The sequence below is a fragment of the Mesorhizobium sp. LCM 4577 genome (assembly GCF_001854795.2).
GTDB classification, from domain to species: Bacteria; Pseudomonadota; Alphaproteobacteria; order Rhizobiales; family Rhizobiaceae; genus Mesorhizobium; species Mesorhizobium plurifarium.
Window position 1 is genome coordinate 1 of the sequence record NZ_MDDU01000024.1, and the last position, 54,632, is coordinate 54,632.

59 protein-coding genes, 4 tRNA genes and 1 pseudogene (1 of these 64 running past the window's edge) are annotated in these 54,632 nt (G+C 63.2%); 39 read left to right on the forward strand and 25 right to left on the reverse strand.

What is annotated here, in order from left to right; all coding sequences use genetic code 11:
- The 4 genes from LCM4577_RS21550 to LCM4577_RS21565 all read right to left on the reverse strand — a co-directional run.
- Nucleotides 1-446, reverse strand: a 446-nt coding sequence (locus LCM4577_RS21550; RefSeq protein ID WP_116390128.1) for a DUF4372 domain-containing protein, incomplete at its 3' end; no start/stop codon positions are given.
- Between the two features lie 302 nt (nt 447-748).
- Complete coding sequence (locus tag LCM4577_RS21555; RefSeq protein ID WP_071036015.1) at nt 749-1,354, reverse strand: transglutaminase-like cysteine peptidase; 606 nt, start codon at nt 1,352-1,354, stop codon at nt 749-751.
- A gap of 239 nt (nt 1,355-1,593) precedes the next feature.
- A complete protein-coding gene (locus LCM4577_RS21560) occupies nt 1,594-2,211 on the reverse strand; it encodes a PilZ domain-containing protein (RefSeq protein ID WP_071073359.1) in 618 nt (205 codons plus the stop codon).
- Between the two features lie 175 nt (nt 2,212-2,386).
- On the reverse strand, nt 2,387-3,025 hold the full coding sequence (locus tag LCM4577_RS21565; protein ID WP_041008630.1) for a PAS domain-containing protein: 639 nt from the start codon (nt 3,023-3,025) through the stop codon (nt 2,387-2,389).
- 425 nt (nt 3,026-3,450) lie between these two features.
- Here LCM4577_RS21565 and LCM4577_RS21570 point away from each other — a divergent pair, with 425 nt between their 5' ends.
- Together LCM4577_RS21570 and LCM4577_RS21575 are read left to right on the forward strand one after the other, a co-directional pair.
- Nucleotides 3,451-4,188: a rhomboid family intramembrane serine protease gene (locus LCM4577_RS21570; protein ID WP_071073361.1), complete on the forward strand. Its 738-nt coding sequence runs from the start codon at nt 3,451-3,453 to the stop codon at nt 4,186-4,188.
- A 225-nt stretch (nt 4,189-4,413) separates the two neighbouring features.
- On the forward strand, nt 4,414-4,845 hold the full coding sequence (locus LCM4577_RS21575) for a CBS domain-containing protein (RefSeq protein ID WP_040983461.1): 432 nt from the start codon (nt 4,414-4,416) through the stop codon (nt 4,843-4,845).
- 53 nt (nt 4,846-4,898) lie between these two features.
- Here LCM4577_RS21575 and LCM4577_RS21580 read toward each other — a convergent pair whose 3' ends face one another.
- Complete coding sequence (locus LCM4577_RS21580) at nt 4,899-5,156, reverse strand: YjhX family toxin (RefSeq protein WP_041008562.1); 258 nt, start codon at nt 5,154-5,156, stop codon at nt 4,899-4,901.
- Nucleotides 5,157-5,437: 281 nt separating this feature from the next.
- On the opposite strand from LCM4577_RS21580, the gene gatB reads away from it, so the two are divergent.
- From gatB to LCM4577_RS21595, 3 genes are all read left to right on the forward strand, one after another.
- Nucleotides 5,438-6,937, forward strand: coding sequence for an Asp-tRNA(Asn)/Glu-tRNA(Gln) amidotransferase subunit GatB (gene gatB / locus LCM4577_RS21585; RefSeq protein ID WP_071036018.1), 1,500 nt, complete (start codon nt 5,438-5,440; stop codon nt 6,935-6,937).
- Nucleotides 6,938-6,941: 4 nt separating this feature from the next.
- A complete protein-coding gene (locus tag LCM4577_RS21590; protein WP_071036019.1) occupies nt 6,942-7,430 on the forward strand; it encodes a GNAT family N-acetyltransferase in 489 nt (162 codons plus the stop codon).
- A gap of 232 nt (nt 7,431-7,662) precedes the next feature.
- Nucleotides 7,663-8,361, forward strand: coding sequence for an AIM24 family protein (locus LCM4577_RS21595; RefSeq protein ID WP_041006316.1), 699 nt, complete (start codon nt 7,663-7,665; stop codon nt 8,359-8,361).
- 42 nt (nt 8,362-8,403) lie between these two features.
- On the opposite strand, the gene panC is transcribed toward LCM4577_RS21595, so the two are convergent.
- Both panC and panB read right to left on the reverse strand, forming a co-directional pair.
- A complete protein-coding gene (gene panC, locus LCM4577_RS21600) occupies nt 8,404-9,255 on the reverse strand; it encodes a pantoate--beta-alanine ligase (protein WP_071073362.1) in 852 nt (283 codons plus the stop codon).
- Nucleotides 9,252-10,091, reverse strand: a complete 840-nt coding sequence (panB, locus tag LCM4577_RS21605) for a 3-methyl-2-oxobutanoate hydroxymethyltransferase (RefSeq protein ID WP_071036021.1) — start codon at nt 10,089-10,091, stop codon at nt 9,252-9,254. The genes panC and panB overlap by 4 nt, the downstream gene beginning before the upstream one ends.
- Nucleotides 10,092-10,367: 276 nt before the next feature.
- Between panB and LCM4577_RS21610 the strand changes: the two genes are divergently transcribed.
- The 3 genes from LCM4577_RS21610 to LCM4577_RS21620 all read left to right on the forward strand — a co-directional run bounded on the left by LCM4577_RS21610 (nt 10,368) and on the right by LCM4577_RS21620 (nt 11,968).
- Nucleotides 10,368-10,766 (forward strand): NADH:ubiquinone oxidoreductase subunit NDUFA12, encoded by a 399-nt coding sequence (locus tag LCM4577_RS21610; RefSeq protein ID WP_040983126.1) that lies wholly within the window; start codon nt 10,368-10,370, stop codon nt 10,764-10,766.
- 127 nt (nt 10,767-10,893) lie between these two features.
- Nucleotides 10,894-11,526: a DUF2155 domain-containing protein gene (locus LCM4577_RS21615; protein ID WP_244508403.1), complete on the forward strand. Its 633-nt coding sequence runs from the start codon at nt 10,894-10,896 to the stop codon at nt 11,524-11,526.
- Between the two features lie 58 nt (nt 11,527-11,584).
- Nucleotides 11,585-11,968, forward strand: coding sequence for a hypothetical protein (locus tag LCM4577_RS21620; protein WP_071073364.1), 384 nt, complete (start codon nt 11,585-11,587; stop codon nt 11,966-11,968).
- 3 nt (nt 11,969-11,971) lie between these two features.
- Here LCM4577_RS21620 and aat read toward each other — a convergent pair whose 3' ends face one another.
- The 6 genes from aat to LCM4577_RS21650 form a co-directional block, all read right to left on the reverse strand.
- Nucleotides 11,972-12,589, reverse strand: coding sequence for a leucyl/phenylalanyl-tRNA--protein transferase (gene aat / locus LCM4577_RS21625; RefSeq protein ID WP_041006308.1), 618 nt, complete (start codon nt 12,587-12,589; stop codon nt 11,972-11,974).
- Between the two features lie 12 nt (nt 12,590-12,601).
- The gene (gene accC / locus LCM4577_RS21630; RefSeq protein WP_041006306.1) at nt 12,602-13,945 is read right to left on the reverse strand and encodes an acetyl-CoA carboxylase biotin carboxylase subunit; all 1,344 of its coding nucleotides are present in this window, start codon (nt 13,943-13,945) and stop codon (nt 12,602-12,604) included.
- A 19-nt stretch (nt 13,946-13,964) separates the two neighbouring features.
- Nucleotides 13,965-14,429: an acetyl-CoA carboxylase biotin carboxyl carrier protein gene (gene accB / locus LCM4577_RS21635; RefSeq protein WP_071036025.1), complete on the reverse strand. Its 465-nt coding sequence runs from the start codon at nt 14,427-14,429 to the stop codon at nt 13,965-13,967.
- Between the two features lie 26 nt (nt 14,430-14,455).
- Complete coding sequence (gene aroQ / locus LCM4577_RS21640; RefSeq protein ID WP_040983116.1) at nt 14,456-14,890, reverse strand: type II 3-dehydroquinate dehydratase; 435 nt, start codon at nt 14,888-14,890, stop codon at nt 14,456-14,458.
- A 131-nt stretch (nt 14,891-15,021) separates the two neighbouring features.
- Nucleotides 15,022-15,849 (reverse strand): DsbA family protein, encoded by an 828-nt coding sequence (locus tag LCM4577_RS21645; RefSeq protein WP_071073366.1) that lies wholly within the window; start codon nt 15,847-15,849, stop codon nt 15,022-15,024.
- Nucleotides 15,850-15,908: 59 nt separating this feature from the next.
- Nucleotides 15,909-17,321, reverse strand: a complete 1,413-nt coding sequence (locus LCM4577_RS21650; RefSeq protein ID WP_071073369.1) for a M48 family metalloprotease — start codon at nt 17,319-17,321, stop codon at nt 15,909-15,911.
- 184 nt (nt 17,322-17,505) lie between these two features.
- On the opposite strand from LCM4577_RS21650, the gene LCM4577_RS21655 reads away from it, so the two are divergent.
- Together LCM4577_RS21655 and LCM4577_RS21660 are read left to right on the forward strand one after the other, a co-directional pair.
- Nucleotides 17,506-18,654 (forward strand): pyridoxal phosphate-dependent aminotransferase, encoded by a 1,149-nt coding sequence (locus tag LCM4577_RS21655; protein WP_071073371.1) that lies wholly within the window; start codon nt 17,506-17,508, stop codon nt 18,652-18,654.
- Nucleotides 18,655-18,659: 5 nt separating this feature from the next.
- On the forward strand, nt 18,660-19,589 hold the full coding sequence (locus LCM4577_RS21660) for a glutaminase (RefSeq protein ID WP_071073372.1): 930 nt from the start codon (nt 18,660-18,662) through the stop codon (nt 19,587-19,589).
- A 101-nt stretch (nt 19,590-19,690) separates the two neighbouring features.
- Here the strand turns inward: LCM4577_RS21660 and LCM4577_RS21665 are convergent, their stop codons facing one another.
- Nucleotides 19,691-22,684 carry an Rne/Rng family ribonuclease gene (locus LCM4577_RS21665; RefSeq protein ID WP_071073374.1) on the reverse strand — a complete coding sequence of 998 codons (2,994 nt, stop codon included), beginning with the start codon at nt 22,682-22,684 and terminating at the stop codon, nt 19,691-19,693.
- Between the two features lie 92 nt (nt 22,685-22,776).
- On the opposite strand from LCM4577_RS21665, the gene LCM4577_RS21670 reads away from it, so the two are divergent.
- The 9 genes from LCM4577_RS21670 to LCM4577_RS21710 all read left to right on the forward strand — a co-directional run bounded on the left by LCM4577_RS21670 (nt 22,777) and on the right by LCM4577_RS21710 (nt 31,803).
- Nucleotides 22,777-23,046 (forward strand): hypothetical protein, encoded by a 270-nt coding sequence (locus tag LCM4577_RS21670; protein ID WP_040983110.1) that lies wholly within the window; start codon nt 22,777-22,779, stop codon nt 23,044-23,046.
- Between the two features lie 283 nt (nt 23,047-23,329).
- Nucleotides 23,330-24,583 carry an N-acetylmuramoyl-L-alanine amidase gene (locus LCM4577_RS21675; RefSeq protein WP_041006298.1) on the forward strand — a complete coding sequence of 418 codons (1,254 nt, stop codon included), beginning with the start codon at nt 23,330-23,332 and terminating at the stop codon, nt 24,581-24,583.
- Nucleotides 24,584-24,808: 225 nt separating this feature from the next.
- On the forward strand, nt 24,809-27,265 hold the full coding sequence (locus LCM4577_RS21680; protein WP_071073376.1) for a penicillin-binding protein 1A: 2,457 nt from the start codon (nt 24,809-24,811) through the stop codon (nt 27,263-27,265).
- Nucleotides 27,266-27,392: 127 nt separating this feature from the next.
- Nucleotides 27,393-28,524, forward strand: a protein-coding gene (gene prfB, locus LCM4577_RS21685) for a peptide chain release factor 2 (protein ID WP_116390145.1) whose coding sequence is annotated in 2 segments (ribosomal slippage) — nt 27,393-27,458 and nt 27,460-28,524 — 1,131 coding nt in all. Because the reading frame shifts where the segments join, the coding sequence is not laid out codon by codon here.
- 16 nt (nt 28,525-28,540) lie between these two features.
- Nucleotides 28,541-28,960: a GFA family protein gene (locus LCM4577_RS21690; protein WP_071073378.1), complete on the forward strand. Its 420-nt coding sequence runs from the start codon at nt 28,541-28,543 to the stop codon at nt 28,958-28,960.
- A 297-nt stretch (nt 28,961-29,257) separates the two neighbouring features.
- Nucleotides 29,258-29,635, forward strand: a complete 378-nt coding sequence (locus LCM4577_RS21695; RefSeq protein ID WP_071073742.1) for a hypothetical protein — start codon at nt 29,258-29,260, stop codon at nt 29,633-29,635.
- A gap of 152 nt (nt 29,636-29,787) precedes the next feature.
- Complete coding sequence (locus tag LCM4577_RS21700) at nt 29,788-30,156, forward strand: GFA family protein (protein WP_071036034.1); 369 nt, start codon at nt 29,788-29,790, stop codon at nt 30,154-30,156.
- Between the two features lie 136 nt (nt 30,157-30,292).
- Nucleotides 30,293-30,943 carry an OmpA family protein gene (locus tag LCM4577_RS21705; protein WP_040983098.1) on the forward strand — a complete coding sequence of 217 codons (651 nt, stop codon included), beginning with the start codon at nt 30,293-30,295 and terminating at the stop codon, nt 30,941-30,943.
- 251 nt (nt 30,944-31,194) lie between these two features.
- On the forward strand, nt 31,195-31,803 hold the full coding sequence (locus LCM4577_RS21710; protein WP_071073380.1) for a hypothetical protein: 609 nt from the start codon (nt 31,195-31,197) through the stop codon (nt 31,801-31,803).
- A 79-nt stretch (nt 31,804-31,882) separates the two neighbouring features.
- On the opposite strand, the gene LCM4577_RS21715 is transcribed toward LCM4577_RS21710, so the two are convergent.
- The 5 genes and pseudogenes from LCM4577_RS21715 to LCM4577_RS21735 form a co-directional block, all read right to left on the reverse strand.
- Nucleotides 31,883-33,436 carry a DEAD/DEAH box helicase gene (locus tag LCM4577_RS21715; RefSeq protein WP_040983096.1) on the reverse strand — a complete coding sequence of 518 codons (1,554 nt, stop codon included), beginning with the start codon at nt 33,434-33,436 and terminating at the stop codon, nt 31,883-31,885.
- A gap of 190 nt (nt 33,437-33,626) precedes the next feature.
- Nucleotides 33,627-34,400: an NAD kinase gene (locus LCM4577_RS21720; protein WP_071073381.1), complete on the reverse strand. Its 774-nt coding sequence runs from the start codon at nt 34,398-34,400 to the stop codon at nt 33,627-33,629.
- Between the two features lie 427 nt (nt 34,401-34,827).
- Nucleotides 34,828-34,977: pseudogene (locus LCM4577_RS21725) on the reverse strand (MBL fold metallo-hydrolase); the annotation flags it as partial.
- A gap of 50 nt (nt 34,978-35,027) precedes the next feature.
- Nucleotides 35,028-35,633, reverse strand: a complete 606-nt coding sequence (locus LCM4577_RS21730) for a carbonic anhydrase (protein ID WP_071030189.1) — start codon at nt 35,631-35,633, stop codon at nt 35,028-35,030.
- A 110-nt stretch (nt 35,634-35,743) separates the two neighbouring features.
- Nucleotides 35,744-35,980 carry a hypothetical protein gene (locus LCM4577_RS21735; RefSeq protein WP_131803206.1) on the reverse strand — a complete coding sequence of 79 codons (237 nt, stop codon included), beginning with the start codon at nt 35,978-35,980 and terminating at the stop codon, nt 35,744-35,746.
- Nucleotides 35,981-36,088: 108 nt separating this feature from the next.
- On the opposite strand from LCM4577_RS21735, the gene LCM4577_RS21740 reads away from it, so the two are divergent.
- The 3 genes from LCM4577_RS21740 to LCM4577_RS21750 all read left to right on the forward strand — a co-directional run bounded on the left by LCM4577_RS21740 (nt 36,089) and on the right by LCM4577_RS21750 (nt 37,922).
- Complete coding sequence (locus tag LCM4577_RS21740) at nt 36,089-37,069, forward strand: manganese catalase family protein (RefSeq protein WP_041006287.1); 981 nt, start codon at nt 36,089-36,091, stop codon at nt 37,067-37,069.
- A gap of 5 nt (nt 37,070-37,074) precedes the next feature.
- Nucleotides 37,075-37,293, forward strand: coding sequence for a DUF3606 domain-containing protein (locus tag LCM4577_RS21745; RefSeq protein WP_052457751.1), 219 nt, complete (start codon nt 37,075-37,077; stop codon nt 37,291-37,293).
- Between the two features lie 119 nt (nt 37,294-37,412).
- A complete protein-coding gene (locus LCM4577_RS21750) occupies nt 37,413-37,922 on the forward strand; it encodes a ferritin-like domain-containing protein (protein ID WP_071030202.1) in 510 nt (169 codons plus the stop codon).
- Between the two features lie 511 nt (nt 37,923-38,433).
- On the opposite strand, the gene LCM4577_RS21755 is transcribed toward LCM4577_RS21750, so the two are convergent.
- Nucleotides 38,434-38,509: transfer RNA gene (locus LCM4577_RS21755), tRNA-Thr, on the reverse strand.
- Between the two features lie 151 nt (nt 38,510-38,660).
- On the opposite strand from LCM4577_RS21755, the gene LCM4577_RS21760 reads away from it, so the two are divergent.
- The 3 genes from LCM4577_RS21760 to LCM4577_RS21770 all read left to right on the forward strand — a co-directional run bounded on the left by LCM4577_RS21760 (nt 38,661) and on the right by LCM4577_RS21770 (nt 39,699).
- Nucleotides 38,661-38,828, forward strand: coding sequence for a hypothetical protein (locus tag LCM4577_RS21760; protein WP_095767587.1), 168 nt, complete (start codon nt 38,661-38,663; stop codon nt 38,826-38,828).
- 166 nt (nt 38,829-38,994) lie between these two features.
- Nucleotides 38,995-39,192, forward strand: a complete 198-nt coding sequence (locus LCM4577_RS21765; protein ID WP_041010644.1) for a hypothetical protein — start codon at nt 38,995-38,997, stop codon at nt 39,190-39,192.
- A gap of 201 nt (nt 39,193-39,393) precedes the next feature.
- Nucleotides 39,394-39,699 (forward strand): BA14K family protein, encoded by a 306-nt coding sequence (locus LCM4577_RS21770; protein ID WP_041010643.1) that lies wholly within the window; start codon nt 39,394-39,396, stop codon nt 39,697-39,699.
- Nucleotides 39,700-39,784: 85 nt separating this feature from the next.
- Here the strand turns inward: LCM4577_RS21770 and LCM4577_RS21775 are convergent, their stop codons facing one another.
- Nucleotides 39,785-40,228, reverse strand: a complete 444-nt coding sequence (locus LCM4577_RS21775) for a hypothetical protein (protein ID WP_244508404.1) — start codon at nt 40,226-40,228, stop codon at nt 39,785-39,787.
- Between the two features lie 138 nt (nt 40,229-40,366).
- Between LCM4577_RS21775 and LCM4577_RS21780 the strand changes: the two genes are divergently transcribed.
- Nucleotides 40,367-40,654, forward strand: a complete 288-nt coding sequence (locus tag LCM4577_RS21780; RefSeq protein WP_071073383.1) for a hypothetical protein — start codon at nt 40,367-40,369, stop codon at nt 40,652-40,654.
- A 68-nt stretch (nt 40,655-40,722) separates the two neighbouring features.
- Here the strand turns inward: LCM4577_RS21780 and bhcR are convergent, their stop codons facing one another.
- Nucleotides 40,723-41,544, reverse strand: coding sequence for an HTH-type transcriptional regulator BhcR (gene bhcR / locus LCM4577_RS21785; protein ID WP_071073385.1), 822 nt, complete (start codon nt 41,542-41,544; stop codon nt 40,723-40,725).
- Between the two features lie 203 nt (nt 41,545-41,747).
- Here bhcR and gcl point away from each other — a divergent pair, with 203 nt between their 5' ends.
- The 3 genes from gcl (at nt 41,748) to LCM4577_RS21800 (ending at nt 45,385) form a co-directional block, all read left to right on the forward strand.
- Nucleotides 41,748-43,529 carry a glyoxylate carboligase gene (gcl, locus tag LCM4577_RS21790; protein WP_071073387.1) on the forward strand — a complete coding sequence of 594 codons (1,782 nt, stop codon included), beginning with the start codon at nt 41,748-41,750 and terminating at the stop codon, nt 43,527-43,529.
- Nucleotides 43,530-43,567: 38 nt separating this feature from the next.
- Nucleotides 43,568-44,365 carry a hydroxypyruvate isomerase gene (gene hyi / locus LCM4577_RS21795; RefSeq protein WP_071073389.1) on the forward strand — a complete coding sequence of 266 codons (798 nt, stop codon included), beginning with the start codon at nt 43,568-43,570 and terminating at the stop codon, nt 44,363-44,365.
- Nucleotides 44,366-44,470: 105 nt separating this feature from the next.
- The gene (locus LCM4577_RS21800) at nt 44,471-45,385 is read left to right on the forward strand and encodes a 2-hydroxy-3-oxopropionate reductase (protein WP_071073391.1); all 915 of its coding nucleotides are present in this window, start codon (nt 44,471-44,473) and stop codon (nt 45,383-45,385) included.
- Nucleotides 45,386-45,503: 118 nt separating this feature from the next.
- Here the strand turns inward: LCM4577_RS21800 and LCM4577_RS21805 are convergent, their stop codons facing one another.
- Nucleotides 45,504-46,364, reverse strand: a complete 861-nt coding sequence (locus LCM4577_RS21805; RefSeq protein WP_071073392.1) for an RNA methyltransferase — start codon at nt 46,362-46,364, stop codon at nt 45,504-45,506.
- A 198-nt stretch (nt 46,365-46,562) separates the two neighbouring features.
- On the opposite strand from LCM4577_RS21805, the gene LCM4577_RS21810 reads away from it, so the two are divergent.
- Nucleotides 46,563-46,647, forward strand: a tRNA-Tyr gene (locus LCM4577_RS21810).
- A gap of 89 nt (nt 46,648-46,736) precedes the next feature.
- Nucleotides 46,737-46,810 (forward strand) — tRNA-Gly (locus LCM4577_RS21815).
- An 80-nt stretch (nt 46,811-46,890) separates the two neighbouring features.
- On the opposite strand, the gene LCM4577_RS21820 is transcribed toward LCM4577_RS21815, so the two are convergent.
- A complete protein-coding gene (locus LCM4577_RS21820; RefSeq protein ID WP_071030171.1) occupies nt 46,891-47,346 on the reverse strand; it encodes a YidB family protein in 456 nt (151 codons plus the stop codon).
- A gap of 129 nt (nt 47,347-47,475) precedes the next feature.
- On the opposite strand from LCM4577_RS21820, the gene LCM4577_RS21825 reads away from it, so the two are divergent.
- Nucleotides 47,476-47,733 (forward strand): GlsB/YeaQ/YmgE family stress response membrane protein, encoded by a 258-nt coding sequence (locus LCM4577_RS21825; protein WP_027170387.1) that lies wholly within the window; start codon nt 47,476-47,478, stop codon nt 47,731-47,733.
- Nucleotides 47,734-47,850: 117 nt separating this feature from the next.
- Nucleotides 47,851-48,681: a sulfotransferase family 2 domain-containing protein gene (locus tag LCM4577_RS21830; protein WP_071030167.1), complete on the forward strand. Its 831-nt coding sequence runs from the start codon at nt 47,851-47,853 to the stop codon at nt 48,679-48,681.
- Here LCM4577_RS21830 and LCM4577_RS21835 read toward each other — a convergent pair.
- The gene (locus LCM4577_RS21835; RefSeq protein ID WP_041006266.1) at nt 48,678-49,565 is read right to left on the reverse strand and encodes a DMT family transporter; all 888 of its coding nucleotides are present in this window, start codon (nt 49,563-49,565) and stop codon (nt 48,678-48,680) included. The two genes, LCM4577_RS21830 and LCM4577_RS21835, sit on opposite strands and share 4 nt — an antisense overlap.
- 228 nt (nt 49,566-49,793) lie before the next feature.
- Here LCM4577_RS21835 and tuf point away from each other — a divergent pair, with 228 nt between their 5' ends.
- The 6 genes from tuf to nusG form a co-directional block, all read left to right on the forward strand.
- Nucleotides 49,794-50,969 (forward strand): elongation factor Tu, encoded by a 1,176-nt coding sequence (gene tuf, locus LCM4577_RS21840; protein WP_040983039.1) that lies wholly within the window; start codon nt 49,794-49,796, stop codon nt 50,967-50,969.
- A gap of 279 nt (nt 50,970-51,248) precedes the next feature.
- Nucleotides 51,249-52,802 carry a hypothetical protein gene (locus LCM4577_RS21845; protein ID WP_071073744.1) on the forward strand — a complete coding sequence of 518 codons (1,554 nt, stop codon included), beginning with the start codon at nt 51,249-51,251 and terminating at the stop codon, nt 52,800-52,802.
- 145 nt (nt 52,803-52,947) lie between these two features.
- Entirely contained in the window at nt 52,948-53,433 is a 486-nt protein-coding gene (locus tag LCM4577_RS21850; protein ID WP_040983065.1) for a group II truncated hemoglobin, read from the forward strand.
- A 135-nt stretch (nt 53,434-53,568) separates the two neighbouring features.
- Nucleotides 53,569-53,644, forward strand: a tRNA-Trp gene (locus LCM4577_RS21855).
- Between the two features lie 350 nt (nt 53,645-53,994).
- A complete protein-coding gene (secE, locus tag LCM4577_RS21860) occupies nt 53,995-54,198 on the forward strand; it encodes a preprotein translocase subunit SecE (protein WP_027170383.1) in 204 nt (67 codons plus the stop codon).
- 27 nt (nt 54,199-54,225) lie between these two features.
- Nucleotides 54,226-54,632: the 5' portion of a transcription termination/antitermination protein NusG gene (gene nusG, locus LCM4577_RS21865; protein ID WP_071073394.1), read on the forward strand. The gene runs 121 nt beyond the window's last position; 407 of the gene's 528 nt are visible here — the first part of the coding sequence; the start codon lies at nt 54,226-54,228; its stop codon lies beyond the right edge, outside the window.

Below are 54,632 nucleotides of genomic sequence, written 5' to 3' on the forward strand. Positions count from 1 at the left end.
ACGACATGCAGTTTCACGCCGCGGATGCGGCCGTTCGACTTGGCCCAGTCGCAAAGCTTGCCGAGCGGGATGGGCGTGGAATCGATCAGCCGTAGCATGGCACTGCCTTCGCGACGCATCTGCCGGTCGAGCAGGCCTGCAAGTAGGGCGAAGGTCTCGGCGAAGACCGCAACAGGGCGGCGCCGGTTGGCGTCCGACAAGGTCGAGCGCCGCAACAGGTCGCTGCCGAGATGGTAATGATGCTGGCAGTTGGCGTTCCAGCCCGCTTGCAGGCTGCGAAGGCTCGTCGCGCCGCTGAGCTGAGCATAGATCAACACCACCAGATGGTCCCAGCTCTTGAACGATTTGTCATAGGCATCGCCGTCATGGCTATCCACAATCGTCTGGAAGCGGCGACGATTGATCGGTTCAACCAGCTTGCCAAGAATGCTAGGCCTATAGCGCATGCCCCGTCCCTTTCTGAGTCTCGACAACCAGAAGGTAGACGGAAAATCCCCGTCTTACGGGGCATGCACATGCGGCATTTCGATTCACCTGCGACCTTCCCCGGACAGCCCTGCCACGCTCGGGAAGGGCGCCCCGGCCAGTGGCGTTCGGCAGGCGCCCGAAATGGCGGAGCCGGCCCCGGGGACAGGGGCCGGCTCCTAAAACCCGGTCGTTGGGGACGGGGAGGGTGGGGACTCGACCGGGCTTTCTCCCTGGGCACGCCGCCGCGCGTAACCGCGCCGTGCCCGATCGCTTTGGCGCCTTAGCGGACGCTGGCGACCGCGTCCTCGCGGCCGTCGTTGATCGTCACCCAAACGCCCGAATTCTCGGTCGATTGACGCTTGAGATAGGTGTAGACCGTGTCGTTCCAGGCGAGCACCTTCGGCTCGAGATTGTCGAGGATGAATTCGCCGAGGCTGGTGCGCACAGTCAGCACCGCATGGCCATCGCCATTCGGCTGGCGCACCACCGTCATCAAAAGATCGCCGGCCGGCACGCCGATGGCCATTAGTTCGCGGCGCTTCTCCAGCGCGTAGTCCTCGCAGTCGCCATAGCCGTTGTCGGGATAGGCCCAGTATTCCTCGACGCCGTAGATCTCCATATCGGTGCGCGGCTTGACGCGGACGTTGACGGAATTGTTGACGTTGACGATCGTCGCCCACAGCTTGCGCGTCAATTCGACCGGCGAACCCTTCGGCGTCCGTTGGGCGCACTCGACCGGAATGCGCTGGCAGAAGTCATAGTGACCGACCGGCTGGGTGGTGCGTCCGCCCGTATGCATGAAAGCAGGTCCCGCGCTTGCCGTGCCCCACGCGGAAAGCTGCATCGCTATTGCCAAGAGCAACAGCTTGCCCCTCGTCATTTTCATTGGTTGTAGTCTCCCCGTTTGAGGAGACTGTGCCACGTTGGGATTTATTTGACGCAAAAACCCGAAGTAGATATTGAGTAAAACGCCAGTAGAATAAACATAAAATTCGAACTATCGCGATCTTGAATTGTTCAGGTTTATGAAGATCTGGTAGGTGCCGAGGCGGCCTGCGTCAGGAGAAAACCGGACAAAAAAACCGGCCGCCGAGGGCCGGTTGGCTTTTCTGCGGAGAGCTTATGTCAGGATCGCGGCGCGTTGAATTCCTGGTCGAGCGTTTCCGGCCGTTGGATGACCGCGAACTCGATGGCGACGCCATCCTCGAAGTGGCGCACCACCTGGCCGCGCATTGTGCCCAGCATGACCTGGACACCGATGGCCGGCTTGACGTCGATCTCAACCGCGGCGCCCGAGAGCGACAGGTCGATGATGCGGCACTGATACTGGCGCCCATCGGTGAGCTGCAGGACGCTCATCGGATTGCGCGGCGCCACGCGTTCGTGGCGGCGATCCTCGGGCAGGTCGAGCTCATGCTTGTTGGCAAGCCAGGTGAGCTGCGCGGCAAGCTTGTCCTTCTTGCGGTCCGAGGCGATGACGGTCATGGCGAAGCCGTCCTGCGACGTGCGCGTCACGATGCCTTCGACCCGGCCGATATGGTCGATATAGGCGATGACCTTCTCGCCCGGCTTGCCGATGCGGTCCGTGCGCAACGCGACGTTGCCCGGCGACATATCGATCACCTGGCACGCATGTTCGGTGCGGTCTTCCAGCATGAAGCGTCCGTAGATTTTGACGCGGACACGCTGGAAATTGCGCCGCTCAGCTCGTGACGGTRCATATTCTACCGCCGCTGACCTCATGACTGCCTGCACCCCGTTGGCATTCCGCGCGACGATGCGAGGAATTTCGCTCAGAAAAACTACAGCCAAGCAGGTTAACAAACGGGAAAAATCGGCCGCAAAAGCCTGGGCTTGGGGGCTCGCGGGACGCGGAAAAATTAACCGTGAGGAAAGCGCAAGTCCCGCGGAGCCAGGCTCACTCGTGACGCCCGCCGTCGAGGACGACGAGATGGCGGATGCGGCGCACGCGGCCGAGCGCCGAAATGGTTTCCGGAGGATCGAATTCGGCCGGAACGAGCGAGGGAACGTCGATCGCCGGACGGTTCTTCAGGAACATCGGCTCCTTGTCGGGGTCTATCACCCGGATCGTATCGATGAGCGCGTCGGCGATCGGATCGGCGCCGAGCCAGAAGGGCTTGTCGGCGGTGCTGATGATGCCGAGGCAGCGCTGGTTCTCGGCCCCCCCATCCAGCGGCAGCGACAGGAGCTCGAATTTGTTGGAGCGGCCGTTGCGGCTGAAGCCCTCATAGGTCATGAGCAGGACCGACTTCTGATCGAAAACGCCTTGCATCAGCCGCGACATCAGCCGCTGGTCCTTCTCGCGCCAGAGCGACGGGAAGGAGAAGCCTTTGAGCTCCCGGCCGTAATAGGCGCAGAGCCTTGTGCCGGCCAGCCGGAACACCGCTTCGCCGCGCGTGTCGCGCTCGAGGATGAAGGTGTCGGCCAGGAGCGACTTGATGTCGGCCGGCTCCACCTCCGATCGCTTCGGGGCGAGGCGACCATCACGCAACTGGTTCCAATATTGGAACAGCGCGATCGATCCTTTTTCGTTCATTTCCATTCCGCTCCGCACAATCTGTCTTTTGATGTCCCATCGGCGAACAGACAGGGCGCCCTCCGATGACCTTCATGCGGTGCGGAGCAGGATGCGTGCCAGTATCGTTAACGTTTGTTCACGCCTCGGAGTCGTTAAGGTTAACAAGTGGTTTACGTTGCGCGCCGCTGAGGCCTGTGGCACACCAAAACCACTCCAAAACGGTCGTTCTCGCAGCGATCGGCAGCACTTCAGTCACGAGTTTATGGGGAGAGGGGACTCGACCGGCCGTCCAGGGGAATCCTGGACGGCCTTCTTTTTGATTCGTCGCTGTTCTGATTCGCCCTTTTTTCCGCGCGCCCGCTGTGGCGAATAGCCGTTTGTGATTCGAAAGGGCGTGATCTACATGCTCGTCGAAAGCCCGAGTCCCGAACCTGTAAGGGTGCATGAGCGAGCCCGTAAGCCCCACTGAAAACGAACCGTTGCCGGACGAGGCATCCGAGCCGCCGCGCCGCGAACCCGTGTTCAACCTGCCGCCCGCCGTGCTGGCRGTGATCGGCATCTGCGTGGCTGTCCATCTGGTGCGTGTCTATCTGCTGACCGACGACCAGGATTTTGCCCTGCTCGTCCGGGCGGCCTTCGTCCCCATTCGCTATTCCGGCCGGTACGACCTTGATTTCTATGCTTTTTCGAGCCCCTTCACCTATGCGTTCCTGCATGGCGGCGTGGCGCATCTGTTGATCAACATGATCTGGCTCGCCGCTTTTGGTTCGCCACTGGCCAATCGATTTGGCACGCTGCGCTTCGCCTTGTTCTTCGCGGCAACGAGCCTTGCTTCGGTAGTACTCTTCTGGGCGCTGCATCCGCTTGGCGAGATGCCGCTGGTCGGTGCGTCGGGCGCGATCTCCGGCATGATGGGCGCGGCGGCTCGCTATGGCTTCCGCGTCGACCGTTCGTCCGGCAAGGCCGCTTTCGCCGGCGAGCCACTGCCGATCGCCGCGGTGTTGCGCTCGCGCGGCGTCATGACCTTTCTGGGGGTCTGGATGGTCATAAATCTCGCCACGGGCCTGCTCGGCTTCGCGCCGGGAATAGACGGCCAGATCGCCTGGGAAGCGCATATCGGCGGCTTCGTGGCCGGCTTTTTCGGGCTGCGCTTCTTCGACCGTCCGCCGGCTGCCTCTTAGAGCAATTCCAGGAAAAGTGCGCAGCGGTTAAGTTCGGCGTCTTCGCCGTAACCTTCCGTCCGGAATTGCGTGAAAACAAAGGCATGGAGCGGTTCGCCCTTTCCGTGAAACGGTGAAACGCTCTAGTCCTTAGGCGCACTTGAAATGCAACCAATGACGGCGCACCATGTTGGGGCTGAAAGCCGGTCGGGGCGGGAGCCGGCGTCAAAGGCTGTGGAGGACGCCATGACGGTTAAGGCAATTCTTGAAAGCAAGGGCCATGACGTGTTCACGCTCGGGCCCAATGAGAAACTCAGCGAAGCCATTCGCATGCTGGCCGAGCACAGGATCGGCGCGCTCGTCATCACCAATGGCGACCGAAAGATCGTCGGCATTCTCTCGGAACGCGACATCGTCAGGGTCGTGGCCAAGGAGGGCGCCGCCGCGCTCGACATCGCCGTGCGCTCGGCGATGACTCCGAAGGTCAAGATCTGCAACGAAAACCACACGGTCAACGAAGTCATGGAGATCATGACGAGGGGCCGCTTCCGCCATCTCCCCGTGGAGAAAAACGGGCTGCTCGACGGCATCGTCTCCATCGGAGACGTGGTCAAGCGCCGCATCGAGGATGTCGAGCGCGAGGCCGAGGAGATCAGGGCCTATATCGCCACTGCCTGAGCGGCGATAGCCGCCGGCCGTTTTCCGGCCGGCGGAGCACGGCTCGCACGCCGCTATCTGTTGTCGAGTTCGGCGCGGACGAGTTCCAATCCGCGCCGGGTGATACGGTAGGGGCCGCCGCCCGAAGAGGATACGGCCTTCTTCCGCCTCAGTTTTCGAAAGAGCTCCAGGTCGAAGCCCGGATAGCGCCAGCCGTCGCGGGTCAGGCACTGGACCGAGGCGATCTTCTTGCTCTCGTTCTTTTCGATTTCGATACGCCCGCCCTGCGCGAGCAGATGCAGTATGCGCTGTTCGTTGCGCGATATGTCCATTGGAGAAAGTCCTGGGAAAAACAACAAAAGCCGCCGCCGCGAGACATCGCGGCACGGGGTTTCAGGTTTTTCTGCCCTGCCTCGTAGGAGGTCAGGGCTTCACCGGGACTGAGCGTAAGTGGACATCCACTCTCCATTGGAATGGACGCTTCTTAGGCGAGAGCCGCAGAAAAGGCCAGTAGGCGGCTTTGCGCTTGTCTCGCAGGGCGGTTTGCACTAGCGAAGTTGCTCGTCAATTATCCGTTCGCGCATATTCGCGAATTCACAGTACGTAGGCCTCCATGAGCATCATCGACACCCGCACCCCCGACGCGAAACGTCTGATCCCCGGCGCCACCGGCGACTGGGAGATCATCATCGGGCTCGAAGTGCATGCGCAAGTGATCTCGGAAGCCAAGCTTTTCTCTGGCGCCTCGACCTCGTTCGGCGCCGCGCCCAACGCCAATGTCAGCCTGGTCGACGCGGCGATGCCGGGCATGCTGCCGGTCATCAACGAGGAATGCGTCAAACAGGCGATCCGCACCGGGCTCGGCCTGAAGGCGGCGATCAACCACAAGTCGGTCTTCGACCGGAAGAACTATTTCTATCCGGACCTGCCGCAGGGCTACCAGATCTCGCAGTTCAAGCAGCCGATCGTCGGCGAGGGCAAGGTGATCGTCTCCGTCGGGCCCGACCGTCAGGGCGAGTTCGAGGATATCGAGGTCGGCATCGAGCGCCTGCATCTGGAACAGGATGCCGGCAAGTCGATGCACGACCAGCACCCGACCATGTCCTATGTCGATCTCAACCGTTCCGGCGTGGCGCTTATGGAGATCGTCTCCAAGCCCGATATCCGCTCGGCCGACGAGGCCAAGGCCTATGTCACCAAGCTGCGCTCGATCATGCGCTATCTCGGCACCTGCGACGGCAACATGGACGAAGGCTCGCTGCGCGCCGACGTCAACGTCTCGGTGCGCCGACCGGGCGGCGCGTTCGGCACGCGCTGCGAGATCAAGAACATGAACTCGATCCGCTTCATCGGCCAGGCCATCGAATACGAGGCGCGCCGGCAGATCGCCATCCTGGAAGACGGCGGCAAGATCGACCAGGAGACGCGCCTGTTCGATCCGGCCAAGGGCGAGACGCGTTCGATGCGCTCCAAGGAAGAAGCGCATGACTATCGCTATTTCCCGGATCCCGACCTGTTGCCGCTGGAGTTCGACCAGGCCTATGTCGACGCGCTCGCCAAGGACCTGCCGGAGTTGCCCGACGACAAGAAGACGCGGCTGGTCGATGTGCTCGGCCTTTCGGCCTATGACGCCTCGGTGCTGGTTTCGGAAAAGCCGATCGCCGACTATTTCGAGAAGGTGGCGGCAGGGCGCGACGGCAAGCTCGCCGCCAACTGGGTCATCAACGATCTCTTGGGCCAGCTGAACAAAGCCGGCAAGGATATTGAAAATGCTCCGGTTTCGCCCGAGCAGCTCGGCGCCGTCCTCGACCTGATCAAGGAAGGCACCATTTCCGGCAAGATCGCCAAGGACCTGTTCGAGATCGTCTGGAACGAGGGCGGCGATCCGCGCCAGATCGTCGAGAGTCGCGGCATGAAGCAGGTCACCGACACCGGCGCCATCGAGAAGGCGGTCGACGAGGTGATCGCCGCCAACCCGGACAAGGCCGAGCAGGCGCGYGCCAAGCCGACCATGGCCGGCTGGTTCGTCGGCCAGGTGATGAAGGCGACCGGCGGCAAGGCCAACCCGCAGACGGTTAACGACCTCGTCAAGGCCAAGCTCGGCATCGAATAGGCCGATGTTCGTCCGCACCGCCAGCGAGCGCGATCTTGTTGCGGTGCGTGCGTTGCTGGTCGAAACGTGGCGCGCAACCTATGACGCCGTCCACGGTGCCGAACAGGTTGCGGCGATCACCGACGACTGGCATTCGATCGCCTCGCTCAAGGCGCGGCTGACGCGGCCGAATTCCGAATTCCTGGTCGCCGACGATGGCAAGAGGCTCGGCGGCATGGCCTTCGCCGCCGCCACCACGGACCCGAAGATCGTGCTTCTGCACCAGCTCTACCTGCATCCGGCCTGCCAGCGGCAGGGGATTGGCCGGTTGCTGCTCGATGAGGTGGAGGCAAGCTTCCCGGAGATGCGTAAGCTGCGCCTTGAGGTCGAGGAGGCGAACGCCGTGGCGATCGCCTTCTACGAGGCGAACGGGTTCAGGCGCGCGGGCAGGACCGCGGATTGCGGCGGCAGTTCGGGATGGCCTGCGCTCATCCTGGAAAAGCGGCTCGGCTAAAGCAATTCCAGGAAAAGTGTGGGCGGTTTTCCGTTCGGAATTGCGTAAAAACAAAGAAATAGAGCGGTTCGCCGTTTCTGTGAAACGGTGAAATGCTCTATGTCGCAGGCGGGCATTCCATCTCATCGCAAGGTTTTGATTTGATCGCGCCGTTACGCGCGATCAAGGCTGCTCGTCGCCGGCGTCGCGCCCTCCATAAGGCAGGGGCGTCGTCCGCAATCGGGGGATTGCCATGCCGAGCTTGCCGGAACTGATGCCGACCGAGGTGTCGGAGGAGACTTTTGGCGGCGTGACCTATCACGTCGCCGGCGAACTGGTGCCGGTGCTGTCGGTCGATGTGACCAACATGCCGGTCTATTTCGAGCACCACATCCTGCTCTGGAAGAACACCACGATCACCATCGGCCTGAAATCGCTGAAGGGCGCGCTGAAGCGCATGATCGCCGGCATGCAGATCTTCGTCACCGAGGCGTCCGGGCCGGGCGTCATCGCCTTCAGCCGCGACGGGCCCGGTCATATCGTGCCGATCCATCTCCGGCGCGGCGAGGAGATCCAGGTGCGCGAACACCAGTTCCTCGCCGCCACTGCCAGTGTCGACTACTCTTTCGAACGCGTACGCGGGCTGGGAACGATGCTGTTCGGCCAGAGCGGCTTCTTCATCGACCGTTTCCGGGGCGAGACAGGCGACGGCATCGTCTGGCTGCATGGCTACGGCAACGTCTTCGAGAAGGTGCTGGCGCCCGGCGAGACCATCGATATCGAGCCGGGCGGCTGGCTGTTCAAGGACGCGTCGGTCAGGATGGATACGAGGATCGACAAACTTTCCAGCGGCTTCTTCGGCGCCGCCATGAACTTCGTCGTCAACCGCTTCACCGGGCCAGGCCGCGTCGGCATCCAGTCGATGTACCTGCATATGCCGTCGGAAGAGTAGCGTCATAGAGCGCCGCGGCGACAGCTCGCGGATCGTGGGCGCTCAGGCGGAGGGAATCTCCACATTGTCGATCAGCCGCGTCGTACCGAGCCATGTCGCAGCGAGCAAGCGGCCGTCGTGCCCGCGCTGCCAGGGGCCGAGCGTGACGCTCGCGCGGGCGGCGACATAGTCGACCTTTTGGAAGCCGGCTGAGACAAGCGCCTTCGCGGCATCTTCGGTAGCGCCGGCCTCATCCGCGCCGGCTGAAAGCGCCGCTGCGGTGCGGCGCAGGACCAAATTGAGCTTGCGCGCAATGTCGAGTTCGGCTTCGCCGAGATAGGCATTGCGCGACGACATGGCGAGGCCGTGGGCGTCGCGCACTGTCGGCGCGCCGACGATCTCGACGGGCAGGTCGAGATCGCGGCAGAGCTGCCGGACGACGCAAAGCTGCTGGTAGTCCTTCTCGCCGAACACGGCGCAATCGGGCGCCGCCTGCAGGAAGAGCTTGGCCACCACGGTGGCGACGCCGTCGAAGAAACTCGGCCTGAAGTCGGTTTCCAGCCCGCGGGAGGGGCCGCCGACCGAGATCTTGCTGGCGAAGCCGGAGGGATACATTTCGCTCACGCCCGGCGTGAAGGCGAGATGCGCGCCGGCGTCCCGCAACCGGTCGAGATCGCGCGCCAACTGGCGCGGATATTTGTCGAGATCTTCCGTCGGCGCGAACTGCGTCGGATTGACGAAGATCGAGACGAGACAGCGCTCGGCCCGTTCGAGCGCGATCCTGACCAGCGAGATATGGCCGTCATGCAGCGCCCCCATCGTCGGCACCATGGCGACCTTCAGGCCGGCTTGCCGCCAGTCCCGGACCTGCGCCCGAAGGGCTGCGACGCTATCGACGACGATTGGCGCGTTCATGTCTTGTCCTTGGCGGAGGCCGTCGTGAAGACGTGGTCGGGACCGGGGAAGGCGCGGTTGCGCACCTCGGCGGCGTAGCGCGCTGCCGCATCCGCTATCACGCCGCGCAAGGCGGCGTATTCCTTGACGAATTTCGGTACACGGTCGACGGTCATGCCGACCATGTCGTCGATCACCAGGATCTGGCCGTCACAGTCGGCGCTGGCGCCGATACCGATCGTCGGTATGGAGATGTGACGGGTAAGCTTCGCGGCCACGGCCTCCATCGTGCCCTCGATGACGACCGAGAAGGCGCCGGCTTCTTCCACCGCCTCGGCATCGCTGAGCAGGGCAGCGATGTTGTCCTGCGTTCGGCCCTTGATCCTGTAGCCGCCGTCCTTCTCCACCGACTGCGGCTGCAGGCCGATATGGCCCATGACCGGTATCCCTTCGGTGACGATCGCCGCGATCCGGGAGGCCATGTCGACGCCGCCCTCGAGCTTCACGGCCTGGCAGCCCGTTTCCTTCACGATCCGCCTCGCCGCCGCCACGGCCTGCGCCGGCGAGACCTCATAGCTGCCGGCCGGCATGTCGACCACGACGCAGGCCCTGGCCGAGCCGCGCATCACAGCCTGGCCGTGAGCAATCATCATCTCCAGCGAGGCGCCGAGCGTGGTGGCATGGCCATGCAGGACCATGGCGACGCTGTCGCCGACCAGGAGCAGGTCGACATGTGGATCGAGCAGACGGGCGATCGGATAGGTGTAGGCGGTGAGGCAGACGATCGGCACGCCGCCCTTGCGGCGGCGAATGTCTTCGGCGCTGATCCGGCTGTCGGCGGACGGATCCCGGGTCAATCGTCACCTCCCCAGAGCATGATGCCGAAAAGCGTGAAGCGGTTTTCGGACGACATCATGCCCTATCTCTTTGATTTAGAGCGCCCAAAACGGGGCGGGCCGAGCTTTAGAAAGACGGGCCGCGCTTGGCAAGCGGCGCTGCCACCGGTAGCAGCGGTGCATCGATTTAGCGCACGAAGCATTTACATTCCGGGCGCGGCAAAACCCTTGCCATCGCGGCGGCGTGACGCCATAAGCAGGGGAAAGGCAGGAGCCGCTGCCGCCGCGAGGATTTGGATGAAAACTTTCCTGCTGCAGTTTTTCACCTGGTGGAACAGCCAGACGCTCGGCACCCGCTTCCACACCTGGCGCTTCGGCAAGAGGGTCGGCGAGGACGAAGCAGGCAACGTCTATTACGAGGGCGGGGTCGATTCGGAAGGCCGCACGCGCCGTTGGGTGATCTATCGCGACTATTCGGAAGCCTCGAAGATCCCGCCGGGCTGGCATGGCTGGATTCATCATCGCGTCGACACCGCTCCGGCCAGCGAAAGCTACAAGCCGCGCGAATGGCAAAAGCCGCATCAGGCGAATCCGACCGGAACGCCGTCGGCCTATCGGCCGAAGGGTTCGATCCTGACCAACCAGCATCGTCCGCAGGTGACCGGCGACTACGACGCCTGGACGCCCGGATCGTAATCCGCGTCCACGACGCCGCTTCGGTCCTTTATCGCCACAATTGGCATTTAGCTGCTTGCTGACTGCGCAGCTATGACTAGCCTTGGGCGTTGAGAGAATCACCCGGGCGCAACCACCGGTATTTTGCATGAGCTCTTCGAGGCAATTCCAGGAAAAGTGCGCAGCGGTTTTCCGTCCGGAATTGCGCTCTTGGATTCCAGGCCAAACCTCAAAGGCGCTGATCGCGGGGGCGTCCCTTCTGCTCGCCTCGACGGCAGCCTTCGCCGCCGCGCAGGCACCGGCCCCTGCACCCGCGGCCTCCGACCGCGTCACCAATCCAGTGGCCGAGTTCGCCGGCATCGACAAGATCACCGGCCGCATCATCACCTTCGACGTCTATATCGACGAGACCGTTCAGTTCGGCGCTTTGCAGGTGACGCCGCGCGTCTGCTATTCGCGGCCGGATACGGAGCAGCCCAAGACCGATTCCTTCGTCGAGGTCGACGAGATCACGCTCGACCGCAAGATCCGTCGCATCTTCACCGGCTGGATGTTTGCCGAAAGCCCCGGCCTCAACGCCGTCGAGCATGCCGTCTATGACGTCTGGCTCAAGGGCTGCAAGCAGAAATCGGACGTGCCGCCGCCGACCGCGGCCAAGGCCGACACGGGCAAGCCTAAGACCCAGGCCACCAAGCCCAAGGCTCCGGCGCAGCCGGCCGACGCTGCGCCCGAGCCGGCTGACGCGGCGCCGGAGCCGGACGACACGACCACCACCAACTGATCTCGGAACCTGCCCGCCCTTTGTCCGTTCAAATTCGGCAGGCGAGGAGGATTCCGCGATGACCGCCACGAAGCCGATCACCGCCAACAGGCAAGAGCTTCTCGAACTTGAAAAAGGCTTCTGGACCGGCGATTCCGCCTACTACCAAGCCAATGTCGATGTAGAGTGCTTGGTCGCGTTCCCGCAGATGGCGCAGGCGATGACCAACGCGGAACTGGCCGCGACGGCCAGCAAGCCCAACCGCTGGCGCGACCTCGACATTAAACTGAAGGGAATGGTCGAGCCGGGTAGCGACATCGTCATGCTCACCTACGAAGCGCGTGCGACGCGCGAGAATGGCGAGCCTTATGMGGCGCTCGTCAGCACCGGCTACGTCCATCGCGCCGACGGCTGGAAGATGATGTTCCATGCGCAGACGCCGATCGACGCGGCACGGGACTGATCCTCAAGGATAGAAGACAGCTTCGCCTTTAAGCGCCTCGGCGAGCATTTTCTCGTACTGGCCGCGCGGCACGTCGACAGCGCCGAAGCGCTTCAGATGCTCTGTCGTGAACTGCGTGTCGAGCAGCGCGAAGCCGCGCGCCTTCAACCGTTCCACGAGATAGTAAAGACAGGTCTTCGACGCGTCGGTCTCCCTGGCGAACATGCTTTCGCCGAAGAACACGCGTCCGAGCGACACACCGTAGAGGCCGCCGACCAGTCGGTCCTCGCGCCACGCCTCGACCGAATGGCAGTGCCCAAGCCGATAGAGCTCGACATAGGCTTCGCGGATCGGCGCGTTGATCCAGGTCGAGCGGCGCTCCTCGCGCTTTTCGGCGCAGCCGTCGATCGTCGCCTCGAAATCGAAATCGTAGCGGATCTCGAAGGGATGCCTGCGGATCGTCTTCTTGAGGCTGCGCGGCGTATGGAACCCGTCCAGCGGAATGATGCCGCGCGTTTCTGGCCGCACCCAGAACACTTCCGGGTCGTTGGCGCTTTCGGCCATCGGGAAGACGCCGGAGGCATAGGCCCGAAGCAGCAGGTCGGTGGGAATGCGATAGCCTGGCGCGTAGGGGCGGGTCATCGCATCCCCGTGCTATTCACCCTTGGCCAGGTATTTTTCCAGCCAGTGGATGTCGTAGTCGCCATTGGCGATGTCGGGGTTGCCGACAAGGTCGCGGAACAGCGGCAGCGTCGTCTTGATGCCGTCGACGACGAATTCGTCGAGCGCGCGGCGCAGCCGCATCATGCATTCGACGCGGTTGCGGCCATGCACGATCAGCTTGCCGATCAGGCTGTCGTAATAGGGCGGGATCTTGTAGCCGGAATAGACGCCGGAATCGACGCGGATGCCGAGGCCGCCGGGCGTGTGGAAATGCGTGATCGTGCCGGGCGAGGGCGCGAAGGTGCGCGGGTCCTCGGCGTTGATGCGGCACTCGATGGCGTGGCCGTTGAACTTGATGTCTTCCTGCCTGACCGACAGCCCGCCGCCGGAAGCAACCCGTATCTGCTCGTGCACAAGGTCGATGCCGGTGATCGCCTCGGTCACCGGGTGCTCGACCTGCAGGCGCGTGTTCATCTCGATGAAATAGAACTCACCATTCTCGTAGAGGAACTCGATCGTGCCGGCGCCGGAATAACCAAGATCGGCGATCGCCTTGGCGCAGATGTCGCCGATGCGAGAACGTTCCTCAGCATTGAGCGCCGGCGAATTGGCTTCCTCCCAGACCTTCTGGTGGCGCCGCTGCAGGGAGCAGTCGCGCTCGCCGAAATGCACGCCGCGGCCGGCGCCGTCGCCGAACACCTGCACCTCGATATGGCGCGGCTTTTCCAGATATTTCTCGATATAGACGGCGTCGTCGCCGAAGGCGGCGCCCGCTTCCGACTTGGCCGTCTGCAGCGCCACTTCAAGGTCCGCTTCGGTGTGCGCCACCTTCATGCCGCGACCGCCGCCGCCGGCGGAGGCCTTGATAATCACCGGATAGCCGATCTCGGCGGCGACGCGCTTGGCTTCCTTGTCGTCGCTGATCGCGCCGTCCGATCCGGGCACGACGGGAATGCCGAGACGCTTTGCCGTGCGCTTGGCCTCGATCTTGTCGCCCATGATGCGGATATGGTCGCCCGACGGGCCGATGAAGGTGATGTTGTGGGCCGCCAGGATGTCGGCGAACTTGGCATTCTCCGACAGGAAGCCGTAGCCCGGATGCACGGCGTCGGCGCCGGTGATCTCGCAGGCGGCGACGATCTGGTGGATGTTGAGGTAGCTTTCGCGCGACGGCGGCGGGCCGATACACACGCTCTCGTCGGCAAGCCGCACATGCATGGCGTCGGAATCCGCGGTGGAATGGACGACCACCGTCTGGATGCCGAGCTCCTTGCAGGCGCGCAGCACCCTCAGAGCGATTTCGCCGCGATTGGCGATGAGGATCTTCTGGAACATCTCTTGGCTGTTCCCGGCTCTACTCGAGGACCACCAGCGGCATGCCGTACTCGACCGGCTGGGCGTCCTCGATGAGGATCGCCGTCACCGTGCCGGCGCGCGGCGAGGGGATCTGGTTCATCGTCTTCATCGCTTCGATGATGAGCAGCGTCTGGCCTTCCTTCACCTTCTGGCCGATCTCCACGAACGGCTTGGCGTCGGGCGAGGGCGCCAGATAGGCCGTGCCGACCATCGGCGAGGGCACGGCGTTCTTCGACGGATCGGAGGGCGCAGCGGCCGCGGCGGGTTGAGCCGCCGCAGCTACAGGAGCCGCGGCGATCGCCGGCAGCGGCGCCGCGACCGCGTGAACGGCCTGCGACTGGCGCGACACGCGCACCTTGAGATCGCCGAGCTCCACCTCGATCTCGGTCAGATTGGTGTCGTTCAGAATGCCCGCCAGGTCGCGGATCAGTTGCTGGTCAACACCGTTCTTTTTTATCGACATTTTCGAGCCTTCTGTTTGGGGGCCGGTCACAGGCGTGCCGCCAGTGCCTGCAGCGCGAGCGTGTAGCCGAGCGGCCCGAACCCGCAGATCATGCCGACAGCGACCGGCGCGACCATGGAGACGTGGCGGAAGGGCTCCCGCGCGTGGATGTTGGAAAGATGGACTTCCGCGACGGGCAGCGGCGCAACGGAGCGGATGGCGTCGTGGATGGCGATCGAGGTGTGGCTGTAGGCGCCGGGATTGATGACGATTCCGGAAGCCTTGTCGCCGGCTTCCTGGATCCAGTCGACCAGATCGCCCTCATGGTTGGACTGGCGAAAATCGATCTCGAGTCCGAGCGCGGCGCCTGCCGCCTTGCAGTCCTCCTCGATGGCCGCGAGCGTCTTGCCGCCATAAATCCCGGGCTCGCGTTTGCCGAGCGCGTTGAGATTGGGACCGTTGAGGACGAAAATCGTTTTCAATATGGCGACCTTGTTCCACGCCGGCCCCGAGCCGGCGCACTGGCCTCTATAATGGGCATAGCCGCCCGCGAAAAGAGCGCAAGTGCGTTCTTGCGCTGTCCACAGCGGCCGGCTTCTGCATCCGCAAGCGCCTACAGCGCGCTCTTGGCCTGTTCGATCTTTTCCGCCAGAACCTGCTGGCCGAGCGCTCCGAAGATCACCTCGTTGCCGACCACATAGGACGGCGTGCCGGTGATCGACAATTTCGTCGCAAGGTCATAGGTGCGCGACAGCGTTTCGGCGATGCGTGGATCCTTCATCTTCTCGCGCAACGCCGCCTCGTCGGCGCCGAGCGAAAGCGCCACCTTGATGGCGGTGGATTCCGTGGCCCGGCCCTGGCCGCCGAGCAGCGCGGTGTGGAATTCGCCGTATTTCTCCGGATGCATCAGGTGGAACGCCATGGAGACGACGCTGGCCTTCTGCGAATCCGGGCTGAGGATCGGGAACTCCTTCAGCACGAAGCGCAGGTCCGGGTCGGACTTGGTCAGCGCCTGCATGTCCTCGATGGCGCGTTTGCAGAAGCCGCAATTGTAATCGTAGAACTCGACGATCGTGACCTTGCCCTTCGGGTTGCCGACGACGCCGTCGAAGGTGGAGTTGAAGATCTCGTCCTTGGAATCCTTGATGACGCCGAGCGCGGCGAGCCGCTGCTCTTCCTTCTGCTTGGCCTCGAGCGCGTCCTGCACCTCGAGCAGAACCTCCGGGTTCTTCAACAGGTAATCGCGGATGATGCCCTCGACCTCCTTGCGATCGATCTTGGTGTCGGCGGAAGCCTTGGTATCGGTGGAGGACGTGACCTGCGCTACTTGCACGGTGTCGGCCTTAGCGGCCTGCGGGTTTCCCGCCACGAAGCCGAAGGCCAGCATGCCGAGCGCCACCGCCAGACCGCCAGCACTGCCAAGCAGGATTGCCTTGTTCATGATTGTCGATCCTTTTGCCTTTCCTGGTGCGCCTTGGTCGCGGCCAACGCCCGGGAGGTTCATTTGAGTTTGTTCGATGGCGTGTAGTTTATAATATCCTGAGCGCGGACCCAGCGGGGTTCGCCGCGCTTCAATTTCTGTTGAGCGCGCATGGCGAAGATCTTGGCGTTCTTGTAGTCGCCCGAATAGTAATGGCCCTCGGCGGTGGCGAGATCTGCGGCCGGAACATCGCCGAGTTCGCCATAGGCCTGCGCCAGAAAGCGATAAGCATCGGAATTCTCTTTGTCCCGCCCGACGCCGTTGTTGAGCTGGGTGACGGCTTTCCTGAGCGAATCTGGTGTACCGACCGCCATCAGCGCCTGGCCGAGGGAGACCAGCAGCAGGCCGGAGCGTGCGGGATCGAGGCTGACCGCCTTGGCATAGGCGTCCGCCGCGTCCTTCGGCTTGTTGATCTTCATCAGGATGTCGCCGCGCAATTCCTGGAAATAGGGGTTCTTCGGCTGTTCCTTGATCAGCGCTGCCGTCTTGGTCAGCGCCGCGCCTGGATTGCCATAGAGATAGGTCTGCTGCGCGTCGCCATAGCGCGAGGCGAGGCTGGCCGGGTTCTTTCGCATCAGCCGCGCAACGGCCGCCTGACCCTGCATGTAGGCGGCGATCTTGATGCGCATCATGTCGTGCCGCTGCTGCAGCGCCGGCGGGTCGATCGTGTTGACGAAGGGGCTCTGCTTGACGAGCACCTCGAGGTTGGCGATGCGCTCCTGCGGCATCGGGTGGCTGATCCGGTAGGGATCCACCTGAGTGCCGGCGAGCGACAGCGCGCTCTGGAAGCGGCCGAAGGTCTTCAGCATGCCCATGCCGGACTGGCCGGTGGCGTTGAGATAGGCGATCGCCGAACGATCGGCGGTGATCTCTTCGGTGCGTTGATAGGCAAGGATCGAGCGCTGCGCCATCTCGCCGCCGCCGGCGGCGACGCCCACGCCGGCGCCGGCAAGGCCGCGGCTGTTGGTGGTGGCGCCGGCCACCATGGCGCCGGCGCCGAGCAGCGTGGCGATGATGGCCATGGTCTTGGCACGGTCGAGCTGGTCGCGCAATTTCTGCTGGTGGCCGCCGGCAATATGGCCGGCCTCGTGTGCGATGACGCCGATGATCTCGTTCGGGGTCTCGGCGGTCACCAGCGCGCCGGTGTTGATGAACAGGCGGCGTCCGGTGACGAAGGCATTGAAGCTCTGGTCGTTGACGAGCACGATGTCTATGCCGTCATTGGCGAGCCCCGCCGCCTTGAAGATCGGCCGGGCATAGTCGCGCACCAGCGCCTCGATCTCGGCGTCGCGCACCACCGGCACGCCTTGCGCGAAGGCGCTGACCGAGCTCGACACGGCAACGGCCGCGGCAAGCATAAGCGTCGCGAAACCGCGCGCGGCTCGGCTGAGGGGGGGCGATTTGCCAATCGATGGTCGGGGTCGGCTCAACATAGGTCCACTGGTAGACGAGCGGGCGAAAGATGAAAAGTCGGCGCCGGCAACTTCCTGCGCGCTTGTGATCCCCACATCAATCGGGCATTTGTGCGGCGCTGTCCCTTTAACTAGGGCAGCTCAAGGGCAAGTCTGCGCTGCTTGCTCCGGAATTCACCGAAAATAGGCAGTTGGAAGAGGTCAAATGGTCGTTTCGCTTTCGCGCCGGGGGGAAGTCGAGCCGTTCCACGCCATGGACATCCTGGCCGAAGCCAACCGGCTGAAGGCCACCGGCGTGCCCGTCGTGTCGATGGCGGTCGGCCAGCCGTCGGACCCTGCGCCGGTCGGTGTCCGCGAGGCGGCAGCCGCGGCGCTCAGGCACGGTCGCATCGGCTACACCGATGCCTTAGGGCTGGCTGATCTGCGCAAGGCGATCGCGGCGCATTATGGCGAGCATTACGGGATCGACGTCGCGCCGTCGCGCATTGCCGTCACGACCGGTTCGTCGGCCGCCTTCAACCTGGCCTTCCTGGCCATGTTCGATCCGGGCGACCGCGTCGCCATCGCCGCGCCCGGCTATCCCGCCTACCGCAACATCATGGCCGCGCTCGGCATCGAGATCGCCGAGATCGAGCTCGGCACGGACGCCTACCTGCACGCTGCGCATCTGAAGGCCGCGCATCGCGAGAAGCCGCTGAAGGGCGTGTTGTTCGCCAGCCCCGCCAATCCGACCGGCGCGGTCATACCGGCGCACGAGCTCGCCGCGCTGGTCAAGACGGCCGAAGTGCTCGGCATCGCCGTGATCTCGGACGAGATCTATCACCGTCTGGCCTATGCGGCTCCCGATGTCACCGCGCTGGCGCATGGCGCCGGCGTCACGGTGATCAACTCCTTCTCGAAATATTATTGCATGACCGGCTGGCGCATCGGCTGGATGGTGTTGCCGGAAGAACTGGTGCGGCCGGTCGAGCGCGTCGCCCAGAGCCTCTACATCTCGCCCCCGGAACTGTCGCAGATCGCGGCGATCGAAGCCTTCAAGGCGACGGAGGAGCTGGAAAGGGTGAAGGCGCGGTATGCCTGGAACCGCGACCTTCTGATGACGCGTCTGCCGGAACTCGGCTTTGCGCTCGCAGCACCCATGGACGGCGCCTTCTATGCTTTCTGCGACGTCACCCGCCACACCAATGACAGCATGGCCTTTGCCCGCAAGATGTTGGCCGAGGCGCATGTCGCGGCGACGCCCGGTCGCGATTTCGACCCGTTGCAGGGCCATCGAACCATGCGCTTTTCCTATGCCGGCAGCCATGACGACATGGTCGAGGCGCTGGCGCGCATCGAACGCTGGCTGAAATAGAAGCCATGGCTGAACTCGAGCAAGCACTGGCGGAGGTGGCCGCCGAAATGGCGGAGCGCACCGATCGCGGCGAGGTGGCGACCTACATCCCGCAGCTCGGCAAGGTCGATCCGAAGAAAYTCGGCATCGCCGCAGTGACCAATGACGGCCGCGTCATTCTTGCCGGCGACGCCGACCAGCCCTTTTCGATCCAGAGCGTCTCGAAAGTCTTCACGCTCACGCTGGCGCTGGGCAAGATCGGCGATGCGCTCTGGCATCGCGTCGGCCGCGAGCCGTCCGGCAATCCATTCAACTCGATCGTCCAACTCGAGCACGAGAACGGCATCCCGCGCAATCCGTTCATCAATGCCGGCGCCATCGTCGTTTCCGACGTCCTGCTCGCCGGCCATCAGCCGCGCGAGGCGATCGGCGAAATCCTGCGCTTCATCCAGTTCCTCGCCGATGACGAGACGATCATCATCGACCGCGAGGTCGCGGCATCCGAACGGGCCACCGGCTATCGCAACTTCGCTCTTGCCAATTACATGAAATCCTTCGGCAATCTCCATCACGAGCCGGAGTTGGCGCTGGGTGTCTACTTCCACCATTGCGCGATCGCCATGAGTTGCCGCCAGCTTGCCATGGCCGGCCGGTTCCTGGCCGATGGCGGCAGGAACCCGGCGACCGGGCATTCCGTCGTGTCGGCCGAGCGGGCCCGCCGCATCGGCGCGCTGATGCTGACCTGCGGCCACTATGACGGCTCCGGCGATTTCGCCTTCCGCGTCGGCATTCCCGGCAAAAGCGGCGTCGGCGGCGGCATCCTCGGCATCGTGCCCGGAGTGGCTTCGCTCGCGGTGTGGTCGCCCGGCCTTAACGAGAACGGCAACTCCAAGCTCGGCTCCATCGCCTTAGAGAAGCTCGCCCGGACGATGAATTGGTCGATCTTTGCGCCTTAAAGCAGTTCCAGGAAAAGTGCGCCTGACCGGCGCGAAATGAAAAATCCCGCGCCGATGTGGCGCGGGATTCTTTTAGAAGATCAGTCTAACGGCCTGAAGGCTTAGAAAAAGCCCTTGCGCTGCCACCAGCCGGCGCGCTTCGGCTTGTCCTCGGCCTTGGCCTCGTCAGACACGTTAGAGGACACCACGGGTACAACCGGTGCGTCGATCGACTGTGGCTTGCGCCGCGTCGGATGCGCGTTGGCGGCAGGCTCGGCCTCTGCCGCCGCGGGAGCGGCAGTCGCCGGCTCGGGCTCGACAGCCACGGGCGCGACCTGGGCTTCCGCCACAGGCTCCGGCACCGTCTCGGCCACGGTTTCCTCGGCTGTCTTCTTGGCCCTCGAACGGCGGGGCTTCTTCGGCTTCTCGGCCGCCGCGACCTCGGCGTCGTCATTGGCGGCGGCGGGAGCGGCAGGCTGCTGGGGCGCGGCCGCCACGACCGGCTCGCCGGCAGCATCCTCGCTTTCCGCCACTTCGTCCTCGGTGTCGCCGACGGTCTCGCCGGCAACCGCCTCCGAAGCCTCGTCCTCGCGGCGGTTGCGCTTGCCGCCGCGCTTGCCGCGCCGCCGCTTCTTGGCTGAGCTGTCCTCGGCAACTGCCGCCACGGCTTCGCCGCCGGCGGTCACGTCCTGAGCGGCTTCTTCCGTTGCACCGGTCGCATTGGCGTCAGCTTCGTCAGCCTCCGCCGGCGCGGCCGTGGCATCGCCGGTGTGCTCACGGTCGCGGTCCCTGCCGCCGCGCCGCCGCCGGCGCTTGYGGCGCCTGCGGCCTTCGCCGTCCTCGGAGCGCTGCTGATGCTGGCCCTGCTGCTGCGGGTGGCGCGGTTGTTCGGCCTGCTCCGAAACCTCTTCTTCCTCTTCCTCGACGACGATCTCGTCCTCGGGCTCTTCCGGCTCGACATAGGCTGGGAGGCTGCGCACCTCGACAAAGCCTTCCGGCTTCTCGGCAACGGCGCCGCGGAAGATCGCGTAATGCTGGGTGCCGAGCGTTTCGTCTGCCTCGATCGTGATGGTCAGGCCGAAACGGGCTTCGAGCTCGACCAGGTTGGCGCGCTTGTGGTTGAGCACATAGAGCGCGGTCGCCGACGGTGTGCGCACGATGATGTGGCTGCGCGAATCCTTGAGCAGGAATTCCTCTATCGCCCGCACCACCATCAGCGCCACGGAAGAATCGGAGCGAACATGGCCGGTGCCGCCGCAATGCGGGCAGGGCTTCATGGTCGATTCCAGCACGCTGGCGCGGATGCGCTGGCGCGACATTTCCATCAGGCCGAAATGCGAGATGCGGCCGACCTGGATGCGGGCGCGGTCGTTCTTGAGGTGATCCTTCAGCCGCTTCTCGACGGAGCGGTTGTTGCGGTTCTCCTCCATGTCGATGAAGTCGATGACGATGAGGCCGGCAAGGTCGCGCAACCTCAACTGCCGCGCGACCTCCTCGGCCGCTTCCAGATTGGTGTGGAGCGCGGTCTCCTCGATCGAATGCTCCTTGGTGGAGCGGCCGGAGTTGACGTCGATCGAAACCAGTGCCTCGGTCTGGTTGATGATGATGTAGCCGCCGCTCTTCAGCGTCACCTGCGGCTGCAGCATGCGGTCGAGTTGCGCCTCGATGCCGTTGCGCACGAAGATCGGCGTGGTGTCGCGGTAAGGCTGAACCACTTTGGCATGGCTCGGCATCAGCATGCGCATGAAGTCCTTGGCCTCGCGATAGCCGTCCTCGCCGGAGACCAGGATTTCGTCGATATCCTTGTTGTAGAGGTCGCGCACCGATCGCTTGATCAGGCTGCCTTCCTCATAGACCAGGGCGGGAGCCGACGACTGCAGCGTGAGGTTGCGGACGTTTTCCCAAAGCCGCATCAGATATTCGTAGTCGCGCTTGATCTCGGCCTTGGTGCGGCTTTCGCCGGCGGTGCGCAGGATCACGCCCATGCCCTGCGGCACTTCGAGGTCGGCCACGACCTCCTTCAAGCGCTTACGGTCCTGCGCGTTGGTGATCTTGCGCGAGATGCCGCCGCCTCGCGCCGTGTTCGGCATCAGCACCGAATAGCGGCCGGCAAGCGAGAGGTAGGTGGTGAGCGCCGCGCCCTTGTTGCCGCGCTCTTCCTTGACCACCTGCACCAGAAGGATCTGGCGGCGCTTGATGACTTCCTGGATCTTGTACTGGCGGCGCACCGGCTTGCGGCGGTTGCGGATTTCCTCGAGCGCGTCTTCGGCGCCGACCGATTCGACTTCGTGCTCGTCGGAATGCACGGCCGAGACATCCTCCAGCATGCCGCGATCATTGTCGCTGGCGGCAGCTTCGCCGCTCTGCTCGGAACTCGTCTGCTCGGGCTGATCTGTCTGCGGAACCGCTTCGGAGATCACGTCGGCGTCGACGCTCGCGGCGATCGACGTGGGGCCGCCTTCGGACGGTTTGGCGTCCTCGTCGTCGGCGGCATGGTCGGCCGCTGCGGCGTCGCCGCCGGTCTCGGCAGCGGGCTCTTCAGACGTTTCCGGTTCGGCCTCGGAGACTGTTTCGGAATTTTCAGCCCGGGCATCGGCGGTTTCGGCGCCGGTATCCTCGCTTCCGGTAACCTCGGCAGCGGTGTCGTGGGCCTCTGCGGTTTCAGCCTGGCTTTCGCCGCTTTCCGGGGAAGCCGCGATTTCAGCATCGTGCTTGTGCTCGCCGCGGTCGCGATTGTTGCCGCCGCGACGCCGGTTGCGCCGGCCGCCGCGATCGCGCGCCTGCTGTTCTTCGCCGGCCTCGGCCTCGTCGTCGTCTTCGTCCTCGGCTTCCTGCGCTTCGGCGCGCAGCAGGGCCTGACGGTCGGCGACCGGGATCTGATAGTAGTCGGGGTGAATTTCACTGAAGGCGAGAAAACCGTGACGGTTGCCGCCATACTCGACAAAGGCTGCCTGGAGGGAAGGTTCGACGCGGGTTACGCGGGCGAGGTAGATGTTTCCTTTGAGCTGCTTCTTGTCCTGGGATTCAAAGTCGAATTCTTCGATGCGGTTACCGCGAACGACGACAACGCGTGTTTCCTCCGGGTGGGAGGCGTCTATCAGCATCTTGTTGGGCATTATTTTGTTTCCTGCCGGCAGCCGACAGCCGCAGCTGGCGTGGCAATGCCCGCCGCTGCGCATCTGTATTTCCATGCATGCCGGATAATTGAATGTCCGCTAGCCGCCGCTTCAGCGCGATGGCGGTGCCGCCCGCAGCCATTATGGCGCGGTTCGATGCGGACCTTTCCATGATTGCGCTTGAAGCCATCGGCACCCAGCAGAACCTTTTGAACCAAAGCCCGGGCTGTGCCGGACCAGCTTGTTTGCTCACGAAGAGCCGGCGCGGGGCAAACCCGGCCGTTTTCCTCACGCAAGCGATTCCCCCGCCACGAGGGCACGCCTGCGAAAATCGTCGCGACCACCTGAGCCTGGAAGGATAACGGAGCCGCCTTTGCATCCGACCTTTGGCAGGAAACTGCTGAGGCGAGCGGTTCCAGGATTGCAGTGATCCAACGTCGCTTTTATGATTTGGCGGGATGGAAGGCAACCCCGATTTCGGATGCCGGCAAAAAGCGCTTCCGCTGGGGAAGGTGCCTTTCGTCGCGCCCCATGAAAGGCTTGGTTAACCTTCTCTGAATACCAATCGTTAATCGAGTTGGTGTCCTGACAGGCACTGCCGGAAGGCTGGGCGCGATGCGTCAAACCTGGAGCGACGAATAAGAGATGGGATCGGCGGGCACCGCGGACAAGAGGGGTAGGGCCGCCGGGCGTTTCCTGCGCCTGGCCTCGAGCGCCTTGCTGTTGACCATCCTGTCCTGTTTCGCCTCCGCGTACGCGGATACCCTGCTTGGCGCGACCGGCTACAAGATGGCCGGCGACGCCACAAAGATGCGCATCGTCGTGAATTTCGACCGCGAGCCGGACGTCAAATGGTTCCTGCTGCGCGGCCCCAATCGTCTGGTCATCGACCTGCCGCGCACGCGATTCGCCCTTGACGCCAAGGATGTTAAGCCGCGCGGCCTTGTGCGCGCTGTCCGCTACGGCGATCAGGGGCATGGTTCGCGCCTGATCCTCACCGGCAAGGGACCTTTCGCCGTCGACAAGCTCGACGTGCTCAAAAATGACGATGGCGGCGGCTACCGCGTCGCCATCGACATGTCGGCCGCTTCCGAGCGGGAATTCGACGAGGCGCTGGCCAACCAGTCGCTGACGACGGGTTCGACCGTTTCGACCGAAAAGGGCGAGCGGGTCGGCACCGGACCGGTTTCGGCGCCCGGCCATCGCTTCACGGTGGTCATCGATCCGGGCCATGGCGGCGTCGACGGCGGCGCCGAAAGCTCCGCCGGCACGGTCGAGAAGGACGTCACGCTCGCCTTCGCCAAGGAACTGCGCGACAAGCTGGCCGCGGCCGGCAAATACGATGTCTACATGACGCGCGACAACGACGTGTACCTGGCGCTGGACGAACGCGTGCGCATCGCGCGCCAGCACGAGGCCGATCTCTTGATCTCCATCCACGCCGACACGATCGCCGTCAAAGGGCTTCGCGGCGCCACGGTCTACACGCTCTCGGACAAGGCCTCCGATCCGGAGGCCCAGGCGCTTGCCGATCGCGAGAACCTCTCCGACCAGTTCGCCGGGATGAAGATCGAGGACGACAACAAGGAAGTCACCGACATCCTGATCGACCTGATCCGCCGCGAGACCCACAGTTTCTCGATGAGCTTCGCCCACACGCTCGTCGGTCAACTGTCGACCAACGTCGGCCTCATCAACAATCCGCAGCGTTCGGCTGGCTTCAGGGTGCTCAAGGCTCCCGACGTGCCGTCGGTCCTGGTCGAGCTCGGTTATCTTTCCAACGTCAAGGACGAGGCGCAACTGCTTAATGCCGATTGGCGCGGCAAGGCGGCGCAAAGCATAACCAACGCGGTCGCCTTGTTTGCCGCGGCCAAGGCCGGGACCGCGACGGGCGGCTGACCCGCCGCACCCACAACCGCCGGACGACTACAACCACAAGCAGCGTTGCATGAGGACAACACCCGGCGTTATTATTCGGGAACCGAGTCCTCAAATTTCGCGCTGCCGTATTTTGTCCACATGGTCGCGACATGGGTTTTTGATTGCGGATTGGGACCGCCCCGGGAAGCTTGCGCGACTGTCGGCTTCGTTTAGGAAATTCCCGAACCTCGGACTGGAGCGGGCATGATTCGTCTCATCGGCTATTTCTTTGGCATCGGCACGACGCTGGCGCTGCTGGTGGCGGGCGGCCTTGCCATCTATATCAGCCATCTGACGAAGGACCTGCCCGACTACGAGGTTTTGGCCAAATACGAACCGCCAGTGACGACGCGCATTCACGCCTCCGACGGTTCGCTGATGGCCGAGTATGCGCGCGAACGACGTCTCTATCTGCCGATCCAGGCCATCCCGGACCGCGTCAAGGCCGCCTTCATGTCGGCCGAGGACAAGAATTTCTACAACCATCCCGGCATCGACATCACCGGCCTCGGCCGCGCGATTGTCGTCAACTTGCAGAACTTCGGCTCGGGCCGGCGCCAGGTCGGCGCCTCGACGATCACCCAGCAGGTGGCGAAGAACTTCCTGCTGACCTCCGACCAGACCTATGAGCGCAAGATCAAGGAAATGATCCTGGCCTTCCGCATCGAGCAGGCTTATTCGAAGGACCGCATCCTCGAGCTCTATCTGAATGAAATCTTTTTCGGCTTTGGCGCCTACGGCGTTGCAGGCGCCGCGCTGACCTATTTCGACAAGTCGGTCAACGAGCTCACCGTTGCCGAGGCCGCCTATCTGGCCTCGCTGCCGAAAGGCCCGAACAACTACCATCCCTTCAAGCATGCCGACCGCGCGCTGGAGCGCCGCAACTGGGTCATCGACCAGATGGTCGCGAATGGTTACGTCACCCATGACGAAGGCGAAAAGGCGAAGGCCGAACCGCTCGGCGTGACGCCGCGCCGCAACGGCTCCTATCTGTTTGCCGGCGAGTACTTCACCGAGGAAGTCCGCCGCCAGATCATCGCGCGCTATGGCGAGAACGCGCTTTACGAGGGCGGCCTGTCGGTGCGCACCACGCTCGACCCGAAGATCCAGCTCATTGCGCGCAAGGCGATGCAGAACGGCCTGCTCAAATACGACATGCTGCGCGGTTATCGCGGACCGGTGAAGCACATCGATATCTCCGGCGACTGGGGCGTCCCGCTCGGCAATGTCAAGGGCCTCGAAGACGTGCCGGAATGGACGCTTGCCGTGGTGCTCGACAGTTCGGCGAGTGGTCTCACCATCGGCCTTCAGCCGGCGCGACAGGTTTCCGGCGACCTCGTCAAGGAACGTGTCCAGGGGACCGTCAGCAAGGAAGACATGGGCTTCGCCATGCGCCACTTCGTCAACGGCAAGTCCGTCAGGGCGAAGTCCCCGGCGGAGGTGCTGGAGCCCGGCGACGTGATCTTCGTGCAGAAGAACGAAGGCTCCGACAACACCTACATGCTGCGCCAGGTGCCGGAGGTCGAGGGCGGCCTCGTCGCCATGGATCCRCATACCGGCCGCGTGCTCGCAATGGTCGGCGGCTTCTCCTATGCGCAATCCGAGTTCAACCGCGCGACCCAGGCGATGCGCCAGCCCGGCTCCTCGTTCAAGCCGATCGTCTATTCGGCGGCGCTCGACAATGGCTACACGCCGGCATCCGTCATCATGGACGGTCCGATCACCATCCAGAGCGGCAACACCACCTGGACGCCGAAGAACTATGACGGCACGGTCGCTGGCCCGGCCACCTTGCGCTCCGGCATCGAGAAGTCGCGCAACCTAATGACGGTGCGGCTTGCCAACGACATGGGCATGAAACTGGTCGTGGAATATGCCGAGCGCTTTGGCGTCTACGATCATCTGGCGCCCTACCTGCCGATGGCGCTGGGCTCTGGCGAGACGACCGTCATGCGCATGGTTTCGGCCTATTCGATCATGGCCAACGGCGGCAAATCGATCAAGCCCTCGCTTATCGACCGCATCCAGGACCGCTACGGCAAGACGGTGTTCAAGCAGGATGAGCGCGGGTGCGAAGGCTGCAACGCCACCGAATGGAAGAACCAGTCCGAGCCGGAACTGGTCGACAATTCCGAGCAGGTGCTCGACCCGATGACCGCCTACCAGATCACCTCGATGATGGAAGGCGTGGTGCAGCGCGGCACTGGCGCCACCATCGGCGAGCTCGGCCGGCACATCGCCGGCAAGACCGGCACGACCAATGACGAGAAGGASGCCTGGTTCATCGGCTATACGCCCAACCTCGTCGTCGGCCTCTATATGGGCTACGACACGCCGCGCGGCCTCGGCCATGGCGCCACGGGCGGCGGTCTCGCGGCGCCGATCTTCAAGGACTTCATGCGCGTGGCGCTCGACGGCAAGCCGAACACCGACTTCCAGGTCCCCGACGGCATGAAGCTGATCGCCATCAACCGCAAGACCGGCATGCGCGCCGCCGAAGGCGATCCCAACACCATCGTCGAGGCGTTCAAGCCCGGCACCGGCCCCGCCGACAGCTATTGGGTGATCGGCATGGGCGCCGATGGCTCGAACGGCTCGGGCGGGGCGTTGTCGCCCCAGGCCAACCAGGCCATCCAGGACGGCGGCGGCGGCCTCTACTGACCTCCTGCATTCTATAGCGGGCCGGCGAGAAACCGCCGGCCCATTTCGCTTTACAGGCCGCGACGGCGTGCCTATGTATCGCGCCTATTCCGAAAAGACCGAAAAGAACAGGACCGAACGAAAAGCCATGCGCGCGGAAACGCTCAACATTGTCGACGAGATCAGGCAGGCGATAACCCTGCTGAGGAGGCATCTTTGACTGGGATCAGGCTGTAAAGCGGCTTGAGTACCTGAATTCGCGCGCCGAGGATTCCAGCCTCTGGAATGATCCGATCGAAGCGCAGAAGCTGATGCGGGAGCGCCAGGAGCTCGAGGACGGCATCGCCGCCGTCAAGGGACTGACCCAGGCGCTGGAAGACAATATCGGGCTGATCGAGCTCGGCGAGGAAGAGGGCGACGAGGGCATTATCGCGGAAGCGGAGGCGGCGCTGCGTTCGATGCAGGGCGAGGCGAAGGCCCGCCAGGTCGAGACGCTGCTCTCCGGTGAAGCCGACGCCAACGACACCTATCTGGAAATCCATGCCGGCGCCGGCGGCACCGAAAGCCAGGACTGGGCCTCCATGCTTCTGCGCATGTACACGCGCTGGGCCGAGCGCCGCCGCTTCAAGGTCGAGGTGCTCGAAGTCCACGATGGCGAAGAGGCGGGCATCAAGTCCGCGACCGTGCTGATCAAGGGCCACAACGCCTATGGCTGGCTGAAGACCGAGTCCGGCGTCCACCGCCTGGTGCGCATCTCGCCGTACGACAGCAACGCGCGGCGCCACACGTCCTTCGCCAGCGTCTGGGTCTATCCGGTCATCGACGACTCGATAGAGATCAATGTTTCCGAAGCCGACGTGCGCATCGACACCTATCGTTCCTCGGGTTCGGGCGGCCAGCACGTCAACACCACCGACTCGGCGGTGCGCATCACCCATCTGGCGACCGGCATCGCGGTCGCCTGCCAGGCTGAGCGCTCGCAGCACAAGAACCGCGCCAAGGCCTGGGAAATGCTGCGCTCGCGCCTCTACGAGGAAGAGCTGAAGAAGCGCGAGGCGGTCGCCAATGCCACGGAGGCGTCGAAGAGCGACATCGGTTGGGGCCACCAGATCCGCTCCTACGTGCTGCAGCCGTACCAGCTCGTGAAGGATCTGCGCACGGGCGTCGAAAGCACATCGCCGTCGAGCGTGCTCGATGGCGACCTCGACGAGTTCATGGAAGCCTCGCTTTCGCATCGCATCGAGGGCGGCGCAGGCGAAGCGGTGGCGGACTTGGATTAGGATCCCCCAGCGCTGCATGACGGAGGAGCCGGTGACGCGCAAACTTGCCGGGAAGTGCTTCTGCGGCGCCGTCCACTACGAGGTGGCGGACGAATTCGTTTACGCCGCCAACTGCCACTGCTCCAACTGCCGGCGCACGACCGGATCGGCGTTCAAACCCTTCGCCGGCATCGAGCGCGGCAAGTTCCGTCTCACCGCCGGCGACGACAGGCTGCTGATCTTCGGCGACGAGAGCGGTCATGACGCGCATTGCGGCCGCTGCGGCTCGCTCGTCTATTCATTGGTGCGTGATGGCGCCTATGTCCATGTCGCCATGGGGACATTGACGGACGATCCAGGCATTCGCCCGAGCGCACATATCTTCGTCGGTTCAAAGGCGCCGTGGTTCACGATTACAGACGATCTGCCGCAATATCGTGAACATGTCGACGGCTGAACGCCGGAACTTCCGTCAGCCGAACTTCGTTCTTAGGCACCCTGGGCGCAGGCCTGTCGTTTGGTTCTGCCAGCCAAGTCTGCGCATCTTTCCGTCGCCGAGGCTTGAAGCCCAGCGCGCCGCGATGGCGCGCCCCACTTCTTGCGCTGGCTATGGAATCAGCTCAGCATTCGGGCTGGGGGATAGAAGCATTTATGGCCGGGCGCGGCATAACTGCGACTGACGATCCGGCCGCTGGGAAGACACGTTCCAAGAACGGGCAAGCGAAAACGCTTGATGCTCGAAAGGAACGTTTCGATGTCTGCTGCCATATCAAGATCGGCCCAAGCCGTTCGACCGGCCGGCCGACTTTTGTTCTCCCTGTTCGCTGTTGGAGCCATCGCAGTGCTGGCGCCGCCGGCCATCGCGCACGACGYCCAACCCACGGCCGCCATGCCACAAGGCTGGAAATACCCCTTTGCCTGCTGTGCCAACTTCGATTGCAAGGAGGTGCCGCAGTCGTCCATCAGCGAGCGGCCCGAAGGCTATGTCATAAAGGGCACGGGTGAGGTGGTGGCCTATAGCGACAAGCGGATCAAGAATTCGCCCGACGGCGAATACCACTGGTGCGCGCATCAGGCCGGGCTCGACGCCGGCAAGACCATCTGCCTGTTCGTGCCGCCGCCCTCCTACTGAACTTCGCGAGCCAAACGCGAGGCGCAGGAGAGTCTCGATCGCGCCGGCATATTTGCCGAAGCTGCTGACAGGCAGTTGTCAGGACCGCTTCTTTATGTTGCCCTTCCGCCAGGGGAATCCGGCGTGGCGGTGGACAACGGAGAGGTGAGTTCATGACGATCAAGGGAAGCTGCCACTGCAAGGCGACGACCTTCGAGGTCGCCGAGGCGCCGCAGACGGTGACGCAATGCACATGCTCGTTCTGCTCGAAGCGCGGGTCGCTATGGGCCTATTATGTGCCGTCGCAATTCAAGCTCACAAGCCCGCCGGAGAACGTCTCCTTCTATCGCTGGGGCTCCAAGACCGTGAAGCACGGTTTCTGCGCCATTTGCGGTTGCGGCACCTTCACCGAAACGCCTGACTGGTCGACCGGGAAGCCGGATTTCGACAATCCGAAAATCAGCGTCAATTCGCGCCTGTTCGACGATTTCGACCTGGACAAGGTCGAGGTGGTGGTGATCGACGGCAAGAATTTGTGGTAGAGGCGAAATGGGAACGGCCACCGGGCTTTGCGGCCGCATTCCCGTTCCGTTTTTCGCCGCATTTCATGCTACAAGGCTGCGGAAGGGCTGATTTGGCGTGGCCGCAAGGGCCGCGAATTGGAGAGGGACCAATCTTATGAAAAAGACCGTGCTCGTCGTCGTGGCGACGGCTGTGCTGGTGAGTGCCTGCACCACCACCGATCCGTACACCGGCGACCAGAAGATTTCCAACACGGCGGCCGGTGCCGGCCTTGGCGCGCTGGCAGGCGCCAGCCTTGGCCTGCTCGCCGGCGGCAATGACCGCCGCAACGCCTTGATCGGCGCCGGCATCGGCGCTCTCGCCGGCGGCGCGATCGGCGCGACCATGGACCAGAACGAGGCCGAGCTTCGACGCCAACTGCAGGGCACCGGCGTCAGCGTCACCCGCAGCGGCGACCAGATCATCCTCAACATGCCGTCCGATATCACCTTCAATGTCGACCAGGACGCGGTGAAGCCGGGCTTCTATCCGGTGCTGAATTCGGTCGCGCTGGTGCTCAAGAAGTTCCGCCAGACCACGGTGGACGTGTTCGGCCACACCGATTCGACCGGCGGCGACCAGCACAATTTCGATCTGTCGCAGCGGCGCGCGCTTGCCGTCGCCAATTATCTTGCCGGCCAGGGTGTCGATCAGCGCCGCTTCGCCGTCACCGGATTCGGCAAGACGCGGCCGATCGCATCCAACGCGACGGCCCAGGGCCGCGAGCAGAACCGGCGCGTCGAGATCCAGCTGTCGCCGCTCACCTGAGCACACCGCGCAAAGCAGCGAAGCGCCACCAAACCAGAACGGCCCCACGTGGGCCGTTTTTTATTGGGGCGGTCTGAAGATAGGTCGAAGGGCTTAGGACATTAGCTTCTGCTAAATGATACTTTTCCAGACCCTGGAAAAAGATTACCATTCCACTGTTCCAGAGGGGATGGGGTGGTCAATCGGCCGCGCAATCAACATCTGCCGCCCCGGTCTTGCACGGCCAGATCAAGGGAATCTGGGAGGAATGCATGACAAGAACAGCTCGCCTCGGGCGCTGCGGCGTCCTCGTTTTGACTGGCCTTTTAGGCGCATGGCTCGGAGCCACCACGGCTCGGGCCGAGGACGCCAACAAGGCCGATATCGAAGCCCTGAAGAAATCCCTGGCCAAATATGAGGATTACACCGCCGCCGTCCGCGATCTCTATTTGTCGACCGTCGGCTGCGTCCACTACGCTGGCGAGAAGATAGCCGGCGCGATGTACTATCCGAAGGGTGCCATGGGCATCCATTTCGTCAACGTGCCGAGTATCGGCAAGCCGCTCGACCCGATGAAGCCTAACGTCCTGATCTACGAGCCGACGAAGAAGGGTTTGAAGCTGGTCGGCGTGGAATGGCTGGTGCCGCTGACCCCGGACGTGAAGGAGGTTCCGACGCTGTTCGGCCAGAAATTCATGGGGCCGATGGAGGGGCATTATCCGCTCATTCCAAGGGAATTCGTCCACTACGACCTGCATGCCTGGCTGTTCAGGGACAATCCGAACGGCATGTTCACCCCGACCAACCCGAAGGTGACGTGCAACAAGGCCGATTTCCCGATGCTGGAGAAGCCTACCAAGATGATGCCGGGACCGATGTAGGGCAGGGCGGGCAAGACAGCTTAAAAGGAAACGGCCCCGGACGGGGCCGTTTTCATTTCTGCCTGGACTGGCGGAAGCTTCAGACCTTCGCGACGATCCGCATGAAGGCCGGCACGTCGTCGCCAAAGCCGACGGTCGCGTCGTCTTCCTCCTGACGGTGGCGGCCGGGGCGGTCGCGCTGCGGCCGGGCATCGCCGCGCTGCTCGTGACGATTGCCGGAGCCCTTGCGCTCGTTCTCGGAACGGATCGCATCTTTGCGGGCGCGGCGTTCGGCAATATCGGCCACTTCGGCGACAGGCTGCTCGTCGCGCGCGGCCTCGGGTGTCTCGTCGCGCTTGGCGTGACGGTCCTTCTTGCGCTCGCCGCGTTCTTTGCGATCGTCCTTGCGGTCCTCGTCCTTGCGGCCGGCCCGGCGCGGCGCGCCGCGGCCACGGCGCGGCGCATCCTCGCCCTCGCTTTCGGTCACGGTCGACAGGTCGCCGTCATGCCATTCGATCTTGGTGCCGATCAGCCTCTCGATGGCGTCGACATATTTGGTGTCGGCGCGCGTGGCGATGGTGAAGGACTTGCCCGCGCGTCCGGCGCGGCCGGTGCGGCCGATGCGGTGGACATAGTCCTCGGCATGAATCGGCACGTCGTAGTTGAAGACGTGGCTGACATCGGGGATGTCGAGGCCACGCGCGGCGACGTCGGAGGCGACGAGATAGCGCAGCTTGCCGTCGCGGAAATTGTTGAGCATCTGCATGCGCGCGCGCTGGTCCATGTCGCCATGCAGGGCGCCGGCATCGAAATCATGCTTCAGCAGCGAGCGGAACAGTTCCGACACCTCGACCTTGCGGTTGCAGAAGATGATGGCGTTCTTCAGGTCGGCGTCTTCGGCCTTGATCAGATTGCGCAGCGTCTCGCGCTTTTCCCATGGCTTCGTGCCGGACTTCACCAGGCGCTGCGTGATGCTGGTCGCGGTGGACGCAGCCTTCGAGACCTCGACGCGCACCGGCGCATGCAGGAATTTCTCGGTGAGCTTGGTGATCTCCGGGGGCATCGTCGCCGAGAAGAACAGCGTCTGGCGCGTGAACGGGATCATCTCGCAAATGCGCTCGATGTCGGGAATGAAACCCATGTCGAGCATGCGGTCGGCCTCGTCGATGACGAGGATCTCCACGCCGTTGAGCAGAAGCTTGCCGCGCTCGCGATGGTCGAGCAGGCGGCCGGGCGTCGCGATCAGCACGTCGGCGCCGCGCTCGAGCTTCTTGTCCTGTTCGTCGAACGAGACGCCGCCGATCAGAAGCGCGATGTTGAGCTTGTGGTTCTTGCCGTATTTGATGAAGTTTTCCTCAACCTGAGCCGCCAGCTCGCGCGTCGGCTCGAGGATCAGCGTGCGGGGCATGCGGGCTCGCGCCCGGCCCTTTTCCAGCCGCGTCAGCATCGGCAGCACGAAGGAAGCGGTCTTGCCGGTTCCGGTCTGGGCGATGCCCAGCACGTCCTTGCCGAGCAACGCATGCGGGATGGCGCCGGCCTGGATCGGAGTCGGCTTGGTGTAGCCGGCATCTGAGACTGCGGAGAGGACTTTCGGCGACAGGCCGAGGTCCGAAAAGGTCAACGCTTCTTGAGCGGTCGTGGTGTCTGAGGACAAGTGTTTGATGTCTTTGGCTGGTTCGGGAAATCGCAACGCGCGCTGCGGCAGGCGCCGCGCACCTGCAAGATTGCGGTTGCAGTTAGGCGCAAGTCCGCGATTTGTCAACAGAAACAGCCGGGAATCGCGGTGATTGTGAAGACGTAACCTTAATCGCGATGCTTAATCGAAACAATCTCGTTTCGCCGGCTCAGTAGCGGAACTGCTCTGCAAGGATACGTTCGTTCCAGGAATGGTTCGGATCGAACAGTAAAGTTGCAGTCGCTGTCGGCGATTCCCGCACGGTGACGGAGGCCACCGCCTTGACCTCGGTATGGTCGGCGGCGGCGTTCACCGGGCGCTTTTCGGCTTCCAGGATGTCGAAGCGCACCGTCGCCTTGTTGGAGAGCAGCGCGCCCCGCCAGCGGCGCGGCCGGAATGGGCTGACCGGCGTCAGCGCCAGCAGCGGCGCGTCGAGCGGCAGGATCGGCCCGTGCGCCGACAGATTGTAGGCGGTTGAGCCGGCGGGCGTCGCGATCATCACGCCGTCGCAGTTCAGCTCCTCCAGCCGCACCTGGCCGTCGACAGTGATGCGGATCTTCGCGGTCTGGTAGGACTGGCGCCACAGCGCCACCTCGTTGATGGCCGGCGCCGAAACGGATTCGCCGTCATGCGTCACGGCGACCATTTCCAGCGGCCTGATCGTCTCGGAGGCCGCGTTGGCGATGCGCTCCTCGAGCCCGCCGGCGCGATATTCGTTCATCAGGAAGCCAATGGTGCCACGGTTCATGCCGTAGACCTTCTTGCCCGTGCTCATCGTCTCGCGCAGCGTCTGCAAAAGAAAACCGTCGCCGCCGAGCGCAATGATGATCTCGGCCTCCGCGACGGGCACCTGCCCATAGCGCGCCGACAGGCTTTCCCGCGCGGCGCGGGCGTCATCAGTGTCGGAAGAGACGAAGGCGAAACGACTGGCGGCTTTGCTCATGGCTCCCGGAGGGCGACCGTCTGCAGGGCCGCGCCGGGGACGGCGTAGCATGCGCCGCCCGTATCTGTGAAGGGTGCTGGGCGGCCGGCGGTCCACCCGACAATCGCGCTTCGTGACAGGCGCGACATGAATGTGATGGCCGCAATGGTTAAGACGAGGCTTAAACACTCGTAAAGCCGGATCGATCATGTTAGCCGACAGTGGATGGGTTAGCGGGGGCTGGCCAGTCGAGAGACCTGTCTATTGCCGGTAACGCGTCTGATCATAGTCTTCCTGATGATGGGAAGTTTCGCGCTGATGTTCGCCGAACTCGTGCGTCATTCGGAAGAGATGAGCCAGCGGCCGCAGCCGACGGCTTCCCGTTGCGGGGACGCCACGGGAACACCTTGCCCGCAAAGGGCGCTGTAGGCCTAACTTTTCCGCTCGCTCAACCACCTTGCAGGTGACAGCCCGGCTTGTGCCTGCCCGCGACATATTCGTCGATGAGTTGCCGGTAGCGCACCTCGCCGAAGCTTGGAAAGTGGCCGCCATGCACGACCGAGACCTCGAGGTCGCGCATGGCTAGCAGCGTCCCGACGACTATCCGTGCAGGCCAATCGCGCCGGGATCGGCCAAGAAACTTGCGGTTCAGCCTTTAGGATTCAGCGGAGGCACGCTGCATTTAAGGTCCGAGATCAATCCATCGGTCAATCCGTAGACCCAGCCGTGAATCCGCACGCGCTTGCCGCGCTTCCAAGCCCACTGCACGATGGGCGTGCGCTCAAGCCGCGCAACCTGGTTGCGCGTGCTCATCTCGCAAACGACCTTCAGGCGTGACGTCAGGTCGGGGACGCGGTCGAGTTCGTCCTTGTTCTGCTCGGCAACATCGCGAATGGGCTGCAGCCAATGGTCGATGATGCCGTGCCGTTCTCCGTCCAGCGCGGCCCGGATGCCGCCGCAACCATAATGGCCGCAGACGATGACGTGTGACACCTCCAGCACGTCGATCGCGTACTCGAGCACCGACAGCAGGTTCAGGTCGCTTGGATGAACAAGGTTCGCCACATTGCGGTGGACGAAGACCTCTCCCGGTTCCAGACCCGTGATCGTGTTGGCCGGCACCCTGCTGTCCGAACAGCCGATCCAGAGGTATTGCGGTCGCTGAAGGTTGGAGAGCCGTTCGAAATAGTGGGGGTCTTCGCGGCGGCGTTCCTCCGACCAGGCCCGGTTTTTCTCAAACAGGTCATTCAGCACGTCATCACCTCGACTCCAGAGCGGCTTTCGCCGCTAGTGCGCATTGCCTACGCTGCTCGCGTCGGAAGAGCCACGTCTTTCCGCCGTCGCCTAGAAAGCGGCGAATCCGGTCACCCTCCGGACGCCCTGCGCAGCAGCCTTGAGAGATGCGCCCGGTGCAACATCTGCAAATCTTCGAGCAATGCCAGGAACGCCTTCGCTCCATCGGCAGGCTTGCCCGCGGCTTCTAACCCGGCAATGAGTGAATGCTGGCGGGCTATGTGCAACTCGCCATGGCGGACGTGCCGTTCCGCCATCCTGATGTCATCGGCGAGCGCCATTGGCAAAAACATCGCCGGGTTCTTCAATGTTCCTTGGCAGCCCCGCGCGGGAGGCACCGAAGCAGTCACGTGCCGTGATGGAACATTCCTCCTAGGGAGGTGTTTGGGGGGCGCCCCAACCCTGGAGAATTTGCAATGTTCATGCACAACAAGCGACTGCAGTACACCGTCCGCGTTTCCGAGCCGAACCCGCGTTTAGCGTGCATGATCATGGAGCAATTTGGCGGCGCCGATGGCGAGCTCGCCGCCGCGATGCGCTATTTCACGCAAGGCCTGGGCGAGGACGATATGGGCCGCAAAGACATGTTGCTCGATATCGCCACCGAAGAACTCAGCCACCTCGAAGTGGTCGGTTCGATCGTCACAATGCTCAACAAAGGTCTTAAGGCACAGCTGGCCGAGGGGCAGATGAAGGAAGCCGAGCTCTATCTGATGGTCGGTGCCAGCGGCACGACAGCCAAGGAATCGATCTTGTTCGGCGGCGCGCCCGCATTGTGCGATTCCGCCGGCGTGCCCTGGACTGCCGCCTATGTCGATTCGCGCGGCGAGCCTACCGTCGACCTGCGCTCGAACATTGCGGCCGAGGCGCGTGCCAAGATCGTCTACGAGCGGCTGATCAACATCACCGACGATCCGGGCGTTAAGGACGCGCTCGGCTTTTTGATGACGCGCGAGATCGCGCATCAAAAATCATTCGAGAAAGCGCTGTACGCCATCGAGCACAACTTCCCGACCGGCAAGCTCCCCGGCGTTGAGAAATTTGCGAGCATGTACGTCAACACCTCCCAGGGCGAAGGGGATACCAACGGGCCGTGGAACTCGGGAGATGAATGGGATCGCGTGGACGATCTGGAGGAAGTTATGCCGGCGGATGGCGGCGACGGGACGGCAACGGTCAAGCTGGCGGCCAAGGACATGAAAGTGGTCGCCAAGATGGGCGAGCGGACGCTTTCGGATCCCGCTTCCGACCCGACTACAGGCGCGGACATAGGCGCCGGTCCTGGGGCCGGACGGACCAAGAATGGGGATATGGGCGGAGCCGCCAACATCAACGAGGCTCCGGCGCAGGCGGAAGCGGCTGCCAGGAAGAAAACATCGAAGGCGAAGTCCCGGTAAGCTCAATGGCAGACGACAGTGCCGAGCATGTTTTTCGCAATCCGAACCGTGTTTCGGCGGATGAAGCCTATGAAGTCGGCTACTTTGCAGGCGTGAATGGCATCACGGAAGACCAGGTACGCGCGCTGATCAAATTGCACGGCGAGGATGTCGTGGTTCTCGTCATTGAAGCACGGAAGCTTAGGGAACCCGAACAGCATCCTTTGCCGTCCGTTCCGCTTTAGGGCCAAGGCGCGTCCGGCCTCTAACGCCGGTCTTCGCCCCGCCGGCGTTCTGGGCGGCCTTGGGGAACAAACAGCAGGTTCTGTTGTTCGGGGCCGGCGACGAAAAAGGAGAGACTGCAATGCCTGAGTCACGCGAATGGCTTATCCAGTGGCTGAGGGACGCTCACGCCATGGAAGAGCAAGCCGAGACGATGCTCTCCGGGCAACTGAGCCGGCTCGACAGTTACCCGGATCTTAGCGAGCGTATACGAATCCACCTCGACGAAACCAAGGAACAGGCTCGGCGCTTGCAAGTCTGTCTCGATGGTTTGGACGAGGGTTCCTCAACCCTCAAGGATGCTGGCGGCAAGCTGGCGGCGATGGCGCAATCGATCAGTGGTGTCTTCGCCGGCGACGAAGTGATGAAAGGCTCTCTTGCCAGCTACACCTTCGAGCATATGGAGATAGCTTCGTATGCGATCCTGATAGCGGCGGCCAATGAACTGGGTGAAGCCGAGATCGCACGCGTGTGCGAGCAGAACCTGCGCGAGGAGGAAGCCATGGCGGAGTGGCTGAAGAACAATCTTGCTCAGGTCGCGGCGACGTTTCTTACTCGCGCCGAAGCTGACAGCGACGCAGCGAAGCGCTAATCTATCGGCTTCCAGTATGCGCGGGGATGGACGCCATGGCATGCTTCGACGACAACCCAAGGCATCGTGGCCCTGGTGTCGGATATCAGGCTGGGCAACGGGCCCACGGAATGGGATGTCGCGCGCCACGTAGAAGAGTCAGTCCAGACCTTCCCGTGATTTATATGAGCGGTGACGGCGCGGTCGACTGGGCATCCATGGGGGTCCCCAACAGCATCATGATCGCCAAGCCCTGTGTGATGCAGCAGATCATCGTAGCCCTGGCAACCTTGCTTAACAGTGGGGGTCCTTTTCCGCGTATCTGATCGACGTGGCTGGCCTTGTGGCACGCTGTGAGGTGCGCCACGTGCCCTGAAAGAACGGTCGGATTCGTGCGAAAACACCGCAACAGAGCGTCTTTCTCTTGCACATATCCTTACACAATCGCCCGGTACACGTGCCGCTGGCTGATAATCACGATTGAGAGCATGTCAGATTATGACTGTAAAACAGGGACTTACATTCAGAAGGATGGTGCCCCCGGCAGGGATCGAACCCGCGACCTTCGGTTTACAAAACCGCTGCTCTACCAGCTGAGCTACAAGGGCACGGCGCTCCGGTAGCATATTTCGTGCGCCAGTAAAGACAAAACTCCGTTTCGGTTCGCTAATGGACGCCGTGGCTTGGCCGGCATGCTGAAAAGCGGAGCGCCGCTTCCTACATGCTGTTCAGGTGCAATCGCATCGAACGGGGTGCCGCATGATCAGATTCGTCATCATCCTGCCGCTCATCGTCGTGACCTGGCTTCTGCTGGTGAAGGTCGTCAGCGATCTGAAGAAGGCCAATATCGACTGGACCGGCGTCGCCACTTTCGTCGGCTTCATCGTGCTGGCCTTCTGGTTGAGGCATGTCACGGGGATGGGGTGAAAAGAGTGAGTGGGGATTAGGCAGTAGGCAGTGGTAAAACTTCAATCTCCCTACTGCCTATTCCCTACTGCCTAATCCCTCAAACCTTCGAACCTTTTGCCGCTTCGCCACGACTGATCTCCCGAGAGGCGAATGGTCGCCTCGATCAAGGATCCAGGAGATCATCATGTTGAAGCGTACCCTTACCTCAGGCCTCGTCGCCGTCTTCGTCGCCACCGGCGCGCTGGCCGCCACGGTCGAAACGTCCTCGGCTCACGGCAACCACCACCATCATCATCACCACAAGCATCACAAGAACTTCTGGTGGTGGCACAACCATCATCACAAGCATCACCACCACGGCAAGGTGATCATCTTCCTCTGACGAGAAGACCATTTGCCTTCGAAGGGCGGCTCTCGGGCCGCCCTTTTTTCGTTCCGGGCGACCAGCAGCCGGAGGCGGGGGAAAAGCCCGAAGAATCGTCGACGAAAAATTTCAAAAAAAACTTCGAACCATTTTCCGACTGGCGGCGACCCATGATCAAGAGGCGGATGGTTCGCCTCTCCATTGAAACAGGAGATCGTCATGTTCAAGCGCACCATCGTTTCCGGCCTCATCGCCACCACCGTCGCCGCCGCCACGCTGGCCGGCACCGTCCAACCTTCGGCCGCCCACGGCCATCATCACCGCGAACTCGGCATCGGCATCGCAGCCGGCGTCGGCGGCTTCGTTCTCGGCAGCCTGCTCGCCCAGCAGCCCCGAACCGTCTATGTCGAGGACGATGGCTACGACTCGATCCACGTCCGCCGCTGCTATGCGCGCTATGCCAGCTACGACGAGCGCACCGACACCTATATGAGCTACGACGGCCCGCGCTATTGCAGGCTCTAGGAGGGAGCAAGATCAACGACAGGAAAGAGGGGCTGCACGCGGCCCCTTTTCTTGCGTTTGACCGTTAGCGGATTCGCCAGATGGGTTAATTGGAAGCGGACTTCGCCTCCGGCATCGCCAATCCCGCCGCCTTACAGGCGCCGCTGACCGAAACGTCGTTTATCGCGACGAGTTCGAAGTTGTTTCCGGCATCGGGATAGATCTTGCCGATGAAAGGCTCGGTGCCGCCGGGAGAGCCCTTGTCGTCCACATAGCCGCACACCACGATCTCGTGGCGACTGTCCAATGTGCGCTCTCCGGCAAGCATCGATCCGAACTTTGCGGCAATGGGGTTCTTCAGATGCTGGCGGACGCCGGCGGTGATGATCTCCTCCAGGGCCAGTGAAATCGGAATGGGATCGACGCGCGGGTTGCCGCTGGGTGCAGCGATCGGCTCGACCGGCGCCGGTGCCGCCGCCACGCAGCCGCAAAGGGAAGCGACGGATAGGAGGAAAACTGTTTTCCGCATCCCGTGCCCTTTCGCACGCATGCCAACGCCCCGGCAAGACGGTCAAGTCCGGCGTTCGGCCTGCCTATGCCCCGGTCGGCCTTCGCCAGGCAACCAGCGATGTACAGCGATTTTGCAAGCGTTTAGGCTGGCTTCCGCGCCAAACGAGGGGAGGGTGGCATGAACGAGCAGGATCCCAGGGAAGAACGGGTCGAACCGGTTTTCCGCAACGGCACCATCACCATCGTCGGCATCCTGCTTGCGTTTTCGCTAGGCTTCATCACCCATTGGGCGGCCAACCCGATCCCATGGCAGACCTACCATCTGATTGCCGTGCTGCCGATCCTGGTCGGCATTGCACTGCAGATCCGGGCGCTTGCCATTCTGCTCGACATCAAATCCCTGCAGCGGAGCATTCATGACCGCGCCAGTCGGATATTCATCGCCGGCCTCATCTTGGCGGCCTGAGGCGTCGGACTGGCCATCCTGCTCGATTTCTTCGACATATCGGCCAAGAGCGCGTTGCCGGGCGCGTCCTAATAAGCTTTCACGCCGCCGATCATCTTCGTCACCTCGACCGCGGCCTCGCGCACCAGCGGACCGATCTCGGCCAGTCGCTCGGGCGTGACCCGAACCGTCGGGCCGGACACCGAAACGCCGCCGATCGGCTCGCCATATTCGTTGAAGATGGCGGCGGCCACGCAGCGCATGCCGGGATGGCGTTCCTCGTCGTCCACCGACCAGCCGCGATGCTTGATGGTCGCCAGATCGTGGGCGAGCGCAGAGATATCTGAGAGCGTCTTGTCGGTGTAGCGCTGCAGGCCCGCCTTGCGCAGGATGGCGGCGACCCGTTCCGGCTCGAGATGCGCCAGGACGGCCTTGCCGATACCGGATGCATGGAAGGGGCTGCGCGTACCCGGCCGGAAGAAGGCGCGGATCGCCTGGTGCGTCTCGACCTGGCTGACAAAGACGACGCAATCGTCCTCGGCGACGCCGAGATTGGCCGTCTCGCCGGTCTTCTCCATCAGTTCCTGCATGACGATGCGCGCGCGGTCGACCAGCTTGCGCCGGCGCAGGAAGGCCGCACCCATGCGGTAGGTCTCGACGCCGACGGACCAGAGCTGGTCGGTCGTATCGAACTCGACCATGCCGTGGTTCTCCAGCGTCGTCAGCATGCGATAGGCGGTGGACGCGGCAATGCCGCTTTGCGCCGCGATTTCACTCAGCGACAGGCCGCTGGCCTCGGCGACGATGGCCAGGATCCGCAGCGCCCGGTCGAGCGACTGCACCGACGCCGCTTCGGACGGACCATTGAAGGCGCGCGGCCGGCCGCGTTGGCGTTTTTCCGTCGTTTCCATGCCCGTCATTCTCGCCGATCTGATGCCGGATGCAATGAAAAACTTTTTCAGTCGTTGCTGCGATAGTTTTTCTGGAAAACGAAAAGTGAAGTGAAATCAGTGGATAAAAGCCATTTTCTAGAAATGAAAAAATATTCTGAAAAAATTGAAAAATCAAAGGCGCGCTGGCACTATCAAGCCAACCAACGAAATGGAGGCTTGTCATGGCCAGGATGCGCGCTGTCGACGCGGCGGTTCTCGTTCTCGAAAAGGAAGGYATCACCAATGCCTTCGGCGTGCCGGGCGCGGCAATTAACCCGCTCTATTCGGCGCTGAAGGCGCGCGGCACCATCCRCCATGTGCTCGCCCGCCATGTCGAGGGGGCCTCGCATATGGCCGAAGGCTACACGCGGGCCAAGGCCGGCAATATCGGGCTCTGCATCGGCACGTCCGGCCCGGCCGGCACCGATATGATCACCGGCCTTTATTCGGCCTCGGCGGATTCGATCCCGATCCTCTGCATCACCGGACAAGCGCCGCGCGCGCGCCTCAACAAGGAGGATTTCCAGGCCGTCGACATCGCTTCGATCGCCTCGCCCGTCGCCAAATGGGCGGTCACCGTCATGGAGCCCTATCTGGTTCCGATGGCGCTACAGAAGGCGTTCCACCTGATGCGCTCCTCGCGCCCGGGTCCGGTGCTCGTCGACCTGCCCATCGACGTCCAGCTTGCGGAGATCGAGTTCGACATCGACGCCTATGAACCGTTGGCTCCGTTCAAACCGGCAATGACGCGCGCCCAGGCCGAGAAGGCGCTGGCGATGCTCAACGAGGCGGAAAGGCCGCTGATCGTCGCCGGCGGGGGCATTATCAATGCAGACGCTTCCGATTTGCTGATCGAGTTCGCCGAAGTCACCGGTGTGCCGGTCATCCCGACGCTGATGGGCTGGGGTTCGATCCCCGACGACCACCGGCTGATGGCGGGCATGTGCGGCCTGCAGACCTCGCACCGCTATGGCAATGCGACGATGCTTGCCGCCGACTTCGTCTTCGGCATCGGCAACCGCTGGGCCAACCGCCACACCGGCTCGGTCGATGTGTACACGAAGGGGAAAAAATTCATCCATGTCGACATCGAGCCCACTCAGATAGGCCGCGTCTTCGCGCCGGATCTCGGCGTGGTCTCGGATGCGGGCGCCGCTCTGAAGATCCTGCTCGATGTCGCCACCGAATGGCGCACGGCCGGCAAGCTGCGTGACTGGTCGGGCTGGGCCAAGGAATGCCAGCAGCGCAAGAAGACCATGAAGCGCAAGACGCATTTCGAGCAGGTGCCGCTGAAGCCGCAGCGCGTATACGAGGAGATGAACAAGGCCTTTGCCCGCGACACCACCTATGTCACCACGATCGGCCTGTCGCAGATCGCCGGCGCGCAGTTCCTGCATGTCTACAAGCCGCGTAACTGGATCAATTGCGGTCAGGCCGGCCCGCTCGGCTGGACGCTGCCGGCAGCGCTCGGCGTGCGCGCCGCCGATCCGGACCGGGATATCGTCGCGCTCTCCGGCGACTACGACTTCCAGTTCATGATCGAGGAAATGGCCGTCGGTGCGCAGCACAAGCTGCCTTACATCCATGTCGTCGTGAACAATGCCTATCTCGGCCTCATCCGCCAGGCGCAGCGCGGCTTTTCGATGGACTACGAGGTGAGCCTGGCCTTCGAGAACGTCAATCGTGCCGGCGATCCCGAGGCCGGCTACGGCGTCGACCATGTCGCGGTCGCCGAGGCCATGGGCTGCAAGGCGGTCCGCGTGAAGAAGCCCGAGGAATTCGCCGGCGCCTTCAAGGAAGCGCAGCGGCTGATGAAGGAGCACCAGGTGCCGGTCGTGCTGGAATTCATCCTCGAGCGCGTCACCAACATTTCCATGGGTACGGAAATCGACAAGATCACCGAGTTCGAGGAGCTTGCCGAACGCAACGAGGATGCGCCGACGGCCATCATGATGTTGGATTAGGCAACCCTGGGCAGGCAGAAAAAGAAGGAGAAAAAGGAATGCCGCGTTTTTCAGCCAATCTTTCGATGCTCTTCGGCGAGCATGATTTCCTCGACCGTTTCGATGCCGCCGCCCGCGTGGGCTTCAAGGGCGTCGAATATATCGGCCCCTATGATCATGCGCCGGACGTCGTCGCGGCGCGCCTGAAGAAGAACGGCCTCAGCCAGGTTCTCTTCAACCTGCCGGCCGGCGATTGGGGCAAGGGCGAGCGCGGCATTGCCGTCTTGCCGGACCGGGTGCCGGAATTCCGGCAGGGCGTCGCCAAGGCGATCACCTACGCGCATGCGCTGGGCTGCGAGCAGATCAACTGCTTGGCCGGCATCGCGCCGCAGGGCGCTGACCGCGTCGTTTTGGAAAACGTCTTTGCCGAGAATCTCGCCTTCGCGGCGGAGAAGCTGGAGCAGGCCGGCATCAGGCTGCTGATCGAGCCGATCAACACGCGTGACATCCCCGGCTTCTTCCTGAACTATTCCGACCAGGCGCTGGCGCTGATCGACCGCATCGGCTCGAAGAACCTCTATTTGCAGTACGACATCTACCACATGCAGATCATGGAGGGGGATCTCGCCCGTACCATCGAAGCGAACCTTCCCCGCATCGCGCATATCCAGCTTGCGGACAATCCCGGCCGTCACGAGCCGGGGACGGGCGAGATCAACTATCCCTTCCTCTACGACCACATCGACCGCCTCGGCTATGCCGGCTGGATCGGCGCCGAATACAAGCCGAAGGCCGGCACGGAGGCCGGATTGGGTTGGTTCACGGAGTTTGCCGGGCAGGGGAGCGCGGCGGCTTAAGAGCCGGCGCTCGAACTGCCAATCTCCCCCAAGAGGGGGAGATGTCCGGCAGGACAGAGAGGGGCGCGAAGGAACGCGACCTCGATAAATTGACGGAGATACAAAATGGAAACCATCGGTTTCATCGGCCTCGGCATCATGGGCGCGCCGATGGCGGGGCATCTTCTCGACGCCGGCTACAAGGTCGTCGCCAGCGACCATCGATCGAAGGCGCCCGCCGATCTCGTCGCCAAGGGGCTGAAGACGGTGACCGGCAACGACGCCGTGGCCAAGGCCGCCGACATCATCATCACCATGGTGCCGGACACGCCTCAGGTCGCGGACGTTCTCTTCGGCGAGAACGGCGTCGCCTCTGGTCTGTCCAAGGGCAAGCTCGTCATCGACATGAGCTCGATCTCGCCGATCGCCACCAAGGAATTCGCCAAAAAGATCAACGATCTCGGCTGCGGCTATCTCGACGCGCCGGTGTCGGGCGGCGAGGTCGGCGCCAAGGCGGCGTCGCTCACCATCATGGTCGGCGGCGAGGAAAAGGCGTTCGAGCGCGCCAGGCCGATCTTCGAGAAGATGGGCAAGAACATCACCCTGGTCGGCCCGAACGGCGTCGGCCAGACCACCAAGGTCGCCAACCAGATCGTTGTCGCCCTCACCATCGAAGCGGTCGGCGAAGCCCTGGTTTTCGCCTCGAAGGCCGGCGCCGATCCTGCAAAAGTCAGGCAGGCGCTGATGGGCGGGCTCGCCGCCTCGCGCATCCTCGAAGTGCATGGCGAGCGCATGATCAAGCGCACCTTCGCCCCGGGCTTCCGCATCGAGCTGCATCAGAAGGATCTCAACCTGGCGCTGGAAGGCGCGAAGGCGCTCGGCGTGTCCCTCCCCAACACCTCGACCACGCAGCAACTCTTCAATTCCTGCGCCGCTAATGGCGGCGGCAAGGAGGATCACTCGGCGCTGGTCAGGGCGCTGGAGCGGATGGCGGCGCATGAGGTCAGCGGGGAGGCGCAAGCCGAAGGCAAGGCGGCTTAGGTTAGGAGACGGCGGCTCAACGTTCCCACGCCGCCTGCTCTTTTCCTGTCAGAGAACGGGTTCCTGCGTTTCGCCGCGGGAGCCCGTTTTTCGCTTCGAAGCTATCGTCGACCCGCGCTCAGCTGCGCTTCAGGAATGCGTTCGCAGCGTAAAGGCTGACCGCCGCCGCGTTCGACACGTTGAGCGAGTGGATAGCGCCTGGCATATCGAGCCGTGCCAGCGCGGTCACCGTCTCGCGGGTCTTCTGCCGCAGGCCCTTGCCTTCCGCGCCCAGCACGAGCGCGATTTTCTCGCCGTCGAAGGTCTTCTCGAGCTCCGCCGGTCCTTCCGAATCGAGCCCGATGGTCTGGAAGCCGGCCTCGTGCAACTGCCCTAGCGCATCGGCGAGGTTCTTCACCTCGATCTGGTCGATATGCTCCAGCGCGCCGGACGCGGATTTCGCCAGCACGCCCGAGTCCTGCGGGCTGTGGCGCGCCGTGGTGATCAGCGCGCCGGCGCCGAAGGCAACCGCGGAGCGCAGGATCGCGCCGACATTGTGCGGATCCGTCACCTGGTCGAGCACCAGCACCAGCTTTGTGTCGCCGAGCGCGTCGAGGCGCTTCGGCTTCAGCGGCTCGGCCTCGATCAGCACGCCCTGGTGCACCGCGTCCGATCCGGTGATCTTGTCGATGTCCTTCGGCTCGACCAGTTCGGCCATGAAGGGCAGGGCGGCGAGATCGGGAATCGACAGCCGCTCCGCCGCGTTGCGGGTCACCAGCATCTTCCTGATCTTGCGCCGCGGATTGTCGAGCGCGGCCCGCACCGTGTGCAGGCCGTAAAGCCGCACCAGCCCGTCGCCGGGCGCTTCGCCCGGCGGCACTGGCTGGCGCGGCCGGAATGCCGGCGCGCCGCCCGCCTTCTGGTCGCGGTGCGCGCGCCTCAGCTTCGCGTAGTGGGTGTCCTTGCGCGTGCCGGGCTTGTTGCTTTTCTCGTCGCTCATGCGGCCTCTATAGCGGTCCCGACCGGCTAAGGATACGGCTTGCGGCAATGAATGCCGGACATCCTCGAAAAACCCTCGCCGCGCCGGTTGACACCTACCGGCCTTGCCGCCATAAGGCGCTTCGCTGATTTCGGAGAAGATCTTACTCGGGCTCCGGATCGGCAGAAATGCCTCGTTGCATGGCTCCGGCGGCAGACTGGAGAGGTGCCCGAGTGGTTAAAGGGGACGGACTGTAAATCCGTTGGCTTAGCCTACGTTGGTTCGAATCCAACCCTCTCCACCACTGCCGGCCCGGAAGCCCTGAACGAACAAGAGTCTCGGACCGAAAGTGCATGGCGCTTTTCGGGTGAATCCGGTACTTCAGTGCAAGGCGCGGGTATAGCTCAGTGGTAGAGCAGCAGCCTTCCAAGCTGAATATGCGGGTTCGATTCCCGCTACCCGCTCCAGATTTCTTCTTCGCATGCTCCAAAGAAAACGCCGCGCACCGTGGCGCGCAGCGTCTTCCTTTCATCCAGCCGTTTAGCTGTTAGCTGTTGAAAGCCGAAGCGACCTGATGGTTTTGCGGCACCTGGCCGTTCGGCGTCAGCTTGTCGATGATGCCGGGCAGCGCCGTGGAGAGCTGCTGCAGCAGTTCCTGCTCGTTGAGGCCGGTGCGCTGCGCGATCTCGCGGATCACCGCCGGCCCGAGYGCCGAGCCGAGATCACCCGGGTTGATCGGCTGGTTCTGGCCGGTGCCGACCCAGGAATCGGCGACGTTGCCGTGACCGGCGTCCTTCAGCTTGTCGAGCAGGCCGCCGAGGCCGCCGAGCAGGCCGCCATCGGCCGACGCATCGGTTCCCGCGGGCGTCGGCGCCGGCGCTTGCGGCGCGGCCGCTTCCTCGCTTCTGCCGCTCAGCATCTTGCCGACCAAAAGCGCGCCGAGCGCGATCATCAGGGGTTTGGTGATGTTGCCGCCCGGAACGGCGTTGTCAAAAAGGCCCATAACGGATCTCCTTATCCAGCCAAGTCCGCCCGGCCCCACAATGGCGCAAACGGGCGGAATTTCAAGCTGTCTTGAGCTTTTGACAATCATATGAACATGATGGGCCGGCGGGGAAATTTGGAGGGAATTATGGGCATTATCAGCTGGATCATTCTCGGCATCGTCGCCGGCTTCATCGGCAGCAAGATCGTCAACAAGACCGGCCAGGGCATGATCATGGATATCGTGCTCGGCATCGTCGGCGCCATTGTCGGCGGCGTCATCTTCAGCGCCTTCGGCGCCTCGGGTGTCACCGGCCTCAACATCTGGAGCCTGATCGTGGCCGTCATCGGCTCGGTCGTCGTGCTGTGGGCCTATCACCAGATTTCCGGCAAGCGCACGCTGTAAGGAACCAATGCGCGGCAGCCGAAGGACTGCCGCCGATGGACTTTCGAGGGCCGGCCGCGCGGAGCGCGCCGTGGCCGGCTGGTTTGCTTTGGATCGTCGGGGCGGGGCAGTTCGGCAATGGCGGTGCAGATCGAAGGGCTTGCCGTTACCTATTATCCAATCCCGAAAAGCGGCACCAGCAGCGTCAAATACGCGCTCATGGCGCTCGGCGATAAACACGCCGCGCTTGCCGCGGACCCCGACAACGAGGTCCACAGCCACCTGGCGACAAGCTGGGTCGATCCTTTCGCGCCGGTCTATGATGGGATGGGTGGCAAGTTCACCATCGTCCGCGATCCGCTTGAGCGGCTTTTATCCGCCTATTCCAGCAGGATAGTGGACACCAACGTCCTGACCCGACCCTCGGCAAAGGCCGAAATGCTCGCGAGCTTCGGGCTGCCGCTCGATCCGGATCCCGATACTTTTATCCTGAATGTCGAGAAATACAGCGCATGCTCATGGGAGATCCGGTTCCACGTCGCCTCGCCGCGCCATTTCGTCGGCTCCAGCCTGTTCCTGTTCGAGCATGTCTTCAGGTTCGAGGAGATGGACAAGGTCGCGGTTTTCCTGTCCTCCGTCAGCGGCAAAACAGTCGGCATGCCCCGCTTGCAGGCGAGCCGAAAAAAGGTCAGTCCGTCGGATCTGTCACCGGCCGCTCTGTCGAAAGCCATGCGCTTCTGCCGCTATGACTATGGCTTTCTGGTCGATTATTACGATCCAGCGAGATGGGGCGGCATCCCTGATGGCGACCCCGCCGAAACCTCGACGCTGCATGTCAACGGCGATCCCACGGCGCTGCGCGACGGCCGCCTCGTCTATCCGCGAACGCTGCGCAACTTCATCGATTTCTTGGCGCAGCGCCCGCTGAAAAGAAAGGTAAGCGCGCCGGGGCGATGCGGTAACGGCTAGGCGACCATCGCCAACCGGCGCTTTCTTTCGTCGAGCGAGACGATCGCCAGGCCGCTGGCCATCACCAAAAGGATGCCGCAGACGGCGAGCGCGTTGGGAAACTGTCCGAACACCAGCAGGCCCGAAATGACCGCCCAGACCGTGAAGCAGTAGTAGAAGGGCGCGACCGCGCTTGTCGGCCCGACCCGGTACGCCATGAAGATGAAGAAATGGCCGAAGATCAGGAACAGGCCCGCGCCGGCGATCAGCAACAGATGGCGCCCCTGAGGCATCACCCATTGCTCCGTCGCCAGATGCGCCGCGCCTGAACCGGCCAGCACCACCACGACCGCGGAGATGGCGACGATCATGCCCGGCACCTCGGCGCCCACTTTGCGGCCGGCTATATCGCGCACCGCCGCGAAGGCGGCATTGCCGAGCGCCAGCAGCGCGTAGACCGAAATGCCCTGCATGGTCGGCTGCGCCACCATCAGCGCTCCGACAAAGCCAAGGCCGATCAGCGCCATGCGCGTGGCGCCGATCTTTTCGCCGAACAGCATCGCGGAGCCGACCAGCACGATGAGCGGCGTGATCTGCCCGAGCGCGGTGGAATCCGCGATCTGCATGTTCGCCAGGGCAACGACGTAGCAGAGGATCGCCAAGAGCTCGAACAGGTTGCGGCGCAGCACCTTGCGCTCGAAGAGCAGCGGGATCTGCCTGGCATAGCCAAGCATCAGAAGCAGCGGCACGCCCCACAGCGTCGCGGCAGCGCCCCGCAGCAAGAGCACTTCGTACGGCGGCAGCCCGGTGGTCGCGAGCTTCATCAGCGTGTCGTTGACGAGATAGGATCCCGTCGAGACGATCATGAACAGCGGGCCGCGGATATGGGATGGAATGAACTGCATGCGGCCGACAAGATCAGAGCGGCGTCGCGGCGGCAATGGGCCAGCTCAGCGCCTTTGATTTTACCCACGGCAGCCCTATATCCGCTCCACATCTCCCTGAAATCGACCGTTGGTTCGGGTCGAGCGGGAATCCGCTCAGCCACAAGGCACTTGTGTTTTTCGGCCGTTGTCGCTAATCGCCCCGCATTCGACTGAACTGAAGGTCAAGGCCGTCCAAGGAAAGAGACTATGGCAAAAGGTAAATTCGAGCGCACCAAGCCGCATGTGAACATTGGCACGATCGGTCACGTCGATCATGGCAAGACGTCGCTGACGGCGGCGATCACGAAGTATTTTGGCGAATACAAGCGCTATGACCAGATCGACGCGGCCCCGGAAGAGAAGGCACGCGGCATCACGATCTCGACGGCGCATGTCGAGTATGAGACGGCCAACCGTCACTACGCCCATGTCGACTGCCCCGGCCACGCCGACTATGTGAAGAACATGATCACGGGTGCCGCGCAGATGGACGGCGCGATCCTGGTCGTGTCGGCCGCCGACGGCCCGATGCCGCAGACCCGCGAGCACATCCTGCTTGCCCGCCAGGTCGGCGTGCCCTCGATCGTTGTGTTCTTGAACAAGGTCGACCAGGTCGACGACGCCGAGCTGCTCGAGCTGGTCGAGCTCGAGGTTCGCGAGCTTCTGTCGAAGAACGAGTTCCCCGGCGACGACATTCCGATCGTCAAGGGTTCGGCGCTGGCGGCGCTGGAGGATTCCAACAAGACCATCGGCGAGGACGCCATCCGTGAGCTGATGGCTCAGGTCGACGCCTACATCCCGACGCCTGTTCGTCCGCTGGACAAGCCGTTCCTGATGCCGATCGAGGACGTGTTCTCGATCTCGGGCCGCGGCACGGTGGTGACCGGCCGCGTCGAGCGCGGCGTGGTCAAGGTCGGCGAGGAACTGGAGATCGTCGGCATCCGTCCGACCGCCAAGACGACCTGCACGGGCGTTGAAATGTTCCGCAAGCTGCTCGACCAGGGTCAGGCCGGCGACAACATCGGCGCGCTCTTGCGCGGCATCGACCGCGAGGGTGTCGAGCGCGGCCAGGTTCTGGCCAAGCCGGGTTCGGTGAAGCCGCACAAGAAGTTCGTGGCCGAAGCCTACATCCTGACCAAGGACGAGGGCGGCCGTCACACGCCGTTCTTCACCAACTACCGTCCGCAGTTCTACTTCCGCACGACCGACGTGACGGGCATCGTGACGCTGCCGGCCGGCACCGAGATGGTGATGCCCGGCGACAACATCACCGTCGACGTCGAGCTGATCGTGCCGATCGCGATGGAAGAGAAGCTGCGCTTCGCCATCCGTGAAGGCGGCCGCACCGTCGGTGCCGGCATCGTCGTCACCATCAAGGAATAATCGATCCGGCACTTGCCGGTTCGACAAGGAAAGGGCGGCCTTCGGGCCGCCCTTTCGCTTTGGAGGCTGTATTGCTCGCCCTTTCCAATTCTGTTGCAAGCATCGTCGCCCCAACTAGTATGGGTTGTATTCTTGGGGTTGCCAGACGTGGTTTCGACATTCCGTTCAAAGACCATACGGTGTTGGCGCGGGTTGCTTCGGCTGGGATTGGCCGCTGCCGCAGGGCTGGCCGCCCTCAGTGCCGCCGCGAAGGAAACGCCGCCGGACTACGGCCCGACGATGCGCTTCGTCGTCGTGCGCAGCAGCGCGCCGGGCTGCGAGCCGAACTGCCCGGAATGGATTTCCGCCGAAGGCACGATCGAGGCCGGCACGCCGGCGCTGCTGAAACGCCTGCTGAAGACGCTCGGCGGGCGGCAATTGCCGATCGTCGTCAATTCACCCGGCGGCAATGTCGATGCCTCGCTGCAGCTTGGCCGCATGGTCCGCAAGAACAAGCTCGATATCGCGGTCGGCATCACCGAGTTTTCCGGCTGCTCGCCGGGGATGAAGAATTGCCGTGACAATGACGCCAAGGGCCAGCCCTATTTGGGCGTCGCCCACGACAGCGGCGCGATGTGCAATTCGGCCTGTCCGCTGATGTTTGCCGGCGGCATCCGCCGCGTGGTCGGCGAATGGGCCTATCTCGGTGTCCATCAGATCACGACCACCTACCAGCGCGAGAAGCTGCTCTACCGCACGACCTATCGTATCGTGAACGGCAAGAAGAAGATCATCAGCACCAGGGTTGTCAGTCGCAGGAATGCCGGCAGCTACAAGACCTATGAGATGAGCAAGGCGGTCGAGAAGCGGCTGTCGGCCTATCTGAAGGAGATGGGCGTCGAGCAGGGCGTGCTCAGCGTGATGAAGGTGACGCCTGCCAGCGACATCAGGCAGATCGAGCCCGACGACATGCTGGAGATGAAGCTCGTCACCAGCCCCGATTCTCTCGATTTGCTGACCGAGGGCACCATTTGCCGGCGTCAGCCGGCGCCGACGAATTGTCGCGAGATCCCGGCGAACGCCGCGCCGGCTGCGGTCGCGGCACTTGGGGCCGAGCCTTCTCCCATTGCTCCGGTTCCCACTGCCCCGGTTCCCGCGCCAGCGCAGCAGGCCCACGAACAGGAGATGCGCTTCGTTGTTGTTCGCGGCAGCAATCCGCTTTGCAATCCCGACTGTCCGGAATGGATTTCGGCGGAAGGCACGATCGCGGCAGGCACCGCCGACGAGCTGCGCCAACTGCTCGATACGATCCGGGAGCGCCGGTTGCCTGTCATAATCAACTCGCCCGGCGGCGACGTGCAGGCGGCACTTGCCGCGGGCCGGCTGATCCGTGAGCGCAAGCTGGATGTTGCGGTCGCGCGAACGGATTTTCTCGATTGCGATCCGGGCGCGGCGGGGTGCGTCGCACCCGACGGCCTCCATACCGGCCTCACCATCGATGCAGGCGCCGAATGCGACGCGGCTTGCGCGGTGATGATCGCCGGCGGCGTCCGGCGCCTAGTGGGCGCCGATGCGCGTTTCCTGGTGCATTCCATGGGTATGGAAGACAAGGTCAGGGCGTATCTTGACGAGATGGGGATCGGCTCGGGCTTTTTCGCCGCCATGCAGTCGGCCGAATATGCCAAGCACAGGGAACTCAGCCGGGACGAGCTGAAGACGTTCGGACTGACGACCGGGCCGCAGTCGGTGGACGCGCTGACCGGCGCCACCATTTGCAGATCCGCGCCCAGGCCGGAGAATTGCCGGGGCCTTCCGGCCACCGATGCCGAGGCGAAGGCGCCAGCGAAGCTGTAGAGCGATTCCAGGAAGAGTGTTTACGGTTTTCCGTCCGGAATTGCGTAAACAAGGAGATAGCGCGCACTGGCCATTGAGGCAGGTTGAGCCGGGCAGGGCGCTGCCGCTATCCTGCCGGTGCTGCATGCACAGTGGAGGAGCGGCGATGCGCGAGGACATCCCGACTTTATATGAATGGGCCGGCGGCAGCGAGGCGCTGAACCGGCTGACCCGGACCTTTTATGACAAGGTGGCTGCGGATCCGATCGTCGGTCCGGTGTTCGAACACATGTCGCCGGATCACCCGGCGCATGTCGCCGCCTTCATCGGCGAGGTCTTTGGCGGGCCGAAGACCTACAGCGAGAAGCATGGCGGCCATCGCGAGATGGTGATGCATCACCTTGGCAAGCACCTGACCGAGGAACAGCGGCGCCGCTGGATCAATCTCCTTGCCGATGCTGCGGATGAGATCGGCCTGCCGGACGACCCCGAATTCCGCTCCGCCTTCATGGGTTATGTCGAGTGGGGATCGCGGCTGGCGAAGATGAACTCGAATCTGGGCGAGACCTGCGATCCCGAGACCGAGCCGATGCCGGCCTGGGGCTGGGGTGTGCCGGGCGGACCTTATAAGCCGCCGGCCGGGAAATCGTAAGCGCCTGCGCGCCCGCGATCGATTGCCGGCCTATCTGCATCCAGATTTCTGACAAAGCCTCCAAAACGGCATCGGAGTGCTCTTTACAGAGTGCCCGGAAGCTTTTAGGAAGCGCCTGCGCCGAACAGCGCATGCACGGRCATAGCTCAGTTGGTAGAGCGGCGGTCTCCAAAACCGCAGGTCGTAGGTTCGAGCCCTGCTGCCCGTGCCATCTCCTCGAAAGTGGCCGATCGAAGCCTCCGCGGTTGAAAATCGGCGGGTGGCTTGCCATATGGGGAAAATTGGGGCATAAGCCCCGCATAGCCGGGACGGGACGACTGGATGGTTCCGAGGCGGCGCTAGGGCATAAAGCGGACCTTGCCACTTGCGTGGATTAAGAATCGGTTTTATGTAGACAAGACAGACACGCGACGCGTGGAGCTGGGAAGCCGGCTTTACGCGTCTGATTTGCGTGGGTGAAATAGCGGCGCTGATTCGCGCCGCATAGAGCCCAGGCGGCACGTCCCGGCCAGCGGGATCATCCAGGAGGCCCGGCCAACGGGTCTTGAAAACAGGCGGCACATGGCTTCGAAAACCACTAATCCCTTCACCTTTCTCCAGCAGGTCCGCGCGGAGACGGCCAAGGTGACATGGCCTTCGCGGCGCGAAACCATGATCTCGACCGTGATGGTCCTGGTGTTCGCGGTGATCGCGATGCTGTTCTTCTTCGCTGCCGATATTCTGATGGGCTATGCGATCGAGTGGATCCTGGGTCTCGGGCATTAATTCGGCGGTTTACGGAGAGGTCGTGAAATGACTGCGCGGTGGTATATCGTCCACGCCTATTCGAACTTCGAGAAGAAGGTCGCCGAGGACATCGAGAACAAGGCCAAGCAGAAGGGCTTGTCCGGCGAGATCGAGYAGATCGTGGTGCCGACCGAGAAGGTCGTCGAGATCCGCCGCGGTCGCAAGGTCGATGCCGAGCGCAAGTTCTTCCCGGGCTATGTGCTCCTGAAGGCCAATCTGACCGATGCCGTGTTCTCGCTGGTCAAGAACACGCCGAAGGTCACCGGCTTCCTGGGCGACTCCAAGCCCGTGCCGATCACCGAGACCGAGGCGCAGCGCATCCTGAACCAGGTCCAGGAAGGTGTCGAGCGGCCGAAGCCGTCGGTCACCYTCGAGATCGGTGAGGCGATCCGCGTTTCGGACGGTCCATTCGC

What these genes read in the sequence shown, in the direction of transcription:
- LCM4577_RS21705 (WP_040983098.1), top strand. Translation starts at nt 30,293, where the DNA reads ATGAAAAAGACCGTGCTCGTCGTCGTGGCGACGGCTGTGCTGGTGAGT.
- LCM4577_RS21675 (WP_041006298.1), top strand. Translation starts at nt 23,330, where the DNA reads ATGGGATCGGCGGGCACCGCGGACAAGAGGGGTAGGGCCGCCGGGCGT.
- LCM4577_RS21595 (WP_041006316.1), top strand. Translation starts at nt 7,663, where the DNA reads ATGCCGAGCTTGCCGGAACTGATGCCGACCGAGGTGTCGGAGGAGACT.
- LCM4577_RS21845 (WP_071073744.1), top strand. Translation starts at nt 51,249, where the DNA reads ATGCGCTTCGTCGTCGTGCGCAGCAGCGCGCCGGGCTGCGAGCCGAAC.
- LCM4577_RS21590 (WP_071036019.1), top strand. Translation starts at nt 6,942, where the DNA reads ATGTTCGTCCGCACCGCCAGCGAGCGCGATCTTGTTGCGGTGCGTGCG.
- LCM4577_RS21720 (WP_071073381.1), bottom strand. Translation starts at nt 34,400, where the DNA reads ATGAGCAAAGCCGCCAGTCGTTTCGCCTTCGTCTCTTCCGACACTGAT.
- LCM4577_RS21740 (WP_041006287.1), top strand. Translation starts at nt 36,089, where the DNA reads ATGTTCATGCACAACAAGCGACTGCAGTACACCGTCCGCGTTTCCGAG.
- aat (WP_041006308.1), bottom strand. Translation starts at nt 12,589, where the DNA reads ATGACCCGCCCCTACGCGCCAGGCTATCGCATTCCCACCGACCTGCTG.
- LCM4577_RS21645 (WP_071073366.1), bottom strand. Translation starts at nt 15,849, where the DNA reads ATGAACAAGGCAATCCTGCTTGGCAGTGCTGGCGGTCTGGCGGTGGCG.
- LCM4577_RS21615 (WP_244508403.1), top strand. Translation starts at nt 10,894, where the DNA reads ATGAGCTCTTCGAGGCAATTCCAGGAAAAGTGCGCAGCGGTTTTCCGT.
- LCM4577_RS21575 (WP_040983461.1), top strand. Translation starts at nt 4,414, where the DNA reads ATGACGGTTAAGGCAATTCTTGAAAGCAAGGGCCATGACGTGTTCACG.
- LCM4577_RS21555 (WP_071036015.1), bottom strand. Translation starts at nt 1,354, where the DNA reads ATGAAAATGACGAGGGGCAAGCTGTTGCTCTTGGCAATAGCGATGCAG.
- LCM4577_RS21690 (WP_071073378.1), top strand. Translation starts at nt 28,541, where the DNA reads ATGACGGAGGAGCCGGTGACGCGCAAACTTGCCGGGAAGTGCTTCTGC.
- LCM4577_RS21825 (WP_027170387.1), top strand. Translation starts at nt 47,476, where the DNA reads ATGGGCATTATCAGCTGGATCATTCTCGGCATCGTCGCCGGCTTCATC.
- LCM4577_RS21610 (WP_040983126.1), top strand. Translation starts at nt 10,368, where the DNA reads ATGAAAACTTTCCTGCTGCAGTTTTTCACCTGGTGGAACAGCCAGACG.
- LCM4577_RS21775 (WP_244508404.1), bottom strand. Translation starts at nt 40,228, where the DNA reads ATGCGTGCGAAAGGGCACGGGATGCGGAAAACAGTTTTCCTCCTATCC.
- LCM4577_RS21765 (WP_041010644.1), top strand. Translation starts at nt 38,995, where the DNA reads ATGTTGAAGCGTACCCTTACCTCAGGCCTCGTCGCCGTCTTCGTCGCC.
- LCM4577_RS21650 (WP_071073369.1), bottom strand. Translation starts at nt 17,321, where the DNA reads ATGTTGAGCCGACCCCGACCATCGATTGGCAAATCGCCCCCCCTCAGC.
- LCM4577_RS21835 (WP_041006266.1), bottom strand. Translation starts at nt 49,565, where the DNA reads ATGCAGTTCATTCCATCCCATATCCGCGGCCCGCTGTTCATGATCGTC.
- panC (WP_071073362.1), bottom strand. Translation starts at nt 9,255, where the DNA reads ATGAACGCGCCAATCGTCGTCGATAGCGTCGCAGCCCTTCGGGCGCAG.
- LCM4577_RS21760 (WP_095767587.1), top strand. Translation starts at nt 38,661, where the DNA reads ATGATCAGATTCGTCATCATCCTGCCGCTCATCGTCGTGACCTGGCTT.
- LCM4577_RS21770 (WP_041010643.1), top strand. Translation starts at nt 39,394, where the DNA reads ATGTTCAAGCGCACCATCGTTTCCGGCCTCATCGCCACCACCGTCGCC.
- LCM4577_RS21565 (WP_041008630.1), bottom strand. Translation starts at nt 3,025, where the DNA reads ATGAACGAAAAAGGATCGATCGCGCTGTTCCAATATTGGAACCAGTTG.
- LCM4577_RS21780 (WP_071073383.1), top strand. Translation starts at nt 40,367, where the DNA reads ATGAACGAGCAGGATCCCAGGGAAGAACGGGTCGAACCGGTTTTCCGC.
- LCM4577_RS21700 (WP_071036034.1), top strand. Translation starts at nt 29,788, where the DNA reads ATGACGATCAAGGGAAGCTGCCACTGCAAGGCGACGACCTTCGAGGTC.
- LCM4577_RS21800 (WP_071073391.1), top strand. Translation starts at nt 44,471, where the DNA reads ATGGAAACCATCGGTTTCATCGGCCTCGGCATCATGGGCGCGCCGATG.
- LCM4577_RS21750 (WP_071030202.1), top strand. Translation starts at nt 37,413, where the DNA reads ATGCCTGAGTCACGCGAATGGCTTATCCAGTGGCTGAGGGACGCTCAC.
- LCM4577_RS21710 (WP_071073380.1), top strand. Translation starts at nt 31,195, where the DNA reads ATGACAAGAACAGCTCGCCTCGGGCGCTGCGGCGTCCTCGTTTTGACT.
- LCM4577_RS21580 (WP_041008562.1), bottom strand. Translation starts at nt 5,156, where the DNA reads ATGGACATATCGCGCAACGAACAGCGCATACTGCATCTGCTCGCGCAG.
- LCM4577_RS21655 (WP_071073371.1), top strand. Translation starts at nt 17,506, where the DNA reads ATGGTCGTTTCGCTTTCGCGCCGGGGGGAAGTCGAGCCGTTCCACGCC.
- hyi (WP_071073389.1), top strand. Translation starts at nt 43,568, where the DNA reads ATGCCGCGTTTTTCAGCCAATCTTTCGATGCTCTTCGGCGAGCATGAT.
- secE (WP_027170383.1), top strand. Translation starts at nt 53,995, where the DNA reads ATGGCTTCGAAAACCACTAATCCCTTCACCTTTCTCCAGCAGGTCCGC.
- tuf (WP_040983039.1), top strand. Translation starts at nt 49,794, where the DNA reads ATGGCAAAAGGTAAATTCGAGCGCACCAAGCCGCATGTGAACATTGGC.
- LCM4577_RS21830 (WP_071030167.1), top strand. Translation starts at nt 47,851, where the DNA reads ATGGCGGTGCAGATCGAAGGGCTTGCCGTTACCTATTATCCAATCCCG.
- LCM4577_RS21670 (WP_040983110.1), top strand. Translation starts at nt 22,777, where the DNA reads ATGTCCGCTAGCCGCCGCTTCAGCGCGATGGCGGTGCCGCCCGCAGCC.
- accC (WP_041006306.1), bottom strand. Translation starts at nt 13,945, where the DNA reads ATGTTCCAGAAGATCCTCATCGCCAATCGCGGCGAAATCGCTCTGAGG.
- LCM4577_RS21745 (WP_052457751.1), top strand. Translation starts at nt 37,075, where the DNA reads ATGGCAGACGACAGTGCCGAGCATGTTTTTCGCAATCCGAACCGTGTT.
- LCM4577_RS21850 (WP_040983065.1), top strand. Translation starts at nt 52,948, where the DNA reads ATGCGCGAGGACATCCCGACTTTATATGAATGGGCCGGCGGCAGCGAG.
- bhcR (WP_071073385.1), bottom strand. Translation starts at nt 41,544, where the DNA reads ATGGAAACGACGGAAAAACGCCAACGCGGCCGGCCGCGCGCCTTCAAT.
- LCM4577_RS21805 (WP_071073392.1), bottom strand. Translation starts at nt 46,364, where the DNA reads ATGAGCGACGAGAAAAGCAACAAGCCCGGCACGCGCAAGGACACCCAC.
- accB (WP_071036025.1), bottom strand. Translation starts at nt 14,429, where the DNA reads ATGTCGATAAAAAAGAACGGTGTTGACCAGCAACTGATCCGCGACCTG.